42 protein-coding genes (2 of these 42 cut by a window edge) are annotated in these 57,671 nt (G+C 65.0%); 23 read left to right on the plus strand and 19 right to left on the minus strand.

All coding sequences use genetic code 11. The features are described 5' to 3' along the window. The 3 genes from RMP10_RS09065 to RMP10_RS09075 all read right to left on the minus strand — a co-directional run. Positions 1-324, minus strand: partial view of a YceI family protein gene (locus RMP10_RS09065; RefSeq protein WP_310570014.1) — the 5' portion only. Its footprint begins 270 nt before the window's first position; only the first 324 of its 594 coding nucleotides appear in the window; it begins with the start codon at positions 322-324; its stop codon lies beyond the left edge, outside the window. A gap of 176 nt (positions 325-500) precedes the next feature. Further along, positions 501-1,394 (minus strand): DUF3108 domain-containing protein, encoded by an 894-nt coding sequence (locus RMP10_RS09070; RefSeq protein ID WP_310570015.1) that lies wholly within the window; start codon positions 1,392-1,394, stop codon positions 501-503. 93 nt (positions 1,395-1,487) lie between these two features. Then, positions 1,488-2,099, minus strand: coding sequence for a hypothetical protein (locus tag RMP10_RS09075; protein ID WP_310570016.1), 612 nt, complete (start codon positions 2,097-2,099; stop codon positions 1,488-1,490). A gap of 308 nt (positions 2,100-2,407) precedes the next feature. Between RMP10_RS09075 and RMP10_RS09080 the strand changes: the two genes are divergently transcribed. Beyond that, a complete protein-coding gene (locus tag RMP10_RS09080; protein ID WP_309672526.1) occupies positions 2,408-2,890 on the plus strand; it encodes a cbb3-type cytochrome c oxidase subunit I in 483 nt (160 codons plus the stop codon). 130 nt (positions 2,891-3,020) lie between these two features. Here RMP10_RS09080 and RMP10_RS09085 read toward each other — a convergent pair whose 3' ends face one another. Then, complete coding sequence (locus RMP10_RS09085) at positions 3,021-3,356, minus strand: metalloregulator ArsR/SmtB family transcription factor (RefSeq protein ID WP_310570017.1); 336 nt, start codon at positions 3,354-3,356, stop codon at positions 3,021-3,023. A 108-nt stretch (positions 3,357-3,464) separates the two neighbouring features. On the opposite strand from RMP10_RS09085, the gene RMP10_RS09090 reads away from it, so the two are divergent. Continuing rightward, positions 3,465-4,214, plus strand: a complete 750-nt coding sequence (locus RMP10_RS09090; RefSeq protein WP_309672524.1) for a Bax inhibitor-1/YccA family protein — start codon at positions 3,465-3,467, stop codon at positions 4,212-4,214. 76 nt (positions 4,215-4,290) lie between these two features. Here RMP10_RS09090 and RMP10_RS09095 read toward each other — a convergent pair whose 3' ends face one another. Beyond that, the gene (locus tag RMP10_RS09095; protein WP_310570018.1) at positions 4,291-6,750 is read right to left on the minus strand and encodes a DUF5916 domain-containing protein; all 2,460 of its coding nucleotides are present in this window, start codon (positions 6,748-6,750) and stop codon (positions 4,291-4,293) included. A gap of 272 nt (positions 6,751-7,022) precedes the next feature. Here RMP10_RS09095 and RMP10_RS09100 point away from each other — a divergent pair, with 272 nt between their 5' ends. Beyond that, positions 7,023-10,133, plus strand: coding sequence for a SusC/RagA family TonB-linked outer membrane protein (locus RMP10_RS09100; protein ID WP_310570019.1), 3,111 nt, complete (start codon positions 7,023-7,025; stop codon positions 10,131-10,133). A gap of 45 nt (positions 10,134-10,178) precedes the next feature. Next, complete coding sequence (locus tag RMP10_RS09105; protein ID WP_310570020.1) at positions 10,179-11,540, plus strand: hypothetical protein; 1,362 nt, start codon at positions 10,179-10,181, stop codon at positions 11,538-11,540. Between the two features lie 198 nt (positions 11,541-11,738). Here the strand turns inward: RMP10_RS09105 and RMP10_RS09110 are convergent, their stop codons facing one another. Beyond that, the gene (locus RMP10_RS09110) at positions 11,739-14,267 is read right to left on the minus strand and encodes a zinc-dependent metalloprotease (RefSeq protein ID WP_310570021.1); all 2,529 of its coding nucleotides are present in this window, start codon (positions 14,265-14,267) and stop codon (positions 11,739-11,741) included. Between the two features lie 171 nt (positions 14,268-14,438). Between RMP10_RS09110 and RMP10_RS09115 the strand changes: the two genes are divergently transcribed. The 9 genes from RMP10_RS09115 (at position 14,439) to RMP10_RS09155 (ending at position 26,177) form a co-directional block, all read left to right on the plus strand. After that, positions 14,439-16,529, plus strand: a complete 2,091-nt coding sequence (locus tag RMP10_RS09115; protein WP_310570022.1) for a tetratricopeptide repeat protein — start codon at positions 14,439-14,441, stop codon at positions 16,527-16,529. A gap of 32 nt (positions 16,530-16,561) precedes the next feature. Next, complete coding sequence (locus RMP10_RS09120; protein WP_310570023.1) at positions 16,562-17,041, plus strand: TspO/MBR family protein; 480 nt, start codon at positions 16,562-16,564, stop codon at positions 17,039-17,041. Between the two features lie 155 nt (positions 17,042-17,196). Further along, a complete protein-coding gene (locus RMP10_RS09125; protein WP_310570024.1) occupies positions 17,197-17,940 on the plus strand; it encodes an FHA domain-containing protein in 744 nt (247 codons plus the stop codon). Continuing rightward, positions 17,940-20,603, plus strand: a complete 2,664-nt coding sequence (locus RMP10_RS09130) for a protein kinase (RefSeq protein WP_310570025.1) — start codon at positions 17,940-17,942, stop codon at positions 20,601-20,603. Before RMP10_RS09125 ends, RMP10_RS09130 begins: the two co-directional genes overlap by 1 nt. Before the next feature lie 47 nt (positions 20,604-20,650). Beyond that, positions 20,651-22,804 carry an Ig-like domain-containing protein gene (locus tag RMP10_RS09135; protein WP_310570026.1) on the plus strand — a complete coding sequence of 718 codons (2,154 nt, stop codon included), beginning with the start codon at positions 20,651-20,653 and terminating at the stop codon, positions 22,802-22,804. Next, positions 22,801-23,862 carry a tetratricopeptide repeat protein gene (locus tag RMP10_RS09140; protein ID WP_310570027.1) on the plus strand — a complete coding sequence of 354 codons (1,062 nt, stop codon included), beginning with the start codon at positions 22,801-22,803 and terminating at the stop codon, positions 23,860-23,862. Before RMP10_RS09135 ends, RMP10_RS09140 begins: the two co-directional genes overlap by 4 nt. Positions 23,863-24,276: 414 nt before the next feature. Further along, entirely contained in the window at positions 24,277-24,810 is a 534-nt protein-coding gene (locus RMP10_RS09145; protein WP_310570028.1) for a hypothetical protein, read from the plus strand. Then, positions 24,807-25,238 (plus strand): type II secretion system major pseudopilin GspG, encoded by a 432-nt coding sequence (gene gspG / locus RMP10_RS09150; protein WP_310570029.1) that lies wholly within the window; start codon positions 24,807-24,809, stop codon positions 25,236-25,238. Before RMP10_RS09145 ends, gspG begins: the two co-directional genes overlap by 4 nt. A gap of 3 nt (positions 25,239-25,241) precedes the next feature. Then, the gene (locus RMP10_RS09155; protein ID WP_310570030.1) at positions 25,242-26,177 is read left to right on the plus strand and encodes a glutamate--tRNA ligase family protein; all 936 of its coding nucleotides are present in this window, start codon (positions 25,242-25,244) and stop codon (positions 26,175-26,177) included. Here the strand turns inward: RMP10_RS09155 and RMP10_RS09160 are convergent. From RMP10_RS09160 to RMP10_RS09180, 5 genes are all read right to left on the minus strand, one after another. Then, the gene (locus tag RMP10_RS09160; RefSeq protein ID WP_310570031.1) at positions 26,164-27,492 is read right to left on the minus strand and encodes a M20/M25/M40 family metallo-hydrolase; all 1,329 of its coding nucleotides are present in this window, start codon (positions 27,490-27,492) and stop codon (positions 26,164-26,166) included. The genes RMP10_RS09155 and RMP10_RS09160 overlap by 14 nt on opposite strands. A 4-nt stretch (positions 27,493-27,496) precedes the next feature. After that, entirely contained in the window at positions 27,497-27,943 is a 447-nt protein-coding gene (locus RMP10_RS09165; protein ID WP_310570032.1) for a Rieske (2Fe-2S) protein, read from the minus strand. A gap of 38 nt (positions 27,944-27,981) precedes the next feature. Continuing rightward, positions 27,982-28,419 carry a Rieske (2Fe-2S) protein gene (locus tag RMP10_RS09170; RefSeq protein ID WP_310570033.1) on the minus strand — a complete coding sequence of 146 codons (438 nt, stop codon included), beginning with the start codon at positions 28,417-28,419 and terminating at the stop codon, positions 27,982-27,984. Positions 28,420-28,520: 101 nt separating this feature from the next. Then, a complete protein-coding gene (locus RMP10_RS09175; RefSeq protein WP_310570034.1) occupies positions 28,521-29,051 on the minus strand; it encodes a hypothetical protein in 531 nt (176 codons plus the stop codon). Positions 29,052-29,076: 25 nt separating this feature from the next. Further along, positions 29,077-29,691, minus strand: coding sequence for a hypothetical protein (locus RMP10_RS09180; RefSeq protein ID WP_310570035.1), 615 nt, complete (start codon positions 29,689-29,691; stop codon positions 29,077-29,079). 296 nt (positions 29,692-29,987) lie between these two features. Here RMP10_RS09180 and RMP10_RS09185 point away from each other — a divergent pair, with 296 nt between their 5' ends. From RMP10_RS09185 to RMP10_RS09195, 3 genes are all read left to right on the plus strand, one after another. Further along, the gene (locus tag RMP10_RS09185) at positions 29,988-32,135 is read left to right on the plus strand and encodes a BamA/TamA family outer membrane protein (protein WP_310570036.1); all 2,148 of its coding nucleotides are present in this window, start codon (positions 29,988-29,990) and stop codon (positions 32,133-32,135) included. After that, on the plus strand, positions 32,135-36,775 hold the full coding sequence (locus tag RMP10_RS09190; RefSeq protein WP_310570037.1) for a translocation/assembly module TamB domain-containing protein: 4,641 nt from the start codon (positions 32,135-32,137) through the stop codon (positions 36,773-36,775). The genes RMP10_RS09185 and RMP10_RS09190 overlap by 1 nt, the downstream gene beginning before the upstream one ends. 235 nt (positions 36,776-37,010) lie before the next feature. Beyond that, the gene (locus RMP10_RS09195) at positions 37,011-37,739 is read left to right on the plus strand and encodes a PEP-CTERM sorting domain-containing protein (protein ID WP_310570038.1); all 729 of its coding nucleotides are present in this window, start codon (positions 37,011-37,013) and stop codon (positions 37,737-37,739) included. Positions 37,740-37,814: 75 nt separating this feature from the next. Here the strand turns inward: RMP10_RS09195 and RMP10_RS09200 are convergent, their stop codons facing one another. From RMP10_RS09200 to RMP10_RS09210, 3 genes are all read right to left on the minus strand, one after another. After that, entirely contained in the window at positions 37,815-39,245 is a 1,431-nt protein-coding gene (locus RMP10_RS09200) for an AarF/UbiB family protein (protein ID WP_310570039.1), read from the minus strand. Next, positions 39,232-40,239, minus strand: coding sequence for an SDR family NAD(P)-dependent oxidoreductase (locus RMP10_RS09205; RefSeq protein WP_310570040.1), 1,008 nt, complete (start codon positions 40,237-40,239; stop codon positions 39,232-39,234). Before RMP10_RS09205 ends, RMP10_RS09200 begins: the two co-directional genes overlap by 14 nt. A gap of 63 nt (positions 40,240-40,302) precedes the next feature. Then, positions 40,303-40,992: a hypothetical protein gene (locus RMP10_RS09210; RefSeq protein WP_309669991.1), complete on the minus strand. Its 690-nt coding sequence runs from the start codon at positions 40,990-40,992 to the stop codon at positions 40,303-40,305. A gap of 223 nt (positions 40,993-41,215) precedes the next feature. Between RMP10_RS09210 and deoC the strand changes: the two genes are divergently transcribed. The 4 genes from deoC to RMP10_RS09230 all read left to right on the plus strand — a co-directional run bounded on the left by deoC (position 41,216) and on the right by RMP10_RS09230 (position 47,240). Further along, entirely contained in the window at positions 41,216-42,169 is a 954-nt protein-coding gene (gene deoC, locus RMP10_RS09215) for a deoxyribose-phosphate aldolase (protein ID WP_345785789.1), read from the plus strand. Positions 42,170-42,174: 5 nt separating this feature from the next. Continuing rightward, a complete protein-coding gene (locus tag RMP10_RS09220) occupies positions 42,175-44,613 on the plus strand; it encodes an aldehyde dehydrogenase family protein (RefSeq protein ID WP_310570042.1) in 2,439 nt (812 codons plus the stop codon). Positions 44,614-44,693: 80 nt separating this feature from the next. Continuing rightward, positions 44,694-46,448 (plus strand): M3 family oligoendopeptidase, encoded by a 1,755-nt coding sequence (locus tag RMP10_RS09225; RefSeq protein WP_310570043.1) that lies wholly within the window; start codon positions 44,694-44,696, stop codon positions 46,446-46,448. 72 nt (positions 46,449-46,520) lie between these two features. Beyond that, positions 46,521-47,240 carry a hypothetical protein gene (locus tag RMP10_RS09230; protein WP_310570044.1) on the plus strand — a complete coding sequence of 240 codons (720 nt, stop codon included), beginning with the start codon at positions 46,521-46,523 and terminating at the stop codon, positions 47,238-47,240. Here the strand turns inward: RMP10_RS09230 and RMP10_RS09235 are convergent. Genes RMP10_RS09235 through RMP10_RS09255 form a run of 5 tightly spaced genes read right to left on the minus strand, consistent with a single transcriptional unit; the run spans position 47,212 to position 53,480 of the window. Next, a complete protein-coding gene (locus tag RMP10_RS09235) occupies positions 47,212-49,614 on the minus strand; it encodes an FAD-dependent oxidoreductase (protein ID WP_310570045.1) in 2,403 nt (800 codons plus the stop codon). The two genes, RMP10_RS09230 and RMP10_RS09235, sit on opposite strands and share 29 nt — an antisense overlap. A gap of 52 nt (positions 49,615-49,666) precedes the next feature. Next, on the minus strand, positions 49,667-49,831 hold the full coding sequence (locus RMP10_RS09240; protein WP_310570046.1) for a hypothetical protein: 165 nt from the start codon (positions 49,829-49,831) through the stop codon (positions 49,667-49,669). Beyond that, positions 49,831-51,465, minus strand: coding sequence for a sodium-dependent transporter (locus RMP10_RS09245; protein ID WP_310570047.1), 1,635 nt, complete (start codon positions 51,463-51,465; stop codon positions 49,831-49,833). The genes RMP10_RS09240 and RMP10_RS09245 overlap by 1 nt, the downstream gene beginning before the upstream one ends. A 57-nt stretch (positions 51,466-51,522) precedes the next feature. Then, positions 51,523-52,860 (minus strand): amidohydrolase family protein, encoded by a 1,338-nt coding sequence (locus RMP10_RS09250; protein WP_310570048.1) that lies wholly within the window; start codon positions 52,858-52,860, stop codon positions 51,523-51,525. Next, complete coding sequence (locus tag RMP10_RS09255) at positions 52,860-53,480, minus strand: DUF502 domain-containing protein (protein ID WP_310570049.1); 621 nt, start codon at positions 53,478-53,480, stop codon at positions 52,860-52,862. Before RMP10_RS09255 ends, RMP10_RS09250 begins: the two co-directional genes overlap by 1 nt. A 112-nt stretch (positions 53,481-53,592) precedes the next feature. Here RMP10_RS09255 and RMP10_RS09260 point away from each other — a divergent pair, with 112 nt between their 5' ends. From RMP10_RS09260 to speA, 3 genes are all read left to right on the plus strand, one after another. Next, a complete protein-coding gene (locus RMP10_RS09260; RefSeq protein ID WP_310570050.1) occupies positions 53,593-56,604 on the plus strand; it encodes a prolyl oligopeptidase family serine peptidase in 3,012 nt (1,003 codons plus the stop codon). Beyond that, complete coding sequence (locus RMP10_RS09265) at positions 56,604-57,395, plus strand: TIGR00266 family protein (RefSeq protein ID WP_310570051.1); 792 nt, start codon at positions 56,604-56,606, stop codon at positions 57,393-57,395. Before RMP10_RS09260 ends, RMP10_RS09265 begins: the two co-directional genes overlap by 1 nt. Positions 57,396-57,488: 93 nt before the next feature. After that, positions 57,489-57,671, plus strand: the 5' portion of a protein-coding gene (speA, locus tag RMP10_RS09270; RefSeq protein WP_310570052.1) for a biosynthetic arginine decarboxylase. The gene runs 1,776 nt beyond the window's last position; 183 of the gene's 1,959 nt are visible here — the first part of the coding sequence; its start codon is at positions 57,489-57,491; its stop codon lies off the right edge, out of view.

Below are 57,671 nucleotides of genomic sequence, written 5' to 3' on the forward strand. Positions count from 1 at the left end.
ATACGTCGTGGCGACGAGCGCTTTGCGCATGTGCTCGTTCATCGTGCCGTTCTTGCACTCGAGCTTCTCCACCGGAAACTCGACCTCGAGCGTGCCGGCGACTTTGCGTCCGTCGAGCACCGCGTTCGCCACGCCACTCTCGGCGTCGATTTTCGATTCGATCTTGTCGGCGCTGCACGTCCAGGAGCGCAGGGTAGACGTGCCGTCGAACCAGAGACGGCTGCCGTTCGCGAGCGTCATGCGCTCAACCGGGCTGGTAGTGGCGGCAGTAAGCAGGAGCACTGCCGAGGCTATCGTGAGATGCGAAACGCGGACGCGCATCATGATTTCTCCAGTGTGATGAATCCACCGCGCTGAGCAGCGCGCTGATGGTGGTATATTCGCGCCGTGTCGGGTGCACGACGGTCAGGGCGATCCGGATTGTTTGTGGTGATCCGGCGCGACTTCTGTCGTGATAACCCCTACAGCGCGCAGCAACGGCCTGCAGGCACTGCGTGCAGTTACTGCGTGCAGCTGGCCGGCGACTGTTCGGCGATGGTCGCGGTCGACGTGACGTTGGTCAGCGTCAACGTGGTCGTGCCGATGATCGGCATCCGGCTCATGATGCGCACCGGCATGTGACAGCCGGCCATGTCGAGATTGATGCGGATGACGCCCGCGCCCTGAAAGCGCTTCGGATCACGCACGTGCATATCGAGTACGCGCGTGCGAAACACTCCCGCCGGCGTCTCCACCAGTTCTTCCCCGCGGACGTACACCACGGTCGGATTCCGCGCCTCGTCGAAGTGACGCGAGAACGTGAAGGTGCCGTCGTGCTCGAGCGGAAGGCCGCGCAAAAAGTACATGAACGAGAGTTCGTCCAGCGGCAACGGCGTGGCGAGAGCCTGCGGCGCACCGTTGTTTCGCGCCCACGTGCCGTTGGCGGCGTCGATCTCGACCGTCTCCTGATCACGGGACAGCGGGTGTCTTTCGGTTTTCTCGAATCGTGTAGTCGCAAACGTCGTCGGGTCGATCCACGACGTTGTGCGGTCGATCGCCTTGATTGGCCCGCGCTGCGCCTGCATCACGAACACCAATCGCCACGTGAGCGTGCCGCGCTCCATGACCGGCCCTTCCACGCGCATCTGCCCTTGGCCGACGTTGCCGGCTCGGGACACGTTCACGCGATAATCGAGTACCTCGCCCATCGCGAAGGCCGGCCGACTCGGCGCGCTCAACGCGGCGGCGAGCGCCGGCGCGATCGTCGGCGAAGTCCCGGGGGCAGACACGGGAGTTCCGCTGCGCGCGGCTTGCGCCATCAGTTCTCGCGGACTCTGTGCCGCAAGCACCACGAGCAGCGCGACCGCGATCAGCGCGGGTGAGGAACGGCGACGTTCGAACGAGGCGAGTAGCATTACAGGGAATGCTCGGCGATCGTTGAAGTCGGGATCAGCGGGAACTTCCCCCGTTTTCGTCGGGGTTCCCACCACACGGCCTGGTGTTTTCCGCTACGTCTCTTGTTCGATCACCGGCGCACCCTCCGCAACGATCTCCGACGCGGCAGCCGAGATCGAGGCCATCTGCGTCGCACGCTGGGTAAACCATCGTGGAAGCACAATCGCGTTTCTCGCGAACGCCGCCAGTCCGCCGGCCGCGATCGCCAACGGACCAAACCATGCGGCCGACGGATCAAAGCCGGTTTTAGCGGCCACGAGTCCGGTGAGCGATAGACCGAGCACGGAGAACACGGTGCCCAGCAAGTTGAACATGCCGGCATCGCTCTTCGTGGTCGACAGGCGTAGCTGTTGTCCGCCCCGCGCTGTAGGCTCGAGACTCGCCCGCAGGCGACCGTTCCCCCATTCGCGAAGCGAGCCCGCCCCGCGCACCACGCCACTGGTGCCGAAGGTGCGACGAAAGAGCACCACCATGCGCTCCCATTCGGCGTCGGTCACGCGACGATCGAACACCACGGTGCGCGCTACGCCGACGGGAAGGCCCATCAGTGACTGTCGTTCAGGCGGGAGGTGATCGCCGCGCACAATGGCGCCGGCGGCTCGAGCCACGGCAGCCTTGGAGATCCCGGCTTCTTCGCCGATCGACTGGAGCTCGGCTAAGGTCATGCCGTGCGCCGTCGCTGCATGCGATGGCCCGCTCAGACTCTTCGGCTCATCAGGGCTGTCATCAGCGTCGAGCTGACTTGCGTGCTCGAGAATCCTGGAGATGTCCTGCTCATCAAAGCGACGCGGTCCATTCGAATCCATACAGGAACGCAAGCGTCTGGCGGTCGCCGCCGCAAGCGGTCACGCCGGTAGTCAGTGAAACCCGTACCGCAAATACCACTATGCCTGACTTCGGGCCGTGAACCGCTGTGGCACACTTCGGGATCGCAACGGTCGGCGTCTGCCTGTGAGGGAATATGGAGTGGTTCGTGCGCGCGTTTCTGCGGTCCAGCGTTTGTTGGCTGGCCGCTGGCGTCAGTCTCGGGACGGCGATGGCCGTCCATCCCGCGTGGGCCATCTATCGGCCGGCGCATCTTCACATGAATCTGCTCGGATTCGTGTCGATGATGATCTTCGGCGTTGGCTATCACATCATTCCGCGATTAGCCGGGAAGCCGCTGCATAGCCGCCGACTAGGCATGATTCATCTCTGGATCGGCAACGTCGGACTGCTGCTGTTTGCGCCGGGTCTCATGCTTCAGACGGCCGCGCACGCGGCGGGACCGTGGCTGATCGGCGTCGGGGCGACGCTTTCCGCCACGGGCGCGTACTGCTTCACCTGGCAAGTGTGGCGCACGCTGCAGGAAGTCGCAGTTACGCCAACGCGAGCCCCGGAGGTCCCAGCCAGCGCACCGCGCGCGCGACGGCCTCTGCGTGTGCTCGACGAGCACACGCCGGTCACCGAGGGCTAGTGTGTGACGTCCTCGCCACGTCGTCCACGCCACTTTCTGCCAGGTACGGGCGAAAGGTAGAAATGGCGAGAGCAAAACTCTCGCACCCCATAAGGTTGATGCGTTGGGCCAAAAAAGTCGGCGGACAGCGCTAGCCGCAACAGCGTCCGAGCACGGTCAGGGTGCGGTGTGCCGCCGCGCGCGGCGACGCCAGCGTGTGCACGATGTCGTGCGCTTCGGTCAGGGCGTCGGGCACCAGCGTGTAGTACGACCAGCGACCATCCTTTCGGTCGGTCACAAGGCCCGCCTCCTTGAGCACCTTGAGGTGAAAGGAGAGCCGCGACTGCGCCACATCCAACGCGGCCTGCAAGTCACAGACGCACCGCTCCCCATCGCCCAGCATCTGCACGACCGCCAGCCGGGTCTCGTCCGACAAGGCGTGGAAGATGTTGCTGGACCGGGAAAGGTCGATTTGTGCGGCGATCATACGGTCGAATATATCAGGAAAACTTGATATATGAAGGTCGGCCAGACTGAGCACTGTGGGGTATGTTCTATCTGTACGCTGATTCACCTCTCTCGACGACGATAGACTATGCGCACTACGAATCCCGTTCTGTCCCGCCTGGCCGACGCGGCACGTGCCACCGCCGCCGGTTCGCGCTCGGGTTCCATGACCACCGCCGGCGTGGCGGGCAAGGCCGCGATCCTGCTCGCGGTCGTGCTCTTCTCGGCTGCTGTCACTTGGCAGCAGTTCGCCACGGGAAACCTCGACCTGCTCATGCCGGCCATGCTGCTGGGTGGCATCGGCGGGTTCATCGTCGGCATGATTGCCAGCTTCAAGCCGCAGACCGCGCCGTGGAGCGCGCCGATCTATGCGTCGCTGCAGGGCATCTTCCTGGGCGCGGTGTCGGCGCTGTACAACCTGCGCTTTGCCGGCCTGCCGCAGCAGGCCGTACTGCTCACGTTTGGTGTGGCCGCATCGGTGTTCCTGCTGTACCGCTTCAACATCCTGCGCGCCACGGAAGGCTTCAAGCGGATGATGCTGGCTGCGATGATCGGCATCGGTCTCTTCTATCTTGGCTCGATGGTGCTGTCGCTGTTCGGCGTGTCCATTGGGTACTTCACATCGTCAGGCCCACTCGCGATCGGCATCAACCTCGCCATCGCTGGAATTGCGGCGCTGAATCTGGTGCTCGACTTCGACCGCATTGAGCAAGGTGTGCAGTCGGGTGCGCCAAAGCAGCTCGAGTGGTTCGCAGCGTTCGGACTCATGGTCACGCTGATCTGGTTGTATCTCGAACTCCTGCGCTTGCTGTCCCGCTTGCAGGGGCGTCGCAACTAGTCCGTTTCCCCTCAACGGACAAAGCCCCGGTCGAGTCGATCTCGACCGGGGCTTTTTCGTGGGGCCACGCCATGCGTCATTGCAAGCGGAACAGATAGCTCAGCTTCATGAAGTACTGATCGCGCGTGCGCTGCAGCCGCTCCGGCACGCCGGGGCGATTCGCTGAGAGTGCGTCGCCGTAGCCGACATACACCACGGTGCCCGGTGACGGTAGATACGACAAGAGTACGTCGATGCGTGCGCGCGTCCGTTCGAAGGCGGCGGCCCGTCTGAGGGATCCATCGACGCCGCGCAGATAGATCGGCGCCTCGGTCCGCGTATCGTCGCGCAGCGAATCTTGTGTGACCACCGAGCGCTCACCGATTACGCGCACGAAGAACTGTCGCGTGACCTGATACTCGGTGCGGATGCGAGGCGTGTTGCGCGTGAGGACGCGCGTTCCGTCGCTGCGTCGGTCGAAGGTGTCATAGTTCCAGGTGGCAGCAACCCGCAACTGCTCGGTGGGGCGCAGGTTCAACGTGTTTTGCGTGCTGAAGATCCGTGATGAGCTCCACTCCTGAAAGTTCTCATCGTAGCCGACGACGGCGAAGCCGTTGTAGCTGAAGCGTCGGAACTCGGGGGTGCCGAGCGAGAAGACCCAGTCGCGATTGCCGATTTTCGGAGCACCGGTGTAGGCCACCGTGTCTGTCCGCCCCGCGGCGCCCGGCCGCAACATGACATAATTGCTGTAGAGCGAAGGGTCGTAGCCGAACACCTCGAGCAAAAGTTGCGCGCCCAGCTGCCAGCCACCGCGTAAGCGTGCGTTGCTGCGCAGGTGCAGTTGTCGGTCCTGCGAGCCATCGCCGTTCACGAAGCGGTCGTACTGATACCGGCCCAGCATGAAAAGCTCGGGACTGAACAACTCGACCAGCGCCTTCGGTTTGCCGTAAAAATTCCACCGATGGGTGGCCGAAAGGTTGGCAATGCCGGGGCGGGCGATGAAGCCCGACTGCGCGTCGAAGTCGGGGCTGATCCCGTTCATGGCGTATCGGGCCACGAACCGGCGCCCATTGCGTGAGGCACTCGCATCGAACAACGGGGCGCGCAAGGTGCCGCTGTCACTACCCGTGAAACTGCTCGCGATCTGACCCTGCAAGTTGTAGATGCCCCGCACGAGTCGGCCGTCCACGCCGACCACACGATTCCAACGCTGACCGTCGATCTTGTCGGTATAAGCGACGCCGACGCGACTCTGCGAACCGAGATCGCGCTGCAGGCGGAGAATGTTGTATAGCGGAGAATGCTTCTGGTCGAACGACGCGTCCTGGTTATCCAAGGCCGAGAGCACACCGATATCGAATCCGCCGTACTTGCCCGTGAGTTTGCCCGAGGCAACGGGCTGCGCGATTCGCCTCGTATAGATCAGGCGGTTCGGCGTCGTGAACTGTTCCTGACTCTCCAGGAAGAATGGGCGGCGCTCCGGAAAGAAGACGGCCTGACGCGGATCATACGAGAACTGCGTGGCATCGGCCTCGACCTGCGAGAAGTCCGGGTTTGCCGTGCCCGCTACCGTAAGATTGCTCGTGACGCCCCAGCGCACGCTGCCGCCCAGCTCTGGTCGCGCCCCGTCGTAGTTCCACGCGGACGTGCTGGTGTTGCGCGTGCCCACAGCGCTCGAGGTGATCGTCGGAATCAGGTCCACCGTGAGCCCGCGCCGAAGATCACGTAGCCCCGCCAACACGCCCGACTGCGCGAGGAAGCTGGCGGCGCCGCGCAGTGCTGGCGTCCACGTCTCCTCGTGACCGGACGCCTGAACGGTGCGCGCCACGTTCAACTGCCAACGCTGCTCGTCGCCCGCGCGATAACGTAAACTCTTGAACGGAATCGACAGCTCCACCTGATAGCCGAAGTCCGTGAGTTGTCCCTTCGACTTCCACACGTAATCGGGCGCCAGGTCGGAGCTCTCACGGGCCTTGGCCGACGTGCTCGTGAAGCCGCCGCCCAGCACCGCTCCGGTTTCCGTAAGCACGCCGTCACTTTGAATGCCGAACGGGTTCACGGCAAACACGAATGCCTGTCGGCTGTCGCCATACGTGCCAAGGAACAGCTGAACGTTGTCATCCTGCGTGATCTTGTCCCGATCGGAAAGTGTGGCGCGCACGCTGCCCGGGGCGGCGAAGGCGCGGATGCCGACGTGCAGTTCGGTGGCCGAGTACCACACCAACACTTCGGTGCTGTCCTGCGCGGCGATGCCGTCGGCTGGGAAGAATTGCGAGAATCCCGTGAGCAGCGCGGCGTCGGCCCAGGCCGGTTCATCCAACCGGCCGTCGACGACTACGGCCGCGTCTCGACGCGGCGTGGTCACGGTAAGCTGTCCTCGGCGTCCGTGGAACACGGCGCCGGCGTGACGTGAACCACCGGCTTCGCTGTTCGTACTGGTGGAGGTGGCGGCCGACAGCCCGCCGGAAGTCGACCGTGGCGAGGCAGGCACCGTGGAGGCCGGCGGCACCGGGAGTGCGACCTGCAGCAGTACAGCGAAGAGGTATGACGTGGGCACGTTGCGCGGTGCGAGATCGGTGGCGAGTGGACCGGGTAGTCCGAACTCATCCGGCCATGTTGTCGATGCGGAAACGTAGCACGCGTTCCACCTACTGACATGAAGTCGCCTTCAGCTCATCTTGGTTCGCATAGTTATGCGCTGAGATGTATGCTAGTAAGGTTGATCAGCCGCTCGTGTTCGGTTTGACAACCGAAGGTCCACGGCGACGGCGTCCCCCGCAGTCGCCGGTCGGCGCTCCAGTTCCTTCCCACCCTCGAGGAGACCCGCTCATGCAACACCCCTGGCGTGCACTGCTGGTACTGGCAGGCACGATCGCGGTAGCTGTTCCGCAAGCCCGCGCGCAAAGCGGGCCGGGAACGCTGTCCGTCCGTGTGACCGATGCTGCGAACCAGCGTCCGGTCGAAGCTGCGCGTGTATTCCTCGTCGGCACCACCTTCGCTGGTGCAACGTCTGTAGATGGTCGCCTCATCCTGCGCGGCATTCCCGCCGCTGAGTACACGGTGCGCGTCCTGCGCGTCGGGTACACCGAACAGACCAAGCGGGTGCCGATTGCGGCCGGTCAGACGGTGAATCTCGACTTCGCGATGGCCACCGCGGCCATCAACCTGGCCGCCGTCGTCACGACGGCCACCGGCGAACAGCGTCGGGTGGAAATCGGGAACGCGACGGCCAACATCGATGCCAGCAAACTGCTCGAGACCGCGCCCGTGTCGAACCTGAGCGATTTGTTGAACTCGCGTGCCCCGGGAGTCACGGTCACCAGCGGTTCGCAAACCGGTACTGGTTCCCGTATCCGCGTGCGTGGTATGAACTCCGTCAGCTTGTCTAACGAGCCGATCTGGATCATCGACGGCATCCGTATGACGAGCGACAACGCAGCCTTCAACACGGCAACCGGCAGCGGTGGCACCACCGGCGGCAACAACGCCAGCCGCGTGGGCGATCTGAATCCGGAAGAAATCGAGAATATCGAGATCGTAAAGGGACCGTCGGCGGCCACGCTCTACGGGACCGACGCGGCCAACGGCGTGATTTTGGTGACAACCAAGAAGGGTCGTGCCGGTGCTGCCCGCTGGAACGTGTATGGCGAAGGCGGAACACTCTTCGACAAGAACTACTATCCGGCCGCATACAGCCTGTTCGCGAAGTCCGGTACGTCTACCACGTCGTCTCGGACGAACGGGTGCAGCCTGCAGTCAGTGGGAACGGGCGTCTGCACGGCCGACTCTACCGTTTCGCTAAATATCTTTGACGAGAAAGACCTGACGCCGGTGGGCGTCGGCCTGCGTCGTCAGATGGGAGCCCAGGTATCTGGTGGTACGGAAGCTGTCCGCTATTTCTTCTCCGTCGAAGACGAGAAGGAAACGGGTGTGCTCTCACTGCCGCAGTTCGAGCGCGACCGCTTGACCTCGTCGAAGCAGCCAATTCGACCGTGGACCAGCCATCCGAACGTCATGGCGCGCAAGTCGCTGCGCATGAACCTGAATGCCGCCGTCAACCCGAAGCTCGACCTCTCGGTCGCGACCAACTTCATCAATGTCTCGCAGCGCTACTCGCTCGAGTCGAACGCGACCGCCGGTCTCGGGTCGCATCTGTTCGGCGGTCCTGGCACGCGTGACAACGGCACCGTGTCGGGTCTTGGCACGCCGCTCTTAGGATATCGCGCTTGGACACCTGGCTACATGTGGCAGGAAAAGACCAGTCAGGACGTCAATCGCTTCATTTGGTCAGCAGGTGCCAACTGGCGTCCGTTCAGCTGGCTCGCCAATCGCGCCACGGTGGGCAGCGACTTCACCGGCCGCAGCGATGAAAACCTGCTGCTGAACGGCGAGGGTCCGCCGCTCACGGCCACTACGCGCCTCGGTGCCCGTGGCATCAACCGCGTGAACACGAACAACATCACGGTCGATCTTGGCTCCACCGCGACGTACAACCTCTTCAATCTCAATCTGAAGACGACCGGCGGCGCGCAGTACATCGGCTATCGGTCGTCGTTTGCGCAGACGGGTTCCACCCAGCTGGCGCCCGGCTCGCAGATCGTCGGCTCGGGCACAATCCCGTCGGCAAATGAAGGCACGACCATCCAGAAGACGTTTGGTGTGTACGTGGAGCAGGCCATCAACGTCGGTGATCGCTTGTTCCTGACTGCCGCCGTGCGCAGCGACCAGAACTCGGCGTTCGGTACCAACTTCCAGAGCATCGTGTATCCGAAGGCCTCGGCCTCGTACCTGATTTCACAGGAAGAGTGGTGGAAAGCGCCGTCATTCGTGAACTCTGTACGCTTGCGGTACGCCTACGGTCAGTCCGGCGTGCAGCCGGGCCCGAACGACGCCAACCGCTTCTTCACGGCCAACAGCACGAGCATCGCCGGCGCCGATCAGCCCACGGTGATTCAGGCGGCGCTCGGCAACGATGACCTCAAGCCGGAACGGTCGGCCGAACAGGAAACCGGTTTCGAAGTGTCGATGTTCAATTCGCGCCTGAACGTCGACGCGACGTACTACAGCAAGATCACGCAGGACGCGCTGATCAGCGCCGTTCTGCCCCCGTCGTACGGCATCGTCGCGTCGCAACTGCGCAACCTTGGCTCGGTCAAGAATGCGGGCGTCGAAGTGTCGATCAATGCGCAGCTGCTGCAGGGTGACAAGCTGGGTTGGGACATCAATCTCGCCGGTTCCGCCAACGACAATAAGGTCGTGTCGCTCGGCAACAATCCGCCGCAGATCGGGACCACGTCGCGCATCGTGGCTGGCTACCCGATTTCTGGTCTGTGGGCACGCCCGATCACTGGTTGGGACGACAAGAACAACGACGGACTGCTCACGTATTACGCGGATGCCGCGCGCAACGAAGTGTTCGTTGGCGACTCGGCGATCTTCCGTGGGTATGCCGCTCCGCGCTATTCCGTCACGCTGGGCTCGGGCTGGGATCTCTTTTCCCGCAAACTCCGGATCAGCACCATGTGGGACTACCGTAGCGGCAACAAGTGGTACAACAACACCGAGCGCATTCGCTGCACGCGCCCGAACTGCGCCGGTCGTCTCGACCTGAAGGCCGACTTCATCGATCAGGCCACGAACATTGCGGCCAACGAGCACTCGGCACGCACGCTCGACGGCTATTTCCAGCCCGGCGCGTTTGTCCGTCTTCGCGAAATGTCGGTGCAGTACACCGTGCCCCCAGCCCTCGCCTCGAAGCTCACGCGCGCCAAGTCACTGAACTTCGTGCTTACCGGCCGAAACCTGTTCCTCAGCACCAAGTATCGTGGCACTGATCCAGAGTCGGGCTTCAACACGACCTCCGGCACGGAAGCACCGAATGAGTTCCAGACTGTCGGTCCGCCCAGCTACTTCCTCTTCCGCGTTAACGTCGGCTACTAGGAGATCCGCCCCATGACCAAGAAAATATCCGCGGGCAGATCTACCATGCCGCGACGCTTGCGAACCGGACTCACGCTTGCCGTGGCGATGTCTGCCGCTGCCTGTCAGACTGCGAACGATGAGTTCCTGCAAGTCACCGATCCCGACATCATTCTTCCGGCCGAGGCGGCAACGCCGCAGGCAGCGGTGGCGATCGCCAATGGTGCCATCTCCACCTTCCGCTCCACCACAGGCGCGGGTGAGAGCACGTGGCTGTTCGGCGGACTGCTGGCCGACGAATGGTCGACCAGTTCCACGTTCATTCAGAACGACGAAACGGATCAGCGTCAGATTCAGGAGTTCAATTCCTCGATTACCGGCATGCTCCGCAACCTGTATCGTGTGCGCACGCGCTCAAATCAGGCCATAACGGCACTCGTGGCGTTGCGTCCCGATGCGCGGGCGCTGATCGCCGAGATGTATCTGGCTCGCGGCTTCGCCGAGATGCAGCTGGCGTCGGACTTCTGCAACGGCGTCCCGATTGGCAATGGCAACGCGTTGCCGCCTGAAGACGGTATTCCCAAAAGCAATCAGGAGCTGTTTGCGATCGCGGCCGCCTCGTTGGATTCCGGTCTCACATTCGCGAATGGTACCGACGCCCCGAGCGTGCTGATGAATCGGTCCCTGCGCGTGGTGCGTGCCCGTGTTGCGTTAGCGCGCAATGACTACGCAACGGCAGGTACGCTGGTCACGGGTATCCCCACCGCCTTCCAGTATCAGCACACCTTCTCGGCCACCGCTGGTACCAACACCATCTGGGGACAGGGACTCAGTGCCCGTCGCTACAGTGTGGGTGATAGCCTCGAGGGCAACGCGCGTATCATCCTTGTCCGGAATGCGACGCCGTTTGCTTCAGCGAGGGACCCGCGTCTGCCGGTGACCATTCCGACGTCGGGGGCCATCAACGGACAGGACGGGCAGACCTATACGCGCACCACGACCATGTGGGGTCAGTTCACGGCAGTGGACGTGGTCAACGGAATCGATGCGCGCATGATCGAAGCCGAAGTGGCGCTCAAGGCGGGCAACGTGACATCGTGGCTCGCGATTCACAATGCGCTCCGACTCGCGCCGCCCAAGCTCGGTGAGATCCAGCCCGCCGCCATGACGGCGTTGGTCGATCCGGGCACGGAAGCCAGCCGTGTATCGCTGCACTTCCGCGAAAAGGCGTTCTGGACGTTCAGCCGTGGCCAGCGCTTGGGCGACATGCGTCGTCTCATTCGCCAGTACGGACGCACGATCGACAACACGTTTCCGCAGGGCGTGCACTACAAAGGTGGCAACTACGCCTCCGATGTGAATTTGCCCGTGGTGACTGACGAGCGGAACAACCCGAACTTCAAGGGCTGCACCGATCGGCTCCCTTGATAACGGCGGAGTAGGGAGTACGGAGTAAGGAGTACGGAGTAGGAAGACGGGCCCCCAAACGGTGGAGTGTTCGGGGCCCGTCGTGCGTGATACCGCGTACTCCGTACCCCTTGCTCCGTACCCCTTACTCCGTACCCCGTACTCCATACCCCTTACTCCGTACCCCTTACTCCGTACCCCTTACTCCGTACCCCTTACTTACTTCGGCTCTAGGACCGCCGTCACGCGATCAGCGAGGTCGCTCCAGTGGGCGCGATTGGTTGTGCCGGCCGAGGCGAGCGCAGCGGCGCGTGCTTCACGTTCAATCTCTCGCAGCTGCAAGCGGGCCAGGGCAGGCAAGTCACTCTGCGCGAGTGCTGGCGCCGTTACGAATGGCACGAATCGCGCGGCCGCACCACCACCACCGCCCGGCGGGCCGGCAGCTGGGGCAGTCGGTGGCGAGATGAGCGCTTCGAGACGCTGCACGTACACCCGCTGCAGCTGACGACGGCCGGCGTCTGGTGCGTTGCCGCTGAACACCGTGCGCTTGAGGTCCGACATGTACTCAGCGAGCGGATAGGCGTTCACGACATCGTACTTCTCCGATTCCGCCAGGCGCCCGAGGCGAGCCGACGTGAGCAGCGACGTGAGCACGCCGGCCTGACGCGTCGATACCAGGTTGGTCGGGCCGATCCGCTGCGCGATGCCCGGTGGCGACAGCCACGCCGGCGTGGTGAAGACGTTCGACGACAGAAACGCCAGCGCCGCCTGTTGGCGCGCTTTCGGCACGAGGCGATACACGGCACCGGTCTGTTCGGAGGTCTTGAGGTCCACTTCAACACCGCCGACCATCGTCGCCACGTGGTTCATGTTGCCGAACCAGCGGGCTACGGTTTCCTCATACAGCTCACGGAGCTCGGTGTAGTCCTCACCTGGCGTCGAGGTCCACGCCACCAGATTCGGGATCACGCGCTTGTAGTTCATCGTCGAGAACGTCGACGCCTTGATTGGATCGTCCCCGAGATCTTCCGTCTGATTGCGCGGATCGCCGGCCGCGAGCTGCTGCGACGCGAAGCGATACGGGAACGGGCCGGTCTGCTGCGTGAGCCAGCGATGCAGCGTGGCACGCTCGGCCTCGGCGGTCGGCGCCGCGATCACGCGATAGCCCCAGTTGATCGCGAAATCGTCGAACGGGCCGACGCGACGGATGAAGTCCTTGGGCTGCAGGCCGTCACCCGGCTGCGCGATGTAGTTCTGACGCGCGTAGTCCATGATGGTCGCACTCACGCCGTAGATGCTCGTAAACGACGGACTGCGCAACGAGTCCACCGGGAACGAGGCCGACGCGATCATGTTGTGCTGCAGGCCAAGCGCGTGACCGATTTCGTGCGTGATCACCTGACGCATCGTCTCGCCCATCAGCTCTTCCGGGATGTCGAGCGTGCGCGCCGACGGATTGGCCGCTCCGGTTTCCATCATGAGCCAGTTGCGGTACGAGCGCATGTGGTTGTGGTACCACGTGATCTCGCTGTTGATGATTTCACCAGAACGCGGATCGTGCGTATGCGGACCCGTGGCATTGCGGGTGAGGCTCGCCGCCCAGCGCACGATGGAGTAGCGCGCGTCATCGAGGTCGAAGTCCGGATCGTCCGCCTTCGTTGGCGCATCCTTGGCCAGGATCGCATTCTTGAACCCCGCCTTCTCGAATACCTTTTGCCAGTTCTCCACGCCCTCGCGCACGTAGCGCTTCCAGCGCGTCGGCGTGGCGGGGTCGAGATAGTACACGATGGGCTTGATCGGCTCGACCAGTTCGCCGCGTGCATACGCTGCCGGATCCTTCGGTTCGAGGCGCCATCGCGTGATGAACTCCTGACTCTCGGCCTTTTGCACATCGAGTCCGTAGTTCACGCGGTCCACTGAGAAGTAGCCCACACGCGCGTCGGCGTAGCGCGGGCGCATCGGCGTCTTCGGCAGCAGTACAAACGACTGCCGCGTTTCCATCGTGACCGTCGCCCCATCGGCATCGCTGGGCGGCGTGGCGGCATCAAACGTTTGCACCTGCCGAACTTCGATGTTGATCGGAAAGCCGCGCACACTGCTGATGTAGCTACGCGCCGCGTCGTATCGCCGTACGCCGTAGGTGCGACGCGCGTTCGCGTCAAGCCCCGACGTGGCGGGATTGTCGTTCGCGAAGAAGTCGGTCACGTCGATCACGTACGCGGCGCTGTCGCGTCCGAACGCCGCAATCGGAAAGGCGCCGATGATCGCCGGATAGTTGTTCTGCGCCACGCTGCGCGCGATCGGCAGCGAGTCGTCGGCCACCGCTCCCGTGCTCACACTCTTCAGCAGCACGCGATCGTTCACGCGCTCCCAGCGGATCAATCGCTCGTTGAGTGAGCTGCCCGCACTTTGGAATCCGCCGGCGCCAGCCGGTACTCCAGCCACCCGAGTGACCATCAGGAAGTCGCGCCCAACGAGCGAGTCGGGGACTTCGAAGAAGTAGCGGTCATCGACGCGGTGGACGGTAACGCCGCCGCGTTCGGTGTGCGCCCGTGCCGGAATCACCTGCGCATACGGGCGCGGGCCTCGACGCGCGGCAGCGCCGACGGCTGCGGCCGCGCCTTCTGCCGGTGGCTGTGCGGAGCCGCCCACCGGTGGTGTCTGCTGCGCCAAAGCGACCGGCGCCATGACGGTGCTCGCCGCGGCGGAGAGGAGCACGCCGGCGAGATGGTTACGGGGGAAGTGCATAGGGAACCGGTACGGGGGACAGATCGGGCCAAACACGCCCGGCAATAGTGCCACTCGCTCTACGTACCGGCAACGCTGCGTGATGGATCGCCAATGGCAGCGGCGAGACCCGCGGCGAGACCCGCGGCGAGGGCGTGCGGAGAACGCTATGCGCCCTATACACTCGGCGGCATGCCTACATCGTTGATTGACGGTCTGCAGCGCGCGCTCACCGCGCATCAGGCGGGGCACTTGGCCGAGGCGGAGCAGGGATATCGCGCGGTACTCGCGCGGGACGCGAAGCACACCGATGCAGTCTATTTGCTCGGACTCGCAGTGTACCAGCTCGGACGGGTCGCGGAGGCCGTCCCGCTCCTGCAGCGAGCCGTCGCGCTCGCCGACCACCGGGCCGACTTTCACAATGCGCTCGGTGACGCATGGCGTGCCCTTGGCCAGCTGCCGGAGGCCATTGCGTCGTTCCGCGCGGCAATCGTGCGGCGCACCCCGTACGTGGACGCGCAGCTCAATCTGTCCACGGCGCTGCAGCAGGGCGGACGGCTCGAGGAGGCGCTGGTCATGCTGTTCGAGGCCGTCGCGGCGTATCCCCAGGAAGGCGCGCTGCGTGGGCGCCTGGCCATGCTGCTCCAAGGGGTTAGCCTTGGATCGGGCAATCCACTCGTGCGATCAGTCCTGTTGAGCCTGTGCCGCGACGAATCGATCTCGGCGCAGGCGTTATCCGGCGCGATGCTCGGACTCGTGAAAGCAACGCCGGCCTACGCCGCGGTTGCGGCGGCGCTGCGGCACGGTGAAAACGTACTGCGCGTCGCATGGCAGGACGTGCAGGAGATTGCGCACGACGAAGTCTTGCTCGCCGCTTTGCCGCGCTTGGTGGTGACCGATGCAGACATCGAGTGGGTCTTCACGAGACTTCGAAAAGCGCTGTTGTTGGCGCCGACCGAGGTTGCGTCGAGTTGCTCGCGGTTCATCGGTGCACTCGCCTCGCAAGCGTTCAATACCGAGTACTGCTGGGCTGTCGATGCCGAGGAGCGGGTCGCGCTTGAGGAACTGCGACGCAGTGTCAACGATGCCTTGCGTGATGCGGAAAACCAGGCCGATTGCGAATGGGCAATCATGCGCACCACCATGTACGACACGTTGCGGCAGCTCCCGGCATGGCGCACGTTCAGAACGGGCGGGACCAGCACGTGGTCTGACGTCATGGCCAGACTCGTGCGCGAACAGGTCGTGGATTATCACGCCGAGCGGGCGATCGCCGACGCGCTGCCCGCGCTGACGTCAATCTCGGAAGGCGTGTCGACGCTCGTCCGTGAGCTGTACGAGAAGAACCCGTACCCGCGTTGGGTCACGCTTCAGAAGCCCGCAGTCACGTCAATCCCCGCGTTCGTACGGGCGTTGCGTCCCACCGACTCGGCGCTACCGGAAACACGGCGCATTCTGGTGGCTGGCGGCGGGGGCGGTCAGCAGCCGGTGCAGACGGCGCTCTCGTTTCCTGATGCCGTGGTGTCGTCTATCGATCTGAGTCGATCCAGCCTTGCGTATGCCGCTCGCATGGCGGCGCGAGATGGCGTGACGAAAATGTTGTGCGCGCACGGCGATCTCCTCGCCCTTGACGAATTGGTCGGATCGTTCACGATCGTATCCTGCTCCGGAGTATTGCATCATCTTGCCGAGTCACTCGACGGCTGGCGCCGGTTGATCCGTATACTCGAACCGCACGGCGTCATGAAGATCGGCCTCTACTCGACGGCGGCGCGACGGCAGATCGACGCTGCCCGAGAGTTGGTGCGGCAGGGCGCGTTCGCCGCGACGGACGAGGGCATTCGCGCCAGCCGACAGGCCATCCTCGCGTTGCCGTCGGTGCATCCGGCGCGTGGAGCGCTGTCGTTCATCGACTTCTTCTCGATGAGCGGTTGCCGAGATCTGCGCATGCACGTGCAGGAGCTATACGGTGACAGACATCGAGCGCGATCTGGATACGCTCAAGCTGCGCTTCCTTGGCTTTCAGGTCTCCTCGGCGGTGCAGACACGATTCCTTGTCGAGCATCCCGGGCAGTGGCTCGAGCTCGCCGCTTGGGAGGCGCTCGAGGCCGCGCACCCCGATACGGTCGCCGCAATGTATCAGTTTTAGTGTTGTCCGCGGTGAGAGCGCCTCTTGCCCGCCTGCGCCGACTCGCCAGCCTCGCTCTGCTGGGCGCACTCATTGCATGTGTGCCGTGCGGAGTTCCGTCGGGGTTCAGACCGGTGAAACCCGCGCGTCCCTGACGCTCGCCGGTCCCTTCCATCATCTTAGAGGTATGCTGCAATCAATTCCAAGCTTGCTCGCGTGGATCCTCGGTACCAGTCTCGCGGCCATCGGTGGTGCCGTCACCGCCAAGTCGGCGAATGAGTTCTACCAGATTCTTCAGAAGCCGCAGTGGGCCCCGCCCGGGTGGCTGTTCGGCCCAGCATGGACAATCTTGTACATCCTCATGGGGACCGCCGCGTGGCGCGTCTGGCGTGAGGCAGGGTTCAACGGGGCTAAGGTCGAGTTGTCGTTGTATGCAGTACAACTCGTCTTCAACATGGCGTGGAGCTACTTCTTCTTTGTGCGACGAACGGGACTCGGTGCCGCCATTGAAGTGGTAAGCCTCTGGATTCTCATCGCCATTACGCTCGTGCTCTTCTGGCGACGCGACACCATCGCAGGGGTGCTCTTTGTGCCGTATCTCACGTGGGTCACTTTCGCCACTGCGCTCACGGTGGTGGTGTGGCGTCGTAATCCGACGCTTCTGTAGTGACGACTCGCGTGCCGTACTACGGTCTCCGCGATACGGTCTCCGTAATTCGGTCTCGACAATACGGTCGAGCTCGCTAGAGGGCGGTGGTGATTCCGTGCGGGATGTCACGCCGCCGCGCATCGGGGGAATGGAAGTTGCTCTAGCATGAGGACATGTCCTATGGCCTCGTGTTCGGCGCGCTCCTCGCCGTGTTGTGCTTTGTCGGATTCATCGGCGGACTCGTGTGGTGGGTTCGTCGACCGATCTCGTCACGTCGTCATTCGAATGGTGTGCTGCCGCTCTTTGGGCACGACCGCGCCGTGGTCTATGCACGGGCCGAAGACGACGACGAGGAGGGCGAGCGCGCGCAACTGATCATGGCGCGTGCTCCCAACTGGTCTGCGGCGGGCAATGGGTCCGCCGCAGCCAATGGCGCGGCCAACGGGTCGGCCGCGACGGCGGCGCCGCGCTGGTCGAAGCCTGCGGCGCGTACGGAGTATGCGTCGGTGCCGGACGCCCCCGCGCTTGACGCGACGGCGTTCGACGGGCAGTCGATTCGCTACAGCGTACCGACCGACAGCACACTGCAGTTTCTGCCGGGACGTCTCGAGGTCGTCGGCGGTCCCGATGTCGGGCGCGAGATTCGCTTCGTGCGTACGCCAGGTCGTGATGCAATCGAGGTCACATTCGGGCGCAATGAAGGGCCGCCGTACCGTCACGTACAGCTGCACGACGCCACCGTGAGCCGAGCCCATGCTCGCATGCGATTCCGTGATGGACGGTGGTCGCTGTCCAACCTCTCCGCCACCAATCCCGTGCTGCGCAACGGCCTCGTCGTTGACGGCGACGTGGACCTTCCGCTTGTCGAGGGCGACCGGATTGAGATGGGCGAGGTGGTGTTCCGGTTCCACGTCTGATGGTGGACGATCGCGGCGAAGCGGCGGTCGTCGCTGATCTCGACGAGGAGTACGAGATCGTCGCTGAGTTGGGCCGCGGCGGTAGCGCCGTCGTATATCGCGCGCGGGATCGCGCGCTCGGCCGCGACGTGGCCATCAAGGTCGTCCGCGGTCGCCCGGGTGGACTCGATGATGAACTGATCGCGCGATTGGGGCGTGAAGCGCGCATGGTCGCACAATTACAGCATCCGCAGATCGTGTCGGTGCATGCGGTGAAGCGATTGCCGGATGGACTCGCATTGATCATGCAGTGGGTGCCAGGCCGCACGCTCAAGCAGACCATTCTCGAAGAAGGGCCGCTCGCCCCCGGGCGTGCGGACGCGCTCCTGCGCGACATTGCGGCGGCGCTGGCGTACGCGCACGCCCATGGCGTCATCCATCGCGATGTGAAGCCAGAGAATATCTTTCTCGATGCCGTGAGCGGACGAGCGCTGCTGAGCGACTTCGGCATTGCATCGTCGCGTGAGTTCGATTCGCGACTTACCATGACGGGCACCGCGATAGGCACACCCACGTATATGGCGCCCGAGCAGATCGATGGTGCGCCCGCGGACGCACGATCGGACGTGTACAGTCTGGGGCTGGTCGCGTGGGAAATGCTCACCGGACACCGACCGTGGGAAGGGGACTCGCTGTACAATGTGATCTATCGGCAGAAGCATGAAACGCTGCGGCCGATCGATGATGTGCGCACCGACGTTCCCGAGCGGTTGCAGTATCTCATCGAACGCGCGCTGCAGAAGCGCCCCGGTGCGCGCTGGGCGGGCGCGGATGGATTGCTGGCTCAATTGGAAGGGAGTGTACTCCCTCCCGATTGGACGCACTGGCAGGTGGCGCATCGTCGTCGACAGGAGGTGCGCGACGCAGAGCGCGATGCGCGCCGACGTGGGTCGCGCGACGGTCCCTCCGCCGCACACGCCGCGGCACCGGCGGGCCTGTTCGCGACGGCGCTGCAAACGATCCGCTTCCGGCGCCCTGATCCCGAAGGCGGGGCGTCCGCTCTGACATTGGACCGCGAGCGCCAGCATGCCTTGGGCACGAATCCTTCGGACGCGACGCCCACCGAATTGGATGCGAGCGCGTGGAGCGCCAGCACGGTCCATTCGCGTGTGGACGTCGACGATCAACCGACATGGATGCAAGACGGAGACGATGATGCGGAGGTCGAGTCGCTGTTGCGGGGCCGTCGGTGGGCGGCACTCGGCGTTGTCTTTGTGGCGCTGCTTGCGGTGACCGGCGCATGGCTCGTGTTCGGCCCTTCCCTCACGCACGGCCGGGCGGACAGCGCGTTCATTCCCGCGCTCGACGAACGCGCCGCCCGCGAGTTGCCGGTCGGACTGCCGGTTGCAGCGCCGGTTACAGCGCCGGTTGCACCGTCTCTCGCAGTGCCCGCGGTCGCGGTGGCACCGTCGATCCGCGACCCCTCAAGTGACAGTCTGGCCGGGTTGCTCGATGTCGCGTCGGATGATGACGCGTCGGACTCCGTCGTGGCGCGGAAGCGTCCGAGGCGTCCGATGGCCGCGCGCGCTGGCGCCGCGTTCGTCGCTCCGGTCCCCGTTGAACTTGCGCTGCGAGCGACCTCCGATGCCGGCCTCATCGCAGCCGGCGGCCGGCATTCGTGCGTCGTGCGCGACGCACGACTCACCTGCTGGGGGGCGAATGATGACGGGCAGTTGGGCAGCGGCGCGTTCGAGGACGCGTCGTTCCCCGCTGCCGTGCGCGGTGAGCTGCGGTATACACAGGTATCGTCCGGTCTCTCGCACACCTGCGCGCTGGCGCGTGAGGGGGACGTCTACTGCTGGGGCAGTGACGCGTTCGGACAGTTGGGAGACGCCACTCGCACCTCACGAAGTGCACCGGTGCGTGTCGCGTCGAATCTGCTCTTCACATCCATACGTGCGGGGCGTGATCACAGCTGCGCGCTGACCATCGACGGCGTGGTCGCCTGTTGGGGCAGCAATGCTCGTGGGCAGCTCGGCGACGGAACGACCGTCACGCGCGCCACGCCGACCGGCGCCGCAACGTCATTGCGGTTCATTGCGGTCACAGCCGGATGGCAACACAGCTGTGGCCTCACGCGCGACGGTACCGCGATCTGTTGGGGTGACAACACCAGCGGGCAGTTGGGCGACGGTACCGTCGTCTCCCGCGCCACGCCGCTGCCGGTGTCAGGCTCGACGCGCTTTACCAGCATCGCCGCCGGCAGCCATCAGACGTGCGCGATTTCCACCGTCGGATCGCTCTGGTGCTGGGGCCGCGACGGTGCTGGCAGCTCGCCGGGCATGCCGCGCACGGAGCCGAGCCGCGTGGCGACATCGGCGGCATTCACGTCGGTGGTCGCGGGCACCGTGCATGTGTGCGCGCGATCGACTACGGCCGAGGTCTGGTGCATGGGCCGTAATGGCTACGGGCAACTTGGCGATGGCACCCTCAGCGATCGCAGCAGTCCAGTCAAAGTGAGCGCACCATCCACGTTCACGTCGGTGAGTGCCAACGGCGCCCACACCTGTGGTGTGCTCACGAGCGGTGAGACGATGTGCTGGGGATACAACATCGACGGACAACTCGGCGATGGCACCCGAAACAATCAGCCGCGGCCGGTCCGCGTGGGGACTCCGCGATGATCGCGAACTGGTGCAGTACTGCTTCACGATACTCGGCGCGGCGGTTCATGCACGCGCTGCTGGTCGCCTCGGTCAGCACGGCCCCACTGGCGTGCGGGGGCGAATCGTCCACCACGCCGTCGTCCGGCGCGATCAGCACGATCACGCTCTCGCCGCAAACACTCACCCTTGGCGTCGGCAGCAGCGTGGCGCTCGACGTGTCAGTGCGGGATGCCGACGGTCAACCCACGAACCCGCGCACGATCTTCTGGTCGAGCAGCGATGCAGCGATTGCGCGGGTCTCCGCCGCAGGATTGGTCACGGCGTTGGCACCGGGCTCGGTGCAGATTTCGGCCACGGTAGAGGGCAAAAGTGCCGTCGCCAATGTGGCGGTCGCTCCCACGTCGGTCGCCAGTGTTCAGCTGTCGAGCGTGGAGCTGCGCCTGACCACAGGCCAACGTGTGCAACTTACCGCCAGTGCACGCGACGCATCGGGCGCGCCCTTGAGTGGACGCGTGGTCACCTGGACCGTGAGTGACGCCAGTATCGCGGTGGTGGATAGCACCGGTGCCCTGACGGCGCTCGCGCCTGGAGGCACCACCGTGACGGCTGCGAGCGAAGGGCGGACAGCCACGGCAGCCGTTTTCGTGACGTCGGTTCCGGTCGCTACCGTTGTGCTCACGCCGTCCAGTACCTCGATCGTGGAAGGCCAAACCACGCAGTTGCGCGTGGAAACGCGCTCGTCGACAGGCGTCGTGCTGTCGGGACGCACGATTGCTTGGTCGTCGTCGAACGCGTCGGTGGCCAGTGTGTCATCGTCGGGTCTCGTAACGGGCGTCGCTACTGGAACGACGACCATTACCGCCTCGAGTGAAGGCCGATCGGGTTCGGCGTCAGTCACGATCACCGCGCGCCCGGTGAATGCGATTGTCGTGTCGCCGTCGCAGCTGTCGCTCATTGCGGGGCAGGCGGTAGCGCTGACGGTGCAGATTACCGACGCCCAGGGTAACCTGCTGAGCGGACGACCCGTGACCTATCGCTCCGACAGCGTCGGAGTTGCGTCGGTGTCGGCGAATGGTGCGGTGACCGCCGTCGCACCCGGGAGTGCCACGATTACGGTGACGAGCGAGGGGCGCAGTGCCACGGTGCGTGTTGTTGTGTCGGCCGTGCCTATCTCCAGCATTCGCGTGACACCTAGTCTGGCCACGTTGACAGTCGGCGACGACACGGCGTTGACCGCCGTGACACTGGACGGGTCGGGCGCCGCACTCTCTGGTCGGGTGATCGCGTGGAGCAGCGGATCACCGAGTGTGGCAACGGTCTCGACGTCGGGCCTCGTCACCGCCGTCGGCGTGGGCAGTGTGATCATCCTTGCCCAGGCAGAAGGTCGCACCGGCTCGGCAACGATCACCGTCAATGCACCGCCGATTGCTGTGGTCACGGTCGCACCCTCGACGGTATCCGTTGATGTGGGCGGCACCGTCGATCTCGCCGCAACGGTGAATGACGCCACGGGAGCCACCGTGTTTGGTCGTGTCGTACTGTGGAGTTCGAGCGTACCGTCGGTAGCGACCGTCTCGAGCACCGGGCGCGTGAGCGCCGTGGCCGCCGGCACGAGCACGGTCACCGCCACGGTCGATGGCAAGTCGGGCACGGCTCAGATCACGGTGACGCCCACGCCGATCGGGACAGTAACCGTGGCACCCGCCAGCCGTACGCTCGACGTCGGCGGTACCGTCGATCTCGTCGCTACCGTGCTCGATGTGAATGGCGTGGCGGTTTCGGGACGCACGGTCACCTGGAGTTCGAGTGCCATCGCGGTCGCCGCGGTATCGAGCACTGGGCGCGTCACTGCGCTAGTGCCGGGAACGGCCACCATCACCGCCACGGTTGATGGAAAGTCGGGCACGGCGCAAATCCTCGTCTCGACGCCTGCTGTGCAAACGGTTGGGCGAGTGACCGTAAGTCCGGCATCGGCCACGATCAAATCGACGGGACCGTCGGATCGTACGGTGCAGCTCAATGCTGTCGTGTACGCCGACAGTGCGAGCGGCGGCAGCGCACTGACGAATGCGATCGTTGTCTGGAGCAGCAATGCGCCGTTGATCGCGACGGTGAGTGTCACGGGGTTGGTCACCGCGATCTCCGAGGGCACCGCCATCATCAGTGCGACGAGCGGGACGAAGAGTGGCACCTCCACCATCACGGTGGTGAAGCGATGAGCGCTCCCCGGCTGCGACCGCTGCTGACGATACTCTTGATTGGTGGGGGCGTCGCGCAACCGGCTCGTGCGCAGCCGATCACGCTCTCGATCAAGCGCACGTTCGCGTCGGACGTGGTCGCCGGGTGCTTATCCACAGTCAGTGCCATCGCATCCCTACCGCGTGATGCGGCGGAAGCCCGACGCGTGTACGCGTCGGGTCAGGAGATGGCATTGCAGGGCGACCCGCGCGGGGCAGGCGTCGCTTTTGCGCGTGCGTCCGCGCTCGATCCCGCCGACGATCGCATCGCGTATGCCTTTGCGCGCGTGTTGGAGGAGGCCAACGACAGCTCGTCGGCGCTGCGTGAGTACTGTCGAGCGCTACGACTCTCGCCCGCCGGACGTGATCTGGCCGACGTCCGCGCGCGCATCACGCGACTCACACCGCCTGCATCATCCGACGCACTGCGCCGCGCGCGCGAGCGCTTTAGTGCGGGCGTCGTGGCGTTCGACGCCCGTCGATATGAGGAGGCGCGAGGGGCATTCGACGATGCGGCGCGCGCCCTGCCGCAGGAGCCTGAGGCACGATTCAATCGGGCCGTCGCCGAGAGTCAACTCGGTGATCGTTCAGCCGCGCGTCGCGAGTTCACCACCTACCTCGCGCTGCGCCCCGAGGCGACGGACAGGGCACTCGTACAGCGGTCGATCGACGCACTCGGCCGGCCGCAGTTTTCAGCCGGAACGGCATTCGCCAGCGGTCTCGTGCCGGGTGTGGGACAATTCTACACGCGCCGTCCGGCCAAGGGGCTCGCGGTGCTCGCGCTCGTGGGAGGAGCCGCCTACGCCGCCATGCACACGGTCAGTCGGAGCCTGACAGTGGCCTATGTCGATCCAAACGGGGTGCCTGCGCCGTACCTCGTGATCGTCGAGGAACGCCCCTACCGGTCCGCAGGCCTGGCGGCCGGGGCAGGGATCACGATCGCGGCGGCCCTCGAGTCCGCCTGGTTTGCGAAGCGGGGGCCTGTGCAGTTTCAGATCGCACCCGGCGGCAAGGGCGCCGGGCTCGCCTTACGATTCTAAGACGGCCCGTCTAGCAAGCATTCACTTGCACCTTACATCAGCTGCGTTGCCAGGGCTGACCGCGGCCGGTGAACGCTCAGCTGGAAGATTCTTGCTCCGCTTGCTCGCCGTCACGTAGCGCGGATGGGTTTGGTGTCCAATCCTTCACTGTCGGTTACGGAGTCGAATGCCAACCGTCACTAGGATGGCCGCGAATCGCTCGTTGCGAATTCCCGGCGACGCTCGGCACCGTGCTCTTCACAGTAGGGCTTGCTCCCTCGGCCGCTCGATCCCATGGCCTATCTTCGCTGCACCGCATGTGGTTCCAAGGCGTTGGTCGCTGCCTCGCAGTGTCCGCGCTGTGCTCACCCGTTCAACCTGCTGAGTTCACGCGGTGACCGGGTGAAGCTGTCGCGTTGTCGTGGCTGTGGAATCATGCATCGCTTCGACGCCACCTGTCATTGGTGCGGCGTGCTGCCCAAGGCGTCGTGGCAGTCACCCGCCGTGTGGCGATCGGCGGCGGCCGTCCTCCTCTCAATCACCGTCGCCGGCGCCGCGTGGCGGTATGGATCGCCGCTGCGCGTGGATTTGATGCAGCGACTGAATGCGGAATCGGTGACGGTCGGTCAGGTCGCGACCAGTGAGCGCGCGCCAGCCGCACCGCCGGGTGAAACGGACGCCCTGGTGTCTGCGGCCGCCAACGCGATGACGCTGGCGGACAGTCTCGCGACAGCGTCGGCGAGTTCGACGGACAGCATCACCTGGACGCCGGCGGTGGCGCGCACCTGGGTGAACGTGCGGAACGACGCGAGCCGTGGCGGCGAAGTGGTCGGTGTCATCAAGCCGGCGTCCCGCGCCATGCTGGGCACCGATCGCGCCGGCTGGAGACAGGTGCGTTCGCCCGATGTCAACGGGTGGGTCGATCCGCGTCTCTTCGCTCCGGATTCGCTGCAGACTCGCGGAGAATGATCGCGAACGCGTCCCGGCGTGCGTTCACGCTGATCGAAGTGTTGGTGGTGATCGTGGTGATCGCCGTCCTCGCCACCTTTGTGGCGCCGAGTCTCTTTCGCAATGTGAACGACGCTCGTGTGGCGACGGCCAAGGCGCAGATCGAAAGCTTTGGTACCGCGCTGGACGCGTATCGGCTCGACAGCGGCCGCTATCCTACCACCACGCAGGGGCTCGCCGCGTTGTGGCAGAAGCCGGTGATCGATCCGCCGAGTGGGTGGACCGAGCCGTATCTGCGGAAGCCGGTCCCCGATGATCCGTGGGGCCGTCCGTACCTGTACGTCGCGCCGGGCAAAGTGAATCCCGGCAGTTACGACCTCCTCACGTACGGCGCCGACGGTCAGCCCGGCGGTGAAGGCGACAAGGCCGACATCACCAGCTGGAAGTAATTGGTGGTCTGGCGCACACGCTTCGCGCCGGCACCGACCGGGTATCTTCACCTCGGCCACGTGGTCAACGCGCTTCACGTGTGGGGGCTCGCCCGGGCATTCGGTGGCGACGTGCTGCTGCGCATCGAAGATCACGATCGGACACGTTGCCGCGACGAATACGAAGCGGCGCTGCTCGATGATCTCGACTGGCTCGGCTTTGCGCCTGACATCGGCAGCACCGACAGCTTTCGCGCGTCGCGGCGAGGCCGAGCGCACGCGTCACCTCATGCTCAGCGTCAGTCGGATAACGACGCGCGCTACGCGGCGGCGCTGGCCACACTTTCTGAATGCGGACTCACCTATGTGTGCACGTGCACGCGGCGCGATGTCGCGCGCCACGCTGCGCGCGCGCCAGGTGAAGAGCCTCGTTATCCGGGCACGTGCCGCGATGCGCAGCATGCCGACGCGGAATCGCTGGCGCGTCGTGTACGCATCCCCGACAGCGAGGCGCTATTCGAGGATGGCCGTCTCGGTCTGATGCGGCAGTCGCCGGCCGAGCAGTGTGGTGACGTGTTGGTGCGTGATCGACACGGCCAGTGGACGTACCAGTTCGCCGTGGTCGTCGACGACATGGCCCATCGGATCGATGTGGTGATTCGTGGCGGAGATCTCCTCGCCAGCACGGGGCGTCAACTGCGGCTGGCGGCGCTGCTCGGGCGTGGGCGACCCCTGCGATGGTGGCACCATCCGCTGTTGGTGCACGCCGACGGACGTAAGCTCAGCAAAGCCAATCACGACACGTCAATTCGCGAGCGCCGCGCCGCTGGTGCACACGCGGCGGGATTGCTTGGAGAGGCCGCGTTCCTTTCGGGATTGCTGCCGGCAGCCCGAGATCTCTCGATCGATGAACTGCCGGCGTTGTTCCAATCGCGCGTGACTCCGTTCAGCGGGTCGTGAGCAGGCCGATCACGACGAGCAGGATCCACTGCGGACCCTTGTAACCGTCCGCGCGATCGTCGTACGACTCATCGAGCGAGTGCGCGCCGCGCCCTACGCCGCCGCCATCGAGCGTTACCGCTGCAATCCCCTTGGAAATCGGAATATTGGCATCGGTGCTCGAGATCGTGAGCGGTGCATAGACGTTCATGGTACGCGCCGCCGCCAGCGACGTCCGCACGATGAATGACGTGTCCGCCGTCGTTCCGGCCGGACGTAGGCCGGTCGTGTCGATCACCAGCGCCAAAGGCACTGTCGACTTCGGCCAGCGCGCCTTTTCCTCGGCCAACGCCTGCCGCAACGCCACCTGCAACCGGGCGTCGATGTCGGCCAGCGCTGCCGCCGACTCACTGCGCAGATCGATATCCATGACGCCTTCGGCGGAAATGGAATTCACCGAGGTGCCGCCGGACACGAGACCGACGTTGAACGTGACCTTTGGATTCGTCGACGCCTCGAGCTCGGCGATCTTCGCGATCGCACGGCCCATGGCGTGAATCGGATTCGGCATGCCGAACGCGCCGTAGCTATGGCCGCCTGGGCCCTTGTACGTCACGCGATAGCGATTGCTGCCAACCGCCCCGTTCGTGATGCCGAAGCCGGTGCCGTCGATCGAGATGAACATGTTGATCGAATCCTTCAGCGGTCCGCTGAACAGGGCTCGCACGCCGCGCAGGTTGCCCGGTCCCTCTTCGCCCATCGTGCCGACGACCAGAATGCGGCCGTTGAACGGGATCTTGTTGGCGACGATCTGTCGCGTCGTGGCGAGCACCGCGGCCAGTCCACGGCAGTCGTCGCCGATGCCGGGCGCCGTGAGCTTCGTGCCTTCGCGCTTCACCTTCACATTCGTGCCCTCGGGAAACACCGTGTCCAGGTGCCCGCTCAACACCAACGTCGGTCCCGGTCCGGTGCCCTTGATCTCACCGATCACGTTGCCTTCACGGTCGATGCGCAGCTTCTGCACGCCGAGCGCCGCGAGCTTGTCGCGGAACGCCGCGGCGCGCGCGGCCTCCTTGAACGGCGGCGCGGGAATCTCGCAGAGCGCGACCTGCTCGGTGAGCGTCCATTCGTTCTCGCTTTGCAGCGCGGCCATCGCCTTGGCCACGGCAGGCTGCTTGGCGAGTCGGTCGAGCGCGGCCTCGGTGGGCGTGGCCTTCGCGGCGACCTTGGGCTGCTGCGCGTGGCCGGTGGCTGGCGCTGCCAGCGCGAGAGTCAGAAACGACAGCAGCGCCGGGATCGTGGTGCCGGCGCCGCGAGGCAAAACGAGAGAGGACATGACGTCAGGAGCTGATCGTGATCGTGCCGGCGGTGGTGTTCGAGGCGACGGTGAATTCGAACAGACCGTTGGTTCGCTGGCCACCGGTCCACGCGCCGCTCACATTGAACGTGGCGCCATGGTTCGGGCAACGGAAGCCCGTCCCGCTGATCGCGACGGTGGTGCCTTGATGGGGGCAAATCAATGAGAACGCGCGGTACTGGGTCGTGGAGGCGCGAACCACCGCGATCGGGGTTCCGGCACCGCTGATCACCGCGATCCCGCCCACGATGCCAAGGGCCGCGTAATTCGCCAGCGTCACCGTTGTGCTCACGTTGGACGGCCCGGTGGGACTTCCGCCGATACCGTCGCCGCACGCGGTCAGGACGGCGGTAATGGCCAGCGCGGAACTCGTGGCCAGAAACTCCCGCCGGTTCACGCCGGCGCCGCGGCACTTCGTACAGTCGGACATGACGACTCCCTCAAGAGAAGAGATCTGGCCGATGTGGCTCAGACTTTGACTAGTGCAGCCGCCCACTTCGCCGGGTCGACGTCACTCTCGAACGCGACATCGGGATCGACGACGATCTGCGCGCCGTCGCGCGTGATCGGCAGGCGGTCCATGTTCCGCGTGGCGCGGCCACTGACGAACGTTCCGTTGGGCAGGTACTTCGACTTGTGACGTGGGCACTGAAAGCCAGCGTTCTTCGGCATTGTCTTCAGGGCAGTGTTCTGGTGCGGGCACGACAGCGCGAAGGCGAACACCTCGCCGTTGGAGCGGCACAGTATCACCTCGTTGGCGCTGTCGATCGAAACGCCATCGGCGGCCGGCAGGGCGTATCGCACGCTGCCGCCCGGCGCGCGCGGCGCGAGCGCGGCGATGGCGTTCACCGGCCCCACGGCGGAGAGGGCCGCGATCGAGGCCGCGCCGGTGAGGGCGGTGCGCAAGAAATCCCGGCGCCCCGAACACCCGGAGCAGGACGAGTGGGAGTCAGTCATACGACGGTATTCCGTAGCGAAAAAGACGAGGGAGAAGCATCAGAGAAGCATCAGATTTCGGAGAGCACGACGCCAAGGAGTACGACCGAGAACCACGCGATGAGGCTGATGGTCGCCGATCGTTTCAGCACGGCCCATGGAAGGTGCGGACTCGGCCACTGCGTCGTCTTGTCGATCATCACGCCGGCGTCGGTCGCGGCGGTCAGCACCCGCGACTCAGTCCGCCGCATATAGGCACCGTTCGCGATCAACACCGTGAACATCGCCATCTTGCTCCAGAACACTTTCGACACGGCGAAGGTCCCGATGTCCGACGTCGCAAGCGCGATGCCGCTCGCCACCATCACCACGATCGAACCGATCACGATGGCATGCGTGGTCCGCAGATCCGCCGCCGCGGCCTGATACGCTTCTCGCGTACCCGGAGTGGCGAGCAGCACGCGGCGATCGGCCGCGATCGCGATGCCGCCGCCGGCAAACAGCGCCAGCACGTGCACGGCGAGGATCGTGGTGGGGATCCACGCGCTGTCGGCATAGAGCTCCGACCACGGGAGCAGCAGGGACGTGAGGGTTTCGAGCATCAGAGTATCGTTGGCAGAGAAGGGGTCAGTTGCCGATCAGCATAAGCAGCCAACTCACTGTCGAAACCCCCATCGAACCGAGCGCCACGTTCCGGTGCTTACGGCGCGCGTTCAGGTCTTCCTCGGCATCGTCCGCGAGCTTGGTGCCGGCATAGGCAAAGCCGCCGCTGGCAGCGGTGAAGAGCACACTATGGATGATCCGGCGGGTGCGCCCATTGGGATCCTTTCGGCCTTCCCAGAGGTTCCACCCTCCGGTCACGGTGTTTGCGCCGAACAGGATGGCGCTTCCCGTGGCCGCCGGCCCGTGCAGGTTGCGAGCCCATGACGGGGCGTCGGTGCCCTTCTCGAGCAGTTGGTCGCCGGAGAAGTACGACGCCGCGAACAACGGAATCATTCCCCAGCTAAGAATCTTGTGGATCCGCAGCCGGGTGGCGTACGCGTCGCTGTAGACGACGGCCTTCCGGCGAACCCGTGGCACGGTATCCGCAGAGGCCATCGTCAACCCCACGGGCTGCGCCACCGTGGCCGCATGCGGCTGGCGCAGGGAGTCCAACGGAAACGGTACAGCAAGCGGCCCGGGCGTCACGGCGGCCTGCCATGCCATGAGAAAGCCAACCGCAACGTCGGTGATCGGGATCATGCAGGCGCTCCATTTGGATGACAGGATGAACTCGTAGAGCGAATCTATCCCGGCGTGATGAACGGTCGATGAACGGTGAACACCCGGGAGATCACCTTCCCCATTGCCCGCGAGTCGAATCCGTGCCGTCGCGCACTGAACGATCCGGAGGGACGGGCCGCGAGGCAGCCAAAGCGCCTCGAATTACATTCTCTAGACGCATGCGCCGCCTTAAAGTATTCCCGATCTCTTTGCGTTCCTTCGCTATTCTCGCTTTCGCCGCAGCCGTTTGGCCGCTGCGGGCGAGCGCGCAGCGCATGTCCCGATGCGACGACGCACAGCGCGTACGCTCCGTGAAGTTTGCGGGCAGCCCGCGGTTTGATGCGATCACGCTCGCAGCCAGCATTGTCACACACGAGCCAGGACTCAAGACGCGCTGGTTTCGCATCGGCACCGCGCCGTGCCTCGACTCGCTCGAGCTCCGGCGCGATGCCCTGCGACTGGCGGTGATGCACCGGCAGGTCGGCTGGTTTCAGGCGTCGGTTATCCCGACCATCGATCGTCGGCCGGACGGCGTGCGGCTGCTCTTTGCGATCAATCCGGGCCCCGAGGCAGTTCTCGACACCGTGCTGATCCAGGGGCTGCCCGAGGCCGCCGCTGGCAGGCGTGGTTTCGACGCGCCGCTACGCGCGCTCGAGAACAAGCGCTTCGACCGGACGCGCGTGGACACCACGATCGATCGGGTGGTGTCGCGCTTGCGCGACGCCGGGTACGCGCGAGCCGCCAGACCGCAGAGCAACGTCTCCATTGATTCCACCGCTGCCCTAGCCACACTCACCCTGACCTTTGTCCCCGGCCGCGTGGTATCGATCGGCACCGTGCAGATCGAAGTGCAGCCGCTCCGCGAGGGCAGTCCGCGCATCGACTCGGCCGATGTCGCACGACTGGTCGCAATTCGCCCGGGCGACCGTTTCCGGGCCAGCGCGATACTCGATGCGCAGCGCGATCTCTATCGGTCGGAAGCGTTCCGCTTGGTGCTGATCGATACGTTGACGCCACTCGCCGGCACCCGCGACAGCGTGCTCGACCTGCGCGTCGCCGTGGCCGAAGCCCGGACCCGAGCCGCCCGCGTCGGACTCGGTTGGGCCACGCAGGACTGCATCCGCATGCAAGGGCGCGTCACCGACCGTGGCTTCCTTGGCGTCGGCCGACGGGTGGAACTCTCGGCGCGCGCCTCCAAGATCGGCGTGGGTACGCCGGCCGATTTCGCGCCCGCGCTCTGTTCCGGCGCGCTGCGTCAAGATCCGTTCAGTGAAAAGCTGAACTACTACGTGGGTTCCACGCTTTCCAACACGCGCCTCTTCGGCTGGCCCGTGCAGCCGGTGCTCACCGTGTACAGTGAGCGCCGTGGCGAGCCGTTCGCGTATCTGCGCGAGACGAGCGTCGGTGCGCTCGTCGAAGTCGCTCGGCAGTTCACCACACGGACCGCCGGTACCGCCGGCTTTCAATACGAGAACGGCAAGACGATCACCGATCCCGCCGTCTCGTGTGCCCGATTCGGGCAATGCCGCCCGGAAGACTTCGCCCTCTCGCTGTTCGGACGCAGCGTCGGCATTGTCAGCACGAGTGCGTCTCATGACCGGACCAACGACCCGGTGAATCCATCGCGCGGATGGCGCGTGCGGGGTGATGTGCGCGCTGGTGAAACGTTCTCGCAGCTCGTCAAATCGCTCACGTTCTATCGCGGAACGGGCGAAGCTGCCACGTACTTCCGCTTCGCCGGCGGCGTGATCGGCACGCGGATCCAGATGTCGCGCGCCTTCGCGCCCGGCGCTGAACTGGTCGACGGCTCACCGCTCATTCCGCAGCAGGAGCGCATCTTCGCGGGCGGACAGAGTTCGGTGCGGGGCTACCAGCAGAATCTGCTCGGTCCGCTGGTGTACGTGGTCTCGGGGGCGAATGTCATCGACACGGTCGGCGCCAATGGTGAGCGGGTGGTCGTGGTGAAAGATGGCGCCCGATATGATCGCGCTGTGCCCCGCGGTGGCACGGCGATGGTCGTCGCGAATCTCGAGTGGCGCCGCGGCTTCCGCTTCATTGCCGAGCAGCTGCAGTTTGCCGCCTTCGTCGATGCTGGCAATGTCTGGGAGACGCAGTCCGAGGGTTTTCGTTGGGGTAACCTGCGCGCCACGCCCGGTCTCGGTCTTCGCGTCGTGACGCCGCTGGGCCCCTTCCGCGTGGACGTCGGCTATCAGCCGTACGAACCACGCGAGGGGCGAGCGCTGTTCTTCACCTCTGGCGACAACAAGGGGACGACCGGCGAGATCCTGTGTGCGAGCCCGCGCGATATCAGCGATCCCCGCGCGATCGATATCTTCGACTGTCCGAGTACGTACCGTCCGCCCACCGGCCGCGGCGTGCTGTCGCGCCTCACGTTCCACTTCGGCCTCGGACAGGCGTTCTGATGGCGGCGTCAGACGCTAACGGCGCGACCGAAACGGTGCCCGCCATGTCATCGCGCCAGCGGCGCTTCTGGTGGGCGGCCGCCATACTGCTCGGTGCGATGGGCGGCTTGGGGATCACTTACTACGTCGCGGTGAATACCGAGAGCGGTCGTCGGTGGCTGCTCAGCACCATGATCTCCAGCGTCAATGGATTGTTCGGCGGACGCGGTACGCTCCGCGTGGGCATCCTGCGCTCGATCAGTCCCACGCATATCGTGGCCGACAACGTGTCGCTGGTCGATACCGCCGGTGTGCCCGTGGTGTCGGCGCAGCATCTGGAAGGCACGATCGCGATCACCGATCTGCTCGACAAGGCGATTCACATTCAGAGCCTAGCGGTTCGCGGACTCCGTCTCGATCTCAAGCGGGACGAGAAAGGGCCGTGGAACATCGCGTACATCATTTCGGGTGACACCGTCAAGAAGACGCCGCGTGCCACGCCCGGCTTTGGCGATGACATTCGCGTGGACTCGTTGATGGTCGACGGCGGACGTATTGCGACCATCTCGCCATGGGCTCCGCATCCCGTCTTCATGGGTGCGGCCCGCGACAGCGTGATCGCCGTCAAGGACAGCCTGCACGATATCGTGCGCACGACCAACGGTACGTACTTCGAGCGTCGGCTCGTGGTGCTGGAACGGGTACGCGCCCGCGACGCGATCATTGTCGATGTCGAGAAGCGACCAGCGTCGATGCAGATCGATACCCTGAGCGGCGTCATCTCCGATCCACCGATTCGTATCGCGCAGGCTGCCGGCGCCCTCCGTTGGACGGGCGACTCGCTGCAGTTCAACCTCGGCGATGTGCGCCTGCCGGCATCGACCGGTACCGCCGTTGGCACCATCGATTGGCACAACCCCGGTCCGCTGCGCTACGACGTGGTCATCAAAACCAACGCCGGTCTCACCGACCTCCAGTGGATCTGGGACGTCCTGCCCTCAGACGGACGAGGATCCGCGACGGTGCGCATGCGCACGCTGGCGAATCCCGATGACGTCGAGTTTGCGTTGTCCGCGCTGGATGTGAAGAGCGGCGCGTCGCGCATCACTGGCGGCATCGACATCGTGCTGAAACCGGCGCAAATGCTCCTGCAGCGGGTCGACCTCGCATTTGTGCCGCTGCAGAGCGACCTGCTGCGTCGCATCAGCTACGACGCGCTGCCCCCGGAGATTCGCGGCACGTTCACGGGAACGCTTTTGGCACGCGATGGTGGGCCGCTCACGGCCTTCAAGATGGATCGGCTCGACGCGCGCTTTGCCGACGCGCTCGTGCCGGGCGGCGCCGTCTCCAGCGCGATCCTCCGCGGCACGGTCGCGATCGGGGAACGCCCGCGCGCCTGGGGAATGACACTCGATGACGCACGGGTGGATTTGCGGTCGATTCGTGCGCTGTCGCCGGCGCTCATTCCCGAGATGCCGGCCATCGATGGCATCCTCACCGCGCGTGGCGTGATCCGCTCGGCCGACCTCGACGCGGTCGATCTCACCAACATCGGGCTCACGTGGACCGACGCGGTGGGCAACGTGTCGACCATCCGCGGCGAGCTTCGTGCGCAATACGCCGGCGCGAATGCGAACGCGCCATTGGTGCATGCCGTATTGCAGCTCGATCCGCTGTCGATGCGTGCGCTGGCGCGGATTGACACCACACTACCCCTTCGCGGCGCGATCTCCGGGCGGGTCACGCTCGACGGCCGCACCGACGCGATGCGCTGGACGGCGGCCCTTCGCGCATCCGACGGTAGCGGCGCGGTGGCCGCAAAGAGCGCGAATGCGGACGGTAGTGCGGTCACCATGCAAGGCACGGCGGCGCTCACGCCGTCCACCTGGCAGCTCACTGCCAACGGTGCGCTCAATCAGTTCGATCTGCGCGCCTGGATGGGGCGGGCTGCCGTGCCGTCCACCGCCATCGACGGGACGGTCTCACTGTCGGCGCAAGGGCCGCGCACGGCGGCCGGTGCGCCCGCCACCGACAGCGTGAGTCGCTCACGGATTTCGGGCAGCGTGGTGGCCGACTGGAAGCAGACGGCGGCCGATGATCGCCCCGCGTTCGATCTGCTCGGTAGCGTATCGCTCGGGGCCGAGCGATTGAAGGTCGATTCCGCCACGGCCCACATCGGTGGCGTGACGTTCGACGCGCGCGGCGCGTTGGCGCGCGATTCGATGCAGGTGGATACGCTCACGCTGTCGGCGCGCGCCGACTCCCTGGGCGCCGTTCGCGCGCAGCTGGGTCGGCTTGCCGCCATGATGCAATCGGTTGATAGCAGCACCGCCACGTCGCTGCGCAATCTCGCGGCCGATACGCTCGAAGGCGACCTCTCGCTCTCCGGCTACCTCTTCGGAAGCTTGACGGATGCCGGTGCCACCGCCGCCATCGGCGCGCGCGCCATGCAGGTCGGCGCGATCCGCGTCGGACGTGTGTTCGGCTCGGCCAAGGCCGATCACGTTTTCACACGTCCCGCATTCGAGGGCGCCGCCACCGCCGACGACATCGACGGCCTCGGCGCAATCCGTTTGCAGACCGTCGGATTTCGCGTCGAGCAGGCGAACGCGGACAGCGGCTTGCTGGTCCTCGATGTCAGCTCGCAGACCGAGGCTCATCTCCTGGCCCGCGGGGTGTACACGCGATCGCCGTCGCAAGTCGCCGTCGCCCTCGATTCGCTGCGTCTGTCGTATGCTGATGTCGTGTGGCGCACCGCGAAGCCGATTACGTTCAAGCAGGACTCGTCCGGTTTTTACCTCTTCCCGCTCGAGCTACGCTCGAACTCGACCGGTGTGCTCACCGCCGCCGCGGATGTGCCGAAGAACAGCAATATCTCCGGCTCGGTCCGACTCGAGCAGTTCCCGGTGGGTGAGATTGCGGCGCTTCTCGCGGGCACGCCTACGTTCGCGGGGACACTGAGCGGGACGGCGGAGCTCACCGGCACGCGACCAATGCCGTTGCTGTCGTGGACGCTGCGCGGCGACTCGCTCGGGATCCAGGGTTTCCGCCTCCCCTCGATCAATTCCACTGGACGCTACGCCGACCGCTCGCTCCTCGCCTCGGCGGTCCTCACGGATTCGCTCGGCGGAGCGCTGCGGGCCGAAGCGCGCGTGCCCATCGATCTCGCCATCGCGTCGGTCGAGAAGCGTCTCCTGTCGGATCAGGTCGATGCCAAGATCACGGCCGACTCGCTGCGACTCGATGGACTCCCGCTTTCTATCGACGGCGTGCAACGGTTGCGAGGGCGGGTGTCAGGGCAGCTCGCGCTGAGCGGCAACATGGACCGACCGGTCGCGCGCGGCGCCATGACGGCCGATGGCGTTGGTGCATTCTTCCGTGATCTCAACATCGAGCCTACCGACGGCCGCGTCGTGCTGCGCGCCGCCGAAGACTCGCTCATTCTTGAAACGCTGCGTATCCGCAGCGGCGGCGCGCTCGATACCATCGGTGCGTCGGGCACGTTGCGCTTTCACGCCGGCGAACCGTCGACCGTGGCGCTCAAGGTCTCGGCCAACAACGCCGTGCTCTCCCGGCAGCGTGATGGAACGGATCTCGACCTCAGTGGCAACCTGACGTTGGTCGGACCGCTCAAACGGCCGACGCTCAGTGGCGCCATCTTCGTGCCGCGCGCAAATCTCGTGTTCGATCCCCTAGGCGCCCGCAACGCGCTCGATCTCTCCTCCGAAGCTGCCCGTGAATTGCTCGGCGCCGAGGAAGTACCCGTCGCCGAAACGGCAGCGCAGTCGCTCGCCGCGCTCGGCTCCTTCCTGAATGTCGAGAACGCCCGCGTTGATCTTGGCAACGAAGTGTGGGTGCAGACGCCGGAGTCGCGGGTGAAAGTCTCCGGTGGTCTGTCGATCGCCATGAGTGGTGATCGCCTCGCGCTTGAAGGCGAGCTCAATGCGAACCGTGGCCAGTACCGCCTTGATCTCGGTGTGGTGAGTCGCAGTTTCACGGTGGACTCGGGACGTGTTCGCTTTTTCGGTAGCAGTGCGATCGCACCGACGCTCGACATCAGCGCGACGAATACCGTCCGTGTCTCTGGAGGCAGTGCGATCCCGGTGCGTGTCCACATTGGTGGCACGTATGACGTACCGGTGCTCACGCTCTCCAGCTCCGATCCGCTCTACGCCAGCGCGCCGGAATCGGAAATCATCTCGTTGCTGATCTTCGGGGCGCCGACGTTCGCGCTCGATGGTGCGGGGCAGAGCACCGTGCGTGCGGTGACCGGCGTGTTGCTGCCGTCGGTCGGCGGCGCCGTCGAAGGCGCGCTGCAACGATTCTTCCCTGGCATCAACACGATCCAGGTGACCACCGCTGGCGGTCAGTCGCAGCAGGATCTTTCGGCGCTGTCGCTATTCGACAATCTCAGCATCAGCGCCGGCAAGCAGATCGGTGAGCGCACGTTCCTGCGCGCAAACACGGGGGTCTGCCGTGGCGGGGCTGCCTCTACACGTTCCTCGCTCTGGATTGGGCTCTCGGCCGAGTATCGCATCACTCGCAATCTCTCCGGGCAGGTAGGTATGGATCCTGGCTCCGCCCCCTGCACCCAGCTCGGAACGAACGGCTTCCCCCGCCTGCAGTTCGGCTTCGACCTATTCCGGGAATGGATCTTCTAGGTCTCGCATTTTACGGTAGAGCTCGCATTGTGGGATATCTGTGTGGTAGCTCCGCCGCGCCGAGCACCGGCGGTGCTCGTACTGAGGGGTGATTGGAAAACGGAAAGCGTTGTGCGGCAATAGATTGCAATAGTATAGCTCGCCAAATGTGGTGAGTGACGCAGGACACAATTGTGGCATCATGGTTGCCTATTCATGAGGATGTCCAACTTCGAGTCCTCTTTCGCAAGGCCCAATGACTATCCGACGTCGTACCGCTCCGCTGATGGCCACATTCCTGTTTGCTGCGTCGCTGGCTGTGCCGGCATCGCTCGCCGCGCAGGCTCCGGTGCTCGGCACCGTTGATTTCAATGGCGACCTGTCGAGTAACGGCACCGTCGGCGGCTACGCCGTGTCGCCGTACCGGGGCGCGCTCACGGGATTCAATGCGCAGTTCGGCGTGGGCGGGGTGACGCCGCTCGACAACGCAATCATCTGGTGTGTCGACTTCCGTAACTGGGCGAACTCCAGCGCCGACAGCTACTTCTCGACGGCCTTCACGACCAACAGCGGCGGCATCGTCGGGAACGGCGATTTCTCGAAGACCCGTCGGAACAGTCAAGCCGACTACATGAAGGCCGCCTGGCTCATCGAGCACTACGATGCGACGGCGGCGATTTCCGGTGCAGGGCTCTTCAACGCCGAGAACATCCAGGGCACCATCTGGAACATGTTCGGCGGCACGTTCGACGGCACCGGCGATTTCTACACGCTCACGCTTCCAACGACCATCACGCTGACGCGGAACTGGTTCGTGCTCTCGGATGACAACGTGGACGGCGAGGCGTCGAGCCAGGAATACCTCACCTACACGACGGCGTCGCCGTCCACGACCTCCGTGGTTCCGGAGCCTTCAACCTACGCGCTCATGGGCGCCGGCTTGCTGGCCTTGGGTGTCGCTTCGCGCCGTCGCAAGCGCAGCTGAAGAGAGCTGCCCGCAGTATGCGCTGGCCGTCCCACGAGGCCACGTCACGATAGACATTGCGCATCCCCCGTCTGGTCATCGCACCGACGGGGGATTGTCGCGTTGGAGACGGCGCCAGGCCCGTCCGATGACCGCACTCGCACCGCCGGCCAGTGCGCCGAGCGTTGCCGCGAAGGTGATGATGGGTTCGCGCGTACCGTCGTCACCGAGCAGAACGGCCAACAATTCGCGGCGCAGCTTCAACACCACCGGCGACGCCACCTTGATACTGTTGAAGTTGCGGTCGTAACGCGCGCCGACACCTTCGATCAGCGCCGCCGTGCGTGCGAAGTACACCAGTTCGCCGGGCAGCACGATCGGCCAGTTGAACAGTTCGCGCATGACGCGATCGGCGATGGCGCGGGCGCGATCTTCCATCGCGCCGTCCTGATAGGCGATGTCGAGGAGTACGCGAACCAACTCGCGCATCGTTTCGCGCTCGGTGCCCGGCGCGACCATCCCGAGGGCGAAGAAGCCGTCGGTGGTGGCGTCGGGATCGCGGCGAATGGCAGCGATGATCGTGTCGAACAGCGCCTTGCGCACCGGCACACCCACGTCGATGACCATGCCGAAGTCGAGCAGCACGATGCGCCCCTGCGCGTCGACCAGCAGGTTGCCGGGATGCGGATCGGCATGAAAGACGCCGTCGCGCAGCATCATCCGCGCGTAGCTCTCGATGAGCGTCTCGACGAGGGCTTTCGGTGTCACGAGCCCGCGCGCGATCTGCGCGTCGAGCGCATCGATGCGTGTGCCCTCCATGAACTCGAGCACCAGCACGTCGCGTCTGGTGAGCGCCGTCTCCACCCGGGGAATACGGAGCCGTGGCTCATCCGAAAAGCGCTCGCGCATGCGCATGCATTGCATCGCTTCGCGTTCGAAGTCCATCTCTTCGCGCACGTGCAGGTCGAACTCGTCGAGCACCACGCGAAAGCCGAGCACATGGTGGTGTGGGAAACGTGCGTAGACGGCGTTCACGATTGCCCGCGCCAAGCGGACGTCGCGCACCACGACCGCTTCCACATTCGGGCGGAGCACCTTCACCACGACATCGCGTCCTTGAAAGCGCGCGCGGTGCACCTGTCCCAGCGAACCGGCCGCCAGCGGTTCCGGGTCGAGATGGTCGACGATGCTGTCCGGATCGGCATGCCATGCGTGCTGCAGCGCCGCACGGATCTGCGTCCACGGTACCGGCGGCACGCGGTCGGTCAATGTGCCGAGAGCGGCGAGATACGGCTCCGGCACGAGGTCGGCTCGAGTCGCAAAAATCTGCGCGAGTTTGACGAACGCCGGACCGAGCACCGCGATCTCATGTACCATGCGGCGGGCGCGGCGTTCGTGAAACGCCGGCGTGCGCGTCATCGGCTCTCCCCCGCGAATCCAGCGGCGACGGTCGCGTAGAAACGACACGACGAGCGGCACCAATCGCCAGAGAATGACGATCAGCCGCGGCAGGTCACGCCACGGCATCAGTCATCGCATCGAGGATGAGTTGGTCGGCATCGAGCCCAGTCAGACGCGACGTCGTCGTCCATAGCTGTTCAGCGCGGGCGTCGTCACGAGCGGTGCGTGACGGGCTCACGCGGCGGCGCCTCACCCAGTACTCGCCCGACCTCTCGATCGCCTCGGGCGCCGAGGACAGCCACACCAGCGTGTCGGCCCCTTGAGTCGGCGTCACGGATACCACATCCATGACGCGCCGGAGCAGGCGCCCCATTCGCCCGTTGTTCGTGGCAAACCGCGTACTGACCACGCCGGGATGCAGCGCGTGCGTCACCACGCGCGATGGATCGAGACGACGCGCGAGGGCGCGCGTGAACCAAATGTTGTAGAGCTTCGAGTTGGCGTATTGCTTCCACCCGCCGAAGTGGCGCTCCAACTGCAGATCATCGAGAACCGGACTCGCATTCTCGTGCGCGCGGCTGGATACGCTTAGCACGCGCGCCGGCGCACCCGGTCGCGCTGCCGCGACCAAAGGCGCCAGCAGGCGCAGCGTCAGCGTGAAATAGCTCAGATGATTCAGCGCGAACGTGCGCTCGAAGCCGTCTGGCGTGACCTCGCGATCGAGAAACATCGCGCCGGCGTTGTTGGCCAGGACGTCGATGCGGGGCAGGCTCGCCAGCAAGCGGTCGGCCAGATCGTGAACCGCCTCCTGCCGCGACAGGTCGGCGATCTCCCATGTGACCGCTCGGCGGCCAGACGGATGGCCGACCTCGCTCATGATCGCCTGCGCCGCCGCCGCGGTCTTCGCTTCGTTGCGCCCGATCATGACCACCGTGGCGCCACCAGCGACATACCGGCGCACCGCGGCTTTGCCGATGCCATCACTGGCGCCGGTCACGAGCACGGTCTTGCCTGCGAAGGCGCTTGAAGTCGGCGGGTTCGTCATGAGTAGCTGGAGGGTAATGCCGCGCGCGTGCGCGTCGTACCCGTTCAACGATGCAAGAACGTCGTCGGTTCGCACGAACTGGCGAATCGACGACGTGGGATCCCGCGAGAACCGGTGCCTTGGAGGACCGTCGCTCGATCAGTTCGCGATCGCCGCGATGGCGATGGGACCGAGCGTGCCTGCCGTCGCCGTCGCGGTTTGCTGGCCGGCCTGCGGGCCAAGCGTCCACCGCACTGTGACTTCACCGAGCGCGTTGGTCACCGCCGACTGGGGGGAGATGCTGCCACCACCACTCGTGATCGCCAAGCCGACGGTCTGTCCGGGAATCGGAACGTTGAATCCCCCCGTGACCCGCAGCACGATCTGGACGGTCAGCGCCGCACTTGCCTTCCCGGTCTGGTTATTGCCCTGAGCGATCACGAGATCACTCGGCAAGATCCCGTTGGCGCTCAGCGTCACCGGGTCCAGGCCGGGAGCGGTACCGGTCATGGTCTGAACCTGCGCGCCGGGGCCGAGCGTCCAGCGTGCCTTCACTTCACCGTTGGCGTCACTGACCACCGTGCCCGGATCGACCGAGCCGCCGCCCGCGAGCACGTTGAAGCTCACGGGGATCTTGGCGATGGGGGCGCCATCGGTACCGATCACCCGGAGCACCACGGGTGTGGGAAGCAGGGTCCCCGCAGCAGCCGTCTGCAGGTGTCCCTGCACGATCGTCAGCTGCGCCGCCGCCGGTGCCTCCACGGTCTTGGTGCAACCGGGGAACGCCAGAAGCGTCGGGACGGCCGTAAGCAGCGCGGCAAGCAGATGTGTGGGTCGGGCGGAACGCATGGTCTCGTCGGTCGGGGTACTCCTCTCCGGCTACCAGTATCGGCCGGTCGTCCCGCCGAGTTGAGCATGACTTTTCCGAAGGCGCAATCGAGCGCCGGATCCCTCCGTCACCTACATTGGTGATCCCATGACCGTAACTCCTTTGCACGCTCCGCGACCGCTTCGGTCGACCGACTCCGAGTCGCCGGACGGGGTCCGCTGGCCCACCGGACTGGGTCCAGATATTCCGCCGGCGCGTAATCCCGGCACGGCCCTCGACCTTGCGCTGGTGCGGGCGACCAAGGTCAATCGCAGCGCCGTCGAACGCCGCGTCGCCTCCCTAGGTGGGCGACGCACGGTGAAGAAGGAGTGGCAGGCCGCCTGGCTGTTGCGCGCCATCACCTGCATGGATCTTACCACGCTCGCTGGTGACGACACGCCCGGCAACGTGCAGCGACTTTGCGCCAAGGCGCGCCATCCGTTGCGTCGCGATCTCGTCGACGCGCTCGGCGTGCGCGACCTTGGGCTCACCGTCGGCGCGGTGTGCGTGTACCACCAGTACGTCGCGACCGCCGTCGAGGCCCTGAAGGGTTCGGGCGTCCCCGTGGCCGCCGTCTCCACGGGCTTCCCCGCCGGCCTCTCTCCGTTCGAACAGCGTCTTGCCGAGATCCACGCCTCGGTGGCCGCTGGCGCTACGGAAATCGATATCGTCATCACGCGGGCCCACGTGCTTACCGGCAACTGGCACGCGCTGTACGACGAAGTGCGTGCCTTTCGCGACGCCTGTGGTGAGGCCCACCTGAAAACGATTCTCGGGGTCGGTGAACTCGCCACGCTTACAAACGTGGCCCGCGCGAGTCAGGTGGCCATGATGGCTGGATCCGATTTCATCAAGACCAGCACCGGGAAGGAATCCAGCAACGCGACGCTGCCCGTGGGACTGGTGATGACGCGCATGATCCGCGACTTCGGCTCACGAACGGGATTCGAGGTAGGGTTCAAGCCCGCCGGCGGTATCCGTACAGCGAAGCAGGCGTTGGACTGGCTGATCCTCATGAAAGAGGAACTCGGTGATCGTTGGCTCCGTCCGCATCTCTTCCGCTTCGGGGCGAGCGGTCTGCTCACCGACGTCGAACGCCAGCTCGAACATTTCGTAACGGGTCGCTACGCCGCGGCCTATCGCCAACCCATGGTGTGATCCGCATGGCTACCACAACGACACCCACGGGCGGCACGGTCCGCGAAATCTTCGACGCCATGAGCTATGGTCCGGCGCCGGAAGGCGATGCCATCGTGCGCGCCTGGCTGGCCGGCCACCAGAACCGCTTCGGCCACTACATCGGCGGCGTTTTCACCGATGCGGCCGCCGACGAGTCGTTTGAGGTGCACGATCCGTCGTCGGGCGCCCTCCTCGCCCACGTCGCGCAAGGGAGTGCGCGGGATGTCGATGCCGCCGTGGCGGCCGCGCGTGCGGCGTTGCCGGGATGGCAGGCGCTCGACGACCACGCTCGCGCCCGTTGGATCTACGCCATTGCCCGCGGTATTCAGAAGCATGCGCGACATTTCGCCGTGCTCGAGTCGATCGACAACGGGAAGCCGATTCGCGAGACCCGGGACATCGACATCCCGCTGGTTGCGCGGCACTTCTCATATCACGCCGGCTGGGCGCAGCTGCTCTCGGCCGAATTCCCCGGCCAGCACGCGTACGGCGTCGTCGGACAGGTGATCCCCTGGAATTTTCCGCTGCTGATGCTCGCATGGAAAGTCGCGCCGGCGCTCGCCGCCGGAAACACGGTGGTCCTCAAACCCGCCGAGTTCACGCCGCTCACCGCGTTGCGCTTTGCGGAACTGATGCAGGAAATCGGCTTGCCGCCGGGCGTCTTCAATCTGGTCACCGGTGACGGCCGTACCGGTGCGGCGATGGTCGATCATCCCGACGTCGACAAGATCGCATTCACCGGCAGCACCGACGTCGGTCGCGCGATCCGCGTCGCGACCGCCGGATCGGGCAAGGGCCTTTCGCTCGAACTGGGTGGCAAAAGCCCCTTCGTCGTATTCGAAGACGCCGACCTCGATAGTGTGGTCGAAGGCGTGGTGGACGCGATCTGGTTCAATCAGGGACAGGTCTGCTGTGCCGGGTCGCGCCTGCTCGTGCAGGAAGGGGTCGCCGACCAGCTTATCGCAAAGCTACGCGATCGTATGGAACGGCTCCGGATCGGCGCGCCGCTCGACAAAGCCATCGATATGGGCGCGATCGTCGCCCCCGTGCAGCTCGAGCGCATCAAGCAACTCTGCGCGCAAGGCGTCGAAGAGGGCGCCACCTGCTGGCAGCCCTCTTGGGCTACGCCCGCCGAGGGCTCCTTCCATCCGCCCACGCTGTTTACGAACGTCGCGCCGTCGGCGACCATCGCGCAGGTCGAGATCTTCGGCCCGGTGCTGGTCAGCATGACGTTCCGAACGCCGGAAGAAGCCGTCGCGCTGGCGAACAACACGCCGTTCGGTCTCGCCGCCAGCGTGTGGAGTGAGAATATCAATCTCGCGCTCGACATCGCACCGAAGCTCAAGTGTGGCGTGGTGTGGATTAACAGCACCAATCTGTTCGACGCCGCGGCCGGCTTTGGCGGGTATCGCGAGTCTGGCTTCGGTCGCGAAGGTGGACGCGAGGGACTCGGCGAGTATCTGAAGCCGATACGCTCGCATGAGCCTGCGCCGTCGCCGGTCGATGACAGCGCCGCGCCGGTGGTGCTCGCCGAGAGTGACGACGTCGCTGACGCGGCGCTGACAGCATCGGCACTGCCCGCGATGGATCGGACGCCGAAAATGTTCATCGGCGGCAAGCAGGCACGGAGCGACTCCGGCTACTCGCGACGCATTCTGGGCGCCAACGGTCGCGTGGTGGGCGAGGTGGGCGACGGCAACCGTAAGGATCTGCGTAATGCCGTCGAAGCGGCGCACGCCGGTGCTGGATGGTCCAAGCTCACCGGCCACCAGCGGTCGCAGATTCTGTTTTACATCGCCGAAAACCTGTCGGCGCGCGAATTGGAATTCGCTGCACGGCTGTCCGCCATGACGGGCGCTTCCGCTGTCGATGCGATGCGCGAAGTCGAGGCCTCGATCTCCCGGCTGTTCACGTATGGGGCCTGGGCTGACAAGCACGATGGCGCGGTGCACGACGTGCCATTGCGTGGCGTGGCGTTGGCAATGCACGAACCCATCGGCGTTGTTGGTGTGGCGTGCCCCGACCCGTATCCGTTGCTCGGTCTCGTGTCCCTGATCGCCCCGCTGCTCGCCGCTGGTAATCGCGTGGTCGCGGTGCCGTCCGAACGATACCCGCTCTCGGCGACTGATTTTTATAGCGTGCTCGAAACGTCGGATGTGCCATCCGGGGTGGTCAATATCGTGACGGGTCCACGCGATGCGCTTGCCAAAGTGCTGGCGGAGCATGACGATGTCGAGGCCGTGTGGTACGTTGGATCACGAGCCGGAGCCACCGCCGTCGAGAAGGCGTCTGCCGCCAACTTGAAGCGCACCTGGACCGAATGGGACGGTCGCGAATGGCTGGATCCGCGGGTGGGCGAAGGCCGTGAGTTCCTGCGGCGTGCCGTGCAGGTCAAGAATATCTGGATTCCGTACGGCGAATAACACCGCGTCGTCACGCCGGAGCGCGCACTTCAACGCGCTCCGCTGACGCCGTGGCGACGCCATGACGTAGTGTGCAGTTCATGCGACCCAACTCCAACATCATGATCGAACTCCCGGCCTCTCCGGAGGCGTTCCGCGACGCTGCGTGGGACGACATCCTGCCGTATTACGAGCACCTGGCCACGATCCACCTCGAAGCGACAACGTCCGTTGTCGAATCGTGGTTGAGCACCTGGTCGCGCCTCGATACGCTGGTTGGCGAGGCCGGCACGCTCGCCATGATTGCATACACCGGCAACACCGCCGATACCGCGGCGGAAACCGCGTATCTGCGTTTCTCCATGGAGATCTTCCCGAAGCTGGAAGAGCAGGGCGTTCGCCTTGCCAAGCGGCTGCTCGATCTCGGTTGGTCGCGCGACGACTTGGAAACCACGATTCGACGCTTCCGCACCGACATCGAGATTTTCCGCGAGGCCAACGTCGCGCGGTTCTCGCAGATCGAGGAGTTGTCGGCTGGCTACCAGAAGATCACGGGTGGTCTGAGCGTCGATTGGGACGGCACACCGAAAACGATTCCGCAGCTGCAGCCGTACCTGAAGTCGGCTGACCGCGCGGAGCGCGAACGCGCGTTCCGCCTAGGCGCCGAGGCGTACATGGTGAAGCGCGACGAATTCGCCGATCTGTTCGACAGCATGTATGTGCTGCGCGACGCAGTCGCCAAGGAAGCCGGTTTCGCCGACTACCAGCGCTACTGCTTCGCCGCCAAGCATCGCTTTGACTACACGCCGGAAGACACCGCGCGCTTCCACGACGCGGTGAAGCAGACGGTCACACCGGCCGTGGCGCGTCTGATGGAGCATCGCCGCGAGTCACTCGGCGTCGCGGTCCTCCGCCCGTGGGATGTCACGGTCGACCTGAACGCCGACGAGCCGCTCAAGCCGTTCGCTGATGTGGAGACGTTTATCGATCGCGCGTCGAACATCTTCCAGCGCGTCGATCCCGAGTTGGGTGGGCAGTTCCGGATCATGGCCGATGAGAAGCTGCTTGATCTCGAGAGCCGGCCCGGTAAGGCTCCGGGTGGTTACTGCACCGATCTGTCGTTTCGTGGTCGCCCGTTCATCTTCATGAATGCCGTTGGCGTGCCCGACGACGTCCAGACGCTCGTGCACGAAGCGGGACATTGCTTCCATGACTTTGCCACGCATTCGCTGCCATTTACGTGGCAGCGGCGGACGGGCCACGAGGCAGCCGAGCTGGCGTCGATGAGCATGGAGTTGCTGGCCATGCCGTACTTCGTCGCGCCCGATGGCTATTACACGCCCGATGAGGCGCGTGTCGCATGGCTCGAGCATCTCGAGGACGTGCTGGGAAGCCTCGTGCACATCGCGAGCGTCGATGCGTTCCAGGCATGGATCTACACTGATCCCGCCGGCGCCGACCGCGATGCGCGTGATGCGAAGTGGCTCGAACTTCGCAAGGAATTCGAGTCGGGCGTCGACTGGACGGGACTCGAACGTGAGCGAGTAGGCCGTTGGTATCGTCAGCTCCATATCTTCGAGCTGCCGTTCTACTACATAGAATACGGGCTGGCCCAACTCGGCGCGCTACAGGTGTTCCGCAACGCTGTGGCCGACGCCGGTGATGCCGTCGCGGCATACAAGCGTTTCCTCAAGCTCGGCGGCACCCGACCGCTGCCCGAACTCTACGCTGCGGCCGGCGTAAAACTCGTGTTCGATGCGGAAACGATGGCGGAACTCGTGGCCTTCGCTGAAGAGCGCATTGCGGCGTTACGCGCTGGTGCCGATGCGCCGTTTCGTGGGGTGGTGCCCGTCTGATCCGGCTGGTTGCACGAAACTTTTGCCTCCCGCGATCGTATCCCGGACATGACCCTTTCTCTCGGAGCTTCAATGCGATTCGCACGACACGTCGGCGTGGCAGCACTGGTCCTCAGCGCAGTCTCTGCGCGTGCCCACGCGCAGCTGCCCACTGTTCAGCAGGTGTTCGATAAATTCGCGACGGCGGTCGGTGGTCGGGAGGCGTGGTCGAAGGTGCAAGGCCGCAGCGACAAGGGTACGGCCGACATCACGTTCGCGGGCATCTCCGGCAGCTACGAGCGGCACAGCGGCGCGCCGAACAAAATGCGCATGATCATCGACCTCGGCATGGCCAAGGTCGATCAGGGCTTCGACGGCACCGTCGGCTGGGCCGTGCAGCCGATGGCGCAGGCGCAGCGCATGCCCGCCGAGCAGGAGCGGTCCCTCGGCGAGTCCATGCAGGTGGGCGCGGCGTTTCTCGATGTCAGCCGATTCGCCAAAGCGTCGGTCGACGCCAAGGAAATGTTCGACGGTGTGGAGTGCTACAAGCTCTCCATCACCTCGAAGTTGGGCGAAGAGCGCAGCGAATACTTCGAGGTGGCGACCGGTCTGCGTCGCGGTGCCGTCACGAAGACGCCCATGGGTGAGCAGAAGTCGATGTTCCGCGACTACAAGGCGTTCGAAGGCAAGCAGATTGCCACCAAAGTCGTGCAGGTCACGCCGCAGGGCGACGTGATTCTCACCACCACCGAAGTGTCCTTCACGCCCCCGGATCCGTCGCTGTTCAAGGCACCGGACGGGATCGCGAAGTAGCGCGGCCGAGTACACGCCCCGCCAGCGCAATTCCGCTCAGCCACGCGCGCTCTACCGAAGGGTGAGAGCGTCGCGTGGCGCCAGCGGCGCCCCAGTCGCCGCAGGCGCCGATCCCTCGCGACTCGTCGAACACACACGCGTCGTCAAGACCCGTCTGCACCCGGGCATAGCGCCACCGATGGGAGACGGCGTAGGTGATGTCGCCCGCGATCTGAAGCTGCGTGCGCAGCGCGTCGGACACCCACGATGCGATGTCGGCCGGCTCCGACTCGATGTGATCGGCGCTCCAGCCGCCTTCACTGTGCACCACCCAGGCCTCGTCCGTGGAGCGACCCCTGCGCGAGGACTGCCGCCAGGCCCGATGCAACATCGGGAGGTCGGTGCGTAGCTCTCCACCCACGAGTGACTCGCTGACCAGCGCCGGCGGTGGAGCGTCAAACACAATCATGCTGCTCCAGCAGGGGAGCATGCTGACTCCAGCCAGCGACTGTGCAAACGCCACTGGCTGCTCGATCGTGCTCATCAGCACAGCGGCCTGTGGCGCGGGCGTGGCCAGGAGAACGATGTCACAGTCGTGTGCAGCCCCTTCGCGGTCTGTAATCGCCCATCCAGCGCCCGCACGGGCGATCGACGCCACGTGCACCCCGGTCTTCACCGTGAGGTCGCGCGCCAGGTGCTTCGGCAATGTGTTCATGCCACGCGCGCCTACGTACTCACCCTCGTGCATCGGCTGCAGGACACCATCCTGGATCCACGATTCGGCGTAGCGCGCCAGACGAGCGTCATCGAGTCGGAGGGACGGCGCGCCATGGTCGAACATCCACTGGCCTTCGCGGCGCGTACTGATCCGCCCGCCCACACCGCGACTCTTGTCCAGGACAGTCACCGCGATGCCGTGATCATGCAGCGTGCGCGCGCACGAGAGCCCGGAGATTCCCGCGCCGATCACGGTCACGCGTGGTGATAGGCCGGCCGACCGGCTCACGTGCGCGCGATACGCCGGAAAGTTCATGCGCTGCCGGTGTTCGTCCGATCGCCGAGGTCGTACGGTGCCGAGCACGCCGACTTCCGGCGTGAACGGCCGGTCGAACTGGCCCAGACACCAGAGCAGTCCGCCGTAACTGGCAGGGTCGCGTCCATCCAGCGCGTACCGGTGGTTCAGATCGATCAGGCGTTCCAACGACTCCGACGCATTCGTCGACCACATCGGAATCGCCTTGCCCCACGTCATGCGTACGTTGTTGTGCAACTCGCCGTGAACGCGTAGCGATTGCTGTGCCGTGTCCCACAGCTCGTCGCCGGTGCCGCTGCGCGCGAGCGTCTCCCACGTGTGCCGTGTGCGGGTGTCCGACTCGTGTCGCGCCAATGTCTCCCGTGCCCACACGGGAATGGCGTCGAGCGTGTCGGGGGCATCGTGCCAATAGCAGAACGCGTAAGCGAGCTCACGCCACACCAACAGCTCATCGAGATACTTGACCGCGCCGTCACCGCCGCGTTCGGTACACTCCCGCACGATGCGGAACGTGGACACCATGCCGTAGTGGAAGTACGCCGACATGCGGCTCACGCCGTCGATGCTCGGGTCGTTCCGCTTCGCTGCGTAGCGGTCGAGCCGACCCGCGGTCACAAACGCACGCCAGCGCGCGTAGCCCGCCACGGTGCCACCACGCGTGTGCGGCACCGGTGCCACGCCGTGGTCGATCTCGCAGCGTGCGACCATCGCCGCAATATCGGCGTCGGCCAATCGCAGCGGTTCATACGGCAGGTCATCCGGCACAAACGCGGGCGTGTGAGGGGCTACATCGGTCCAATCAGCGGAGACCCGTGCAGCACGCACAGCTGCGGTCGCGTCGCGAAAAGCGAACGCGCGTGTATGCGCCGTGCCCACCAGCGGCATCGGTACCACGCAGGCGGTATCCACGCTCCACACGGGACAGGTCGCGGCCTCGGCCAACGAATCGGTCAGCCAATCGAGCGGTGCCACTGGCATGGTCTCCGTCACAACCAGCGCAGCGCGGGCAGCCAACGTGCGGAGCGCCGGTCCCCGCTGTCCGGGACGCTCCAGGTGAAAGGCGTAGCCGATACCGCGCGCTACGCACTCGGCCTCGACGTCGCGCGCACCTTCGAGAATGAAGGTGTGGTGCCGGTCCGACGCATAGGGATATTTCTCCGAGAGCGCGTGGTACACGAACACCGGCAGGCCGAGTCGTTGACCGGCCGTCAGCGCGACATCGAGCGCCGGGTTTTCGTGCGCGCGCACGGCGGTGCGCATCCAGTAGATCACGAAGCGGCCGCCGGATACGCAGGCCGCGGAAGCCGAGTGGTCGGTGATCCGCTCGGCGAGATGGTCGGGGAAAGAATCGGGTCGGAGCACGCTGAACAACGCGCTCCGACCCGATCTCGTGCCAACATAGACCAGCGGCGGCCTAAACCGTCTTTTTCGCGTGCGGCGGCTCCGGTGGGGATTCGGGCCCGATGCCGTCCGGATCGAAGTGCTTCTGGTCGGTCAGCAGTTTGGCGAAGGACCAAGCCGTGAGGCCCAGCACGAACGTCCAGCTGACCGCCATAAAGGCAATGGCTCCAACAGACATCAGGCCTCCGCACGGTTGGTGTCGATCTCCACAAAGCCCTTACGATCATCGTACTTGTTCCGCTTCCACGCCGTGCGGATGAAGAACAGGAACACGATGACGAAGAGCACCAGAATACCACGGGAGATCGTGATGTACGGCATGTCGACATCCGACACTGGCGTCGCGCTGCCCGCCGAACGCTGATTCAGCAGGATCGGCAATGCTTCGTCTTTACCCCACCACGTGAGAATGATGAGCAAATACAGCGGCGTCACGTACGTCATGATGAACTTGAAGATCTTCGGAATCTGGATGTCGGCACCCATGTGGATCGACTTCCACGCATTCTCGGGCTTGAAGATCCACACGAAGATGATGACCTCCGTGATGGCCACCAGCACCAAACCGAACGTGCCGACCCAATAGTCCCACTCGTCAAGGAAGCCGTGGCCGAGCCAGGCGACATGCATCAGGCCCAGCGCGAAGCAAATCGCGCCGAACGACCACGCCACCGTCTCACGCTTCCAGCCGAACTCTTCGCGGAAGAACGCCGTGATCGGCGTCAGCATGGATACCGATGACGTGATGCCGGCGAAGAACAGCAGGCCGAACCACATCACGCCCAGTAGATTGCCGATCGGCAGGGTCTTGTCGATCTGCTGGAACACCACGGGCATCGTGGCGAAGCCGAGGTCGAACGAACCACCTTGCGCAATCTGCATCGCGCCGGCCACGCCGAAGAACGTCACGGCCGCCGGAATCGCGATCGACCCGCCAAGCACGACTTCTGCGGTTTCGTTCGTGGCAGCGGTCGCAATTCCGTTCAGCGCGATATCGTCTTTCGTGGAGAGATACGACGCGTACGCTTGCAACGAACCCATGCCGACCGACAGCGTGAAGAAGATCTGCCCGGCGGCAGCTAGCCAGATGCCCGGCGAACCGAGGCGCGAAAAATCCGGCGCGTAGATGAACTCGAGACCCTGCGCCGGCGTCGCACCGACTCCCGGCTGCGCCGGCAACGTCAACACCACCCCCGCCAACACGATCGCGAACAGGAACAACACCGGCATGCCGATCTTGGCCAGCTTCTCGATCCCGCCCGAGATACCCTTGGAGAGCACGTAGATGTTGATCAGCATCGTGAAGGCGAAGAACGCATACGGCGTATACGCCGTGTGGTACGCCGTGCCACCCGCCGGGGTGAGCCCCTGGAACGACCGCAGATAGCCGATCATGCCTTCCTGCGTGGTGATCCCCCAGTAGTCCTTCGTCGCGGAAAACACGGCGAAGGCCAGCGTCCAGCTTTCGATGTACGTGTAGTAGATCATGACGCCGAGCGGCACGACCATACCCACCACGCCCACGTACTTCGCCGCCGGATGCTTCCACAGCGCAGCGAACATGCCGGGCAGATGCCCCTTGCGGTATCGTCCGCCATTGCGTCCGACGCCCCACTCGATCCACATGAGCGGGATGCCAAGCAGCAAGAGCGCGATGAAGTACGCGATCATGTACGAACCACCACCGTTGGCGGCAGCCTGACGCGGAAAGCGCAGGAAGTTGCCGAGACCGACCGCATTTCCCGCCATGGCGAGAATGAGACCGATTCGACTACCCCAAGCTTCGTTTGAGCCGGAGTTGGACGAGGACAAGCGTGCTCCGATTGAGGAAAAAGGAATTGGACAGCGGGACGACAGTTCGGCCGACCACTAGCGACGTACGACCACTCCGTTCTTCATGACGAGTTCTACGGCGCGGAGCGCGCGGATGTTCTGGCTGGGGTCACCGGACACCGCAACCAGATCAGCCAGCAGCCCCGGCGCCACTCGGCCAAACTCATTCTCACGATGCATGATGCGAGCGTTGACGCTGGTCGCCGCCTTGAGCGCCGCTACCCGCGTCATACCGTATTCCACCATGAGCTCGATCTCGAGCGCATTAGTGCCGTGCGTGAAGACGCCGACATCGCTGCCGTTGCAGATCGTCACGCCCGACGCCAACGCCGCTTTGAACATCGCCTTCTTCTGCACGATCCCGGCGGGGTCCGGGTCGACACCCTTCTTCCATCCGCGATAGCGCGTGGTGCTTTCCGTCGCCGAGAGGGTGGGACAGAACGCGACGTTGTGCTGCTTCATGAGCGCGAACACCTCGGGCGTCGCCATGTCGCCATGCTCGATGTCTTCCACCCCGGCCATGATCGCGCGGGTCATGCCCTCCACCGTGCTCGCGTGCGCCACGACGGGTCGGCCACTCGACATCGAGGTCCGCACGATCGCGGCCAACTCTTCCGTGGTGAACGTGGGACGTGCCTCGCCGCGTGGGCCCCACCGATAGTCGGCGTAGATCTTGATCCAGTCCGCACCGTGCCCGATCTGATCACGCACGACCCGCGTCACGCCGTCGATACCGTCCGCTTCTTCCGCGCCCTGCGGCACACCGATCTCGACGCCAAATCCCTTGGGACCGTACGAACCGGTCGCCACGATTGCCTTCGTCGTCACGAAAAGGCGCGGCCCGGGAATGATCCCCTGATCGACTGCCTCCTTGAGGCCCACGTCGGCATACTCGGCGCCTTCGGTTCCCAGATCCCGGAGCACGGTGAAGCCCGCGTCGAGTGTCGCCTTGAGGTGATTGACCGCGCGCGCTGTGCGCAAGGCGAGCGACTCACGCAGCACCTGATCGTTCCACGGCGTTTCATCGTACGGATGCAGCAGCACGTGACTGTGCAGGTCGCTCATTCCCGGCATGAGGGTCGTGCCCGGCAACGCAATACGCTCGGCGTCGCCGGGTACCGCGACGCTGGCTGCTGGACCAACAGCCGCAATTCGTGCCCCTCTCACGAGGACGACCCAGCCGCGTTGCGGCGCGTCGCTCGTGCCATCGAATACCGCATCGGGGACGAGAAGGATCGGTTTGGCCGACGGGGCCGGTGCTGTGGGTGGTGCGCTCGCTGGTTGTGCGCTCGCCGGGTGGGCGGACCACGTGAGGCCGATCAGGGTCGACGCGAGCGCCAGCGCTGCCCGCGTTGCACGATTTCGGTGACGCATCAGGAGGTCCGGACAGTGGCGTTTTCGCCAGTGGAGAGAGCGGCAGGGACGAGTCCGGACACACCGCCGGACACTACGAAGGCCATCGCATCGGCGCTCGCCACATCGAGCGCCCGCACGCGGGTTGCCAACACGAGATGCAACTGGCCGGAGAAGTTGTACGAGTGCGGGCAGTACACCGCCACGTACTGCGACATGCCAAGGTGTGCCAGCGACTCCTGCGTCACGAAGCCCACTAACCGCACACCGCCATCCGGCGCGAGGTCCAACGAGACCGGCTTGTCGAAGCGGCGCTTCTCGCCCACAAAGGCGTTCAACAAATCCTTCGTTGAGCCGTAGAGCAGGCGCACGAACGGTAGGCGCCCCATGAGACCCTCCAGCACGTTCACGGCCGATCGCGTAAGGAGGTTGGATCCGAGGAAGCCGACCACGGTGATCAGCAGCAGCGTTAGCACGAAGCCCACGCCCGGCAGTCGTTTCCGGATTTCCTCGCCTCTGTACGGTACGCTGCCGAGCCAGCCGTCCACATTCGTGAAAACCAGCCAGCAGACCCACACGGTTACGACCAGTGGGGCCAGCAGCACGAGTCCGCGTACGAAATAGCCGAGCAACCGTCTCATCGAGTTCCTCACGCGGTCGAAGCCGCGCCGTTAAGCTTTCCCCAACATGTGCTGGCCCAAGTTGGGGCTCCGTGGCCCGAACAACCAGCCCGTCTCACGTCTCGCCCTCCAGATGATGCGATCGCCAGTGATTCATTCGTCCCGCGGTACGCCGAGCCGCACCACGCGTGCCGCCTTCGCCACCGCCGTTGTCGCCGGCCTCGCTGGCGCGTCGGTGCTTGACGCCCAGTCGGCGACCTCGGGGCAGGCGCCGGGACCCGCCAACCCGTATACCAGCGTGTCGCGCTGGTCGCCGCCGCCCCTCCCGACCGGCAAGAAGCCGATCACGCAAGACACGTACGATGAATGGCGCACCATTTCCGGGTCGTCGCTCTCGAACGACGGCAAATGGGCGGCGTACACGCTCAGCCCCGTCGTCGGCGAGGGCGAACTGGTCGTGCGTGCCACCGCCGTCGCCACGGAGTATCGCGCGCCACGTGGCTTCACCGGTCGGCCGCAGCTGCAGCCCGCCGCCGACTCGGCGGCACAGTTCTCGGCGCAGCCCGCGCAGTTCAGCGCCGACGGCAAGTTCGTCGCCTTCACGACGTACGCGTCGCGGGCCGACGTGGAACGCGCGAGGATGCGTCGTGGCACGCCCGCGCCACGAAACGGCCTCGGCATCATGAACCTCGCTGACGGCACCGTCACGCGCGTGGCCGGCGTGCGCTCCTACCGCCTCGCGCGCAATGGTGGACGGTTTCTCGCCTACCTGCTGGAAGACACCGCCGCCGCCCCTCGCAACGCGGCCGGTGCGGCGCCAGCCGCTCCCGTCGCTTCGGCCGGGTCGCGTCGTGAGAACGGCGTTACGCTGGTGCTGCGCGATCTGTCCGGTGGCACGGAGCAACGCATCGAAGGCGTGACGGCCTTCACGTTCGATGACGATGAGAAGTGGCTCGGGTACACCGTGACCACGCGCGACGGTACCGGGAACGGGGCCTTCGTGCGCGCGCTGCCGTCGGGCGCGGTCACGCCGCTCCTTACCGGACAGGCCACGTATCGCGGGATGACGTTCGACCGGAAGGGCACGCAAGTCACACTGATCTCCGACGTCGGTGATTCCACGCCGAAGCCGAAGATGGCGGTATACCATGCCTCGCTCGTGCCGGTGAAGGGCAAGCCGGTCGCCGCGCGCAAGATCGTCGCCGCGTCGGAAGCTCCCGCCGGCCTGCTCATTGCCGAGCGAGGCGCGGTGAGTTTCACGCGTGAAGGCAACGGCGTGATCTTTTCCCTCGGCAACGTGCCGATGGACTCCATCCCTGCCGATTCACTCGTCGACAAGGCCGGCTACGATCTGTGGCACTGGAAGGTCGCGCAGATCCAGCCGCAGCAGAAGGTCACGGCGAATCGCGATCGCAACCGCACGTACACCGCCCTGTACACCATCGCGACCGGCAAGTGGACTCAGCTCGCCAACGACAGCCTGCGCGTGACCGTGAGCAACGACGGGCGTCGCGTGCTCGGTGTCAACTCGGTGGAGTACGCGATTCCGCAGTTCTGGGGTGAGGGCGCAAGCGACGCGTATCTCATCGATCCGATCACCGGCGCGCGCACGCTCATCGCCAAGGGACTCGACGGCAACGCGCAGCTGTCGCCGAGTGGCAACTACGTCACGTGGTTCGAGAAGGGACAGTGGGTGTCGTACGCCGTGGCCACTGGCAAGCGGACCATCCTGACCGACAAGCTGCCGGTCAAGTTTCAGGACGAAGAGTTCGATTCGCCCGACGTGCCACCGCCGTACGGACTCGGTGGCTGGAGCACGGCCGACAAGCGCGTGCTGGTCTACGACCGCTTCGACATCTGGGAAGTCGATCCCGCTGGCGTGGTCGCTCCGAAGAATCTCACCGACGGCGAAGGGCGTCGTGCCGGCGTCACGTTCCGTGTCGTCGACCTCGATCGCGACGATCCGTTCCTCGATGCGAACACGCCGCTTTTGTTGCGCGCGGTCGATACGCTCACGAAGGCTTCTGGCTTCTGGCGTGATCGGATGGGCGCCGATGCGAAGCCTGAGAAGATCGTGATGGCCGATCGCAACCTGAATGGCTTGCAAAAGGCGAGGAACGCGGAGCAGTATCTCCTTACCCAGAGTACGTATCGCGAGTTTCCGGATCTCTATACCGGAACGACCATCGCCAGTACCGCGAAGATCTCGAATGCCAATCCGCAAGACTCGCAGTATCCGCGCGGCACGGTGGAACTGGTGTCATGGTTGAACGGCGATGGCATTCCGCTGCGCGGTCTGCTGCACAAGCCCGAAAACTTCGATCCGACCAAGCAGTATCCGATGATCGTGTACTTCTACGAGAAGCTCACCGACGGCTTGCACAACTACGTTGCGCCGTCGGGACGCAACACGGTCAATCCGCTCGTCTACAACAGCCTCGGCTACATCGTATTCCAGCCCGACATCATCTACACGGATGGACAGCCGGGACCGAGTGCCGCCAAGTCGATCATTCCCGGCGTGCAGGCGCTGATCGCCAAGGGCTTCGTTGATCCGAAGCGTGTCGGCATCACAGGACAGTCGTGGGGCGGCTACCAGTCGGCCTATCTCATCACCGTCACCAACATGTTTGCGGCTGCCGTGCCCAATGCGACGGTGGTGAACATGACGAGCGCGTACGGTGGCATCCGTTGGCAGTCGGGGCTCGCCCGCGCGTTCCAGTACGAGCACACGCAGAGCCGCATTGGCGGGTCGCTCTGGCAGTATCCGGAGCGCTTCGTAGAAAACTCGCCGTTGTTCAAGCTCGATCGCGTGACCACGCCGGTGCTGTTCATGGCCAACGACAATGATGGCTCCGTGCCGTGGTACCAAGGCATCGAGTTCTACGTCGCCATGCGTCGCCTGCAGAAGGAAGCGTATATGGTCGTGTACAACGGGGATGAGCACAATCCGACCAAGCGAGCCAACCAGAAGGATATCGACAAGAAGATGATCGAATTCTTCGCGGTGAAACTTCAGGGGGCCGATGCCCCGTCGTGGATGGTGCGCGGAGTGCCGTTCCTCGAAAAGGGACGCGATCAGGTGAAGATGTCCAACACGACGGCGGGCGGCGCGGCGCCGGTTCGCCCCAACGGAGGGAAGTGATGGCGGCTGACGAAATCGACTACCAGATCATCGGCGACGACCTGCAGGCGGTCATCATTACGCTCGACCCCGGCGAAGCAGTCTTCGCCGAGGCGGGCGGGATGATGTTCATGCGCGAGGGCATCACGATGGCGACCACCCTGGATCCCAACAGCAAGGGTGGCGGGCTGTTCGACAAGCTGGTTGGTGCCGGCAAGCGCGTGCTCTCCGGGGATTCGTTCTTCGTCACGCTGTTCGGCAACGACGGAGCGCGACGTGCCGACGTGGCGTTTGCGGCACCGTTTCCGGGCAAGATCGTCCCGCTGAACCTGCGCGACTGGGGCGGCACGGTGCTCGCCCAGAAGGACAGCTTCCTCTGCGCCGCGCGCGGGATCGACATCTCCGTCGCGTTCACGCGCAAGATCGGTGCGGGCTTCTTCGGCGGAGAAGGCTTCATCCTCCAGAAGCTGCAGGGCGACGGACTCGCCTTCCTGCACGCGTCGGGGACGCTGCACGCGATCGATCTCGCACCTGGCGAGAAGCTGCGCGTAGATACTGGCTGCCTGGTGGCGTTCCAGCCCACGGTGGACTACGACATCCAGCGCGTGCCCGGCATCAAGACGGCACTGTTCGGGGGCGAAGGATTATTCTTCGTGCAGCTCACCGGACCGGGCCGTGTCATCCTGCAGACGCTGCCATTCTCGCGACTGGCCGATCGGATCATCGCGGCGGCACCGAGGGCCGGCGGCAAGCGCGTCGGCGAGGGCTCCATTCTTGGCGGCCTTGGTGGCCTCCTCGACGGCGACAACTAGGCCGCTCCCACGGGGTCGTCGCTTGGCCGGCGACGAGGGAATTCCAGGCGGCGGCTCCCTCCGCCGCCTCGAACCCTCTAGCTTTGCACCCTTATGGCCACTCGCAATCAGCCCACCACCGAGGCGCCGACTCCGGCTGCCTGGTCCATCGAATCGGCGCGCGCTCTCTACAATGTAGAGGGCTGGGGCGCCGGCTACTTCGACATCAACGAGCGCGGACGGGTCATCGTCCGTCCGAATCCGGACCGGCCGGATCTCACCGCCGATCTGCGCGAC

The organism is Gemmatimonas sp. (assembly GCF_031426495.1).
Taxonomy (GTDB): domain Bacteria; phylum Gemmatimonadota; class Gemmatimonadetes; order Gemmatimonadales; family Gemmatimonadaceae; genus Gemmatimonas.

Excerpts from the sequence above, each read along its gene's own strand:
- RMP10_RS09145 (WP_310570028.1), top strand. The coding sequence starts at position 24,277 with ATGCATCGCTTCGACGCCACCTGTCATTGGTGCGGCGTGCTGCCCAAG.
- RMP10_RS09085 (WP_310570017.1), bottom strand. The coding sequence starts at position 3,356 with ATGATCGCCGCACAAATCGACCTTTCCCGGTCCAGCAACATCTTCCAC.
- RMP10_RS09110 (WP_310570021.1), bottom strand. The coding sequence starts at position 14,267 with ATGCACTTCCCCCGTAACCATCTCGCCGGCGTGCTCCTCTCCGCCGCG.
- RMP10_RS09070 (WP_310570015.1), bottom strand. The coding sequence starts at position 1,394 with ATGCTACTCGCCTCGTTCGAACGTCGCCGTTCCTCACCCGCGCTGATC.
- RMP10_RS09135 (WP_310570026.1), top strand. The coding sequence starts at position 20,651 with ATGCACGCGCTGCTGGTCGCCTCGGTCAGCACGGCCCCACTGGCGTGC.
- RMP10_RS09210 (WP_309669991.1), bottom strand. The coding sequence starts at position 40,992 with ATGCGTTCCGCCCGACCCACACATCTGCTTGCCGCGCTGCTTACGGCC.
- RMP10_RS09240 (WP_310570046.1), bottom strand. The coding sequence starts at position 49,831 with ATGTCTGTTGGAGCCATTGCCTTTATGGCGGTCAGCTGGACGTTCGTG.
- RMP10_RS09160 (WP_310570031.1), bottom strand. The coding sequence starts at position 27,492 with ATGTCCTCTCTCGTTTTGCCTCGCGGCGCCGGCACCACGATCCCGGCG.
- RMP10_RS09100 (WP_310570019.1), top strand. The coding sequence starts at position 7,023 with ATGCAACACCCCTGGCGTGCACTGCTGGTACTGGCAGGCACGATCGCG.
- RMP10_RS09180 (WP_310570035.1), bottom strand. The coding sequence starts at position 29,691 with ATGATCCCGATCACCGACGTTGCGGTTGGCTTTCTCATGGCATGGCAG.
- RMP10_RS09130 (WP_310570025.1), top strand. The coding sequence starts at position 17,940 with ATGGTGGACGATCGCGGCGAAGCGGCGGTCGTCGCTGATCTCGACGAG.
- RMP10_RS09165 (WP_310570032.1), bottom strand. The coding sequence starts at position 27,943 with ATGTCCGACTGTACGAAGTGCCGCGGCGCCGGCGTGAACCGGCGGGAG.
- RMP10_RS09260 (WP_310570050.1), top strand. The coding sequence starts at position 53,593 with ATGATGCGATCGCCAGTGATTCATTCGTCCCGCGGTACGCCGAGCCGC.
- RMP10_RS09075 (WP_310570016.1), bottom strand. The coding sequence starts at position 2,099 with ATGACCTTAGCCGAGCTCCAGTCGATCGGCGAAGAAGCCGGGATCTCC.
- RMP10_RS09225 (WP_310570043.1), top strand. The coding sequence starts at position 44,694 with ATGCGACCCAACTCCAACATCATGATCGAACTCCCGGCCTCTCCGGAG.
- RMP10_RS09230 (WP_310570044.1), top strand. The coding sequence starts at position 46,521 with ATGCGATTCGCACGACACGTCGGCGTGGCAGCACTGGTCCTCAGCGCA.
- RMP10_RS09200 (WP_310570039.1), bottom strand. The coding sequence starts at position 39,245 with ATGCCGTGGCGTGACCTGCCGCGGCTGATCGTCATTCTCTGGCGATTG.
- RMP10_RS09120 (WP_310570023.1), top strand. The coding sequence starts at position 16,562 with ATGCTGCAATCAATTCCAAGCTTGCTCGCGTGGATCCTCGGTACCAGT.
- RMP10_RS09195 (WP_310570038.1), top strand. The coding sequence starts at position 37,011 with ATGACTATCCGACGTCGTACCGCTCCGCTGATGGCCACATTCCTGTTT.
- RMP10_RS09090 (WP_309672524.1), top strand. The coding sequence starts at position 3,465 with ATGCGCACTACGAATCCCGTTCTGTCCCGCCTGGCCGACGCGGCACGT.
- RMP10_RS09105 (WP_310570020.1), top strand. The coding sequence starts at position 10,179 with ATGCCGCGACGCTTGCGAACCGGACTCACGCTTGCCGTGGCGATGTCT.
- RMP10_RS09255 (WP_310570049.1), bottom strand. The coding sequence starts at position 53,480 with ATGAGACGGTTGCTCGGCTATTTCGTACGCGGACTCGTGCTGCTGGCC.
- RMP10_RS09175 (WP_310570034.1), bottom strand. The coding sequence starts at position 29,051 with ATGCTCGAAACCCTCACGTCCCTGCTGCTCCCGTGGTCGGAGCTCTAT.
- gspG (WP_310570029.1), top strand. The coding sequence starts at position 24,807 with ATGATCGCGAACGCGTCCCGGCGTGCGTTCACGCTGATCGAAGTGTTG.
- RMP10_RS09190 (WP_310570037.1), top strand. The coding sequence starts at position 32,135 with ATGGCGGCGTCAGACGCTAACGGCGCGACCGAAACGGTGCCCGCCATG.
- RMP10_RS09265 (WP_310570051.1), top strand. The coding sequence starts at position 56,604 with ATGGCGGCTGACGAAATCGACTACCAGATCATCGGCGACGACCTGCAG.
- RMP10_RS09125 (WP_310570024.1), top strand. The coding sequence starts at position 17,197 with ATGTCCTATGGCCTCGTGTTCGGCGCGCTCCTCGCCGTGTTGTGCTTT.
- RMP10_RS09220 (WP_310570042.1), top strand. The coding sequence starts at position 42,175 with ATGGCTACCACAACGACACCCACGGGCGGCACGGTCCGCGAAATCTTC.
- RMP10_RS09140 (WP_310570027.1), top strand. The coding sequence starts at position 22,801 with ATGAGCGCTCCCCGGCTGCGACCGCTGCTGACGATACTCTTGATTGGT.
- RMP10_RS09115 (WP_310570022.1), top strand. The coding sequence starts at position 14,439 with ATGCCTACATCGTTGATTGACGGTCTGCAGCGCGCGCTCACCGCGCAT.
- RMP10_RS09250 (WP_310570048.1), bottom strand. The coding sequence starts at position 52,860 with ATGCGTCACCGAAATCGTGCAACGCGGGCAGCGCTGGCGCTCGCGTCG.
- RMP10_RS09185 (WP_310570036.1), top strand. The coding sequence starts at position 29,988 with ATGTCCCGATGCGACGACGCACAGCGCGTACGCTCCGTGAAGTTTGCG.